Annotated in this window: 60 protein-coding genes, 1 tRNA gene and 1 other annotated feature (1 of these 62 running past the window's edge); of the genes, 52 read left to right on the top strand and 9 right to left on the bottom strand. The window is 42.0% G+C overall.

Annotated elements, in window-relative coordinates; genetic code table 11:
* The 18 genes from ftsA to PS3_RS09210 all read left to right on the top strand — a co-directional run.
* A protein-coding gene (ftsA, locus tag PS3_RS09295) for a cell division protein FtsA (RefSeq protein WP_007122805.1) crosses the window boundary here: on the top strand, positions 1–1,036 show its 3' portion. It extends 353 nt beyond the left edge of the window; 1,036 of the gene's 1,389 nt are visible here — the last part of the coding sequence; its start codon lies beyond the left edge, outside the window; it ends in the stop codon at positions 1,034–1,036.
* 28 nt (positions 1,037–1,064) lie between these two features.
* A complete protein-coding gene (ftsZ, locus tag PS3_RS09290) occupies positions 1,065–2,327 on the top strand; it encodes a cell division protein FtsZ (RefSeq protein WP_007122804.1) in 1,263 nt (420 codons plus the stop codon).
* A 65-nt stretch (positions 2,328–2,392) separates the two neighbouring features.
* Positions 2,393–2,830, top strand: a complete 438-nt coding sequence (locus PS3_RS09285) for a cell division protein SepF (protein ID WP_040468821.1) — start codon at positions 2,393–2,395, stop codon at positions 2,828–2,830.
* Positions 2,831–2,845: 15 nt separating this feature from the next.
* Positions 2,846–3,112: a YggT family protein gene (locus tag PS3_RS09280; RefSeq protein ID WP_040468820.1), complete on the top strand. Its 267-nt coding sequence runs from the start codon at positions 2,846–2,848 to the stop codon at positions 3,110–3,112.
* 3 nt (positions 3,113–3,115) lie between these two features.
* Entirely contained in the window at positions 3,116–3,901 is a 786-nt protein-coding gene (locus PS3_RS09275) for a YlmH family RNA-binding protein (RefSeq protein WP_007122802.1), read from the top strand.
* Between the two features lie 15 nt (positions 3,902–3,916).
* The gene (locus PS3_RS09270; protein WP_007122801.1) at positions 3,917–4,606 is read left to right on the top strand and encodes a DivIVA domain-containing protein; all 690 of its coding nucleotides are present in this window, start codon (positions 3,917–3,919) and stop codon (positions 4,604–4,606) included.
* 17 nt (positions 4,607–4,623) lie between these two features.
* Positions 4,624–4,838, top strand: a binding site (T-box leader).
* Positions 4,839–4,897: 59 nt separating this feature from the next.
* Positions 4,898–7,717, top strand: a complete 2,820-nt coding sequence (ileS, locus tag PS3_RS09265; RefSeq protein ID WP_007122800.1) for an isoleucine--tRNA ligase — start codon at positions 4,898–4,900, stop codon at positions 7,715–7,717.
* A gap of 88 nt (positions 7,718–7,805) precedes the next feature.
* Positions 7,806–8,009 carry a cold-shock protein gene (locus tag PS3_RS09260; protein WP_040468818.1) on the top strand — a complete coding sequence of 68 codons (204 nt, stop codon included), beginning with the start codon at positions 7,806–7,808 and terminating at the stop codon, positions 8,007–8,009.
* A 12-nt stretch (positions 8,010–8,021) separates the two neighbouring features.
* Entirely contained in the window at positions 8,022–8,579 is a 558-nt protein-coding gene (locus tag PS3_RS09255; RefSeq protein ID WP_007122799.1) for an NUDIX hydrolase, read from the top strand.
* The gene (locus PS3_RS09250) at positions 8,572–8,928 is read left to right on the top strand and encodes a hypothetical protein (protein ID WP_040468816.1); all 357 of its coding nucleotides are present in this window, start codon (positions 8,572–8,574) and stop codon (positions 8,926–8,928) included. Before PS3_RS09255 ends, PS3_RS09250 begins: the two co-directional genes overlap by 8 nt.
* A 12-nt stretch (positions 8,929–8,940) precedes the next feature.
* Positions 8,941–9,639 (top strand): 5'-methylthioadenosine/adenosylhomocysteine nucleosidase, encoded by a 699-nt coding sequence (locus PS3_RS09245; RefSeq protein ID WP_007122798.1) that lies wholly within the window; start codon positions 8,941–8,943, stop codon positions 9,637–9,639.
* A gap of 3 nt (positions 9,640–9,642) precedes the next feature.
* Positions 9,643–9,984, top strand: coding sequence for a cysteine desulfurase (locus tag PS3_RS09240; protein WP_007122797.1), 342 nt, complete (start codon positions 9,643–9,645; stop codon positions 9,982–9,984).
* A gap of 109 nt (positions 9,985–10,093) precedes the next feature.
* Complete coding sequence (gene mnmA / locus PS3_RS09235) at positions 10,094–11,227, top strand: tRNA 2-thiouridine(34) synthase MnmA (protein ID WP_007122796.1); 1,134 nt, start codon at positions 10,094–10,096, stop codon at positions 11,225–11,227.
* An 82-nt stretch (positions 11,228–11,309) separates the two neighbouring features.
* The gene (locus tag PS3_RS09230) at positions 11,310–12,083 is read left to right on the top strand and encodes a sulfite exporter TauE/SafE family protein (RefSeq protein WP_040468813.1); all 774 of its coding nucleotides are present in this window, start codon (positions 11,310–11,312) and stop codon (positions 12,081–12,083) included.
* Between the two features lie 79 nt (positions 12,084–12,162).
* Complete coding sequence (locus PS3_RS09225; RefSeq protein WP_007122795.1) at positions 12,163–12,822, top strand: histidine phosphatase family protein; 660 nt, start codon at positions 12,163–12,165, stop codon at positions 12,820–12,822.
* A gap of 13 nt (positions 12,823–12,835) precedes the next feature.
* Positions 12,836–13,507: a tetratricopeptide repeat protein gene (locus PS3_RS09220; protein ID WP_007122794.1), complete on the top strand. Its 672-nt coding sequence runs from the start codon at positions 12,836–12,838 to the stop codon at positions 13,505–13,507.
* A gap of 22 nt (positions 13,508–13,529) precedes the next feature.
* Positions 13,530–16,046, top strand: a complete 2,517-nt coding sequence (gene recD2, locus PS3_RS09215) for an SF1B family DNA helicase RecD2 (protein ID WP_007122793.1) — start codon at positions 13,530–13,532, stop codon at positions 16,044–16,046.
* A gap of 69 nt (positions 16,047–16,115) precedes the next feature.
* A complete protein-coding gene (locus PS3_RS09210) occupies positions 16,116–17,093 on the top strand; it encodes a ribose-phosphate diphosphokinase (protein WP_007122792.1) in 978 nt (325 codons plus the stop codon).
* Between the two features lie 53 nt (positions 17,094–17,146).
* Here the strand turns inward: PS3_RS09210 and PS3_RS09205 are convergent, their stop codons facing one another.
* From PS3_RS09205 to PS3_RS09195, 3 genes are all read right to left on the bottom strand, one after another.
* A complete protein-coding gene (locus PS3_RS09205; protein WP_007122791.1) occupies positions 17,147–17,587 on the bottom strand; it encodes a transcriptional regulator Spx in 441 nt (146 codons plus the stop codon).
* A 105-nt stretch (positions 17,588–17,692) separates the two neighbouring features.
* Positions 17,693–18,613: a diacylglycerol/lipid kinase family protein gene (locus PS3_RS09200; RefSeq protein WP_040468811.1), complete on the bottom strand. Its 921-nt coding sequence runs from the start codon at positions 18,611–18,613 to the stop codon at positions 17,693–17,695.
* A gap of 50 nt (positions 18,614–18,663) precedes the next feature.
* Complete coding sequence (locus PS3_RS09195; RefSeq protein ID WP_040468810.1) at positions 18,664–18,876, bottom strand: DNA-directed RNA polymerase subunit epsilon; 213 nt, start codon at positions 18,874–18,876, stop codon at positions 18,664–18,666.
* Between the two features lie 114 nt (positions 18,877–18,990).
* Here PS3_RS09195 and PS3_RS09190 point away from each other — a divergent pair, with 114 nt between their 5' ends.
* Positions 18,991–19,473 carry a hypothetical protein gene (locus tag PS3_RS09190; protein ID WP_007122790.1) on the top strand — a complete coding sequence of 161 codons (483 nt, stop codon included), beginning with the start codon at positions 18,991–18,993 and terminating at the stop codon, positions 19,471–19,473.
* A 32-nt stretch (positions 19,474–19,505) separates the two neighbouring features.
* On the opposite strand, the gene def is transcribed toward PS3_RS09190, so the two are convergent.
* Positions 19,506–20,072: a peptide deformylase gene (def, locus tag PS3_RS09185; RefSeq protein ID WP_007122789.1), complete on the bottom strand. Its 567-nt coding sequence runs from the start codon at positions 20,070–20,072 to the stop codon at positions 19,506–19,508.
* A 131-nt stretch (positions 20,073–20,203) separates the two neighbouring features.
* Here def and PS3_RS09180 point away from each other — a divergent pair, with 131 nt between their 5' ends.
* From PS3_RS09180 to holA, 12 genes are all read left to right on the top strand, one after another.
* A complete protein-coding gene (locus PS3_RS09180) occupies positions 20,204–20,485 on the top strand; it encodes a UPF0223 family protein (protein ID WP_040468808.1) in 282 nt (93 codons plus the stop codon).
* 2 nt (positions 20,486–20,487) lie between these two features.
* Positions 20,488–21,252 carry an inositol monophosphatase family protein gene (locus tag PS3_RS09175; RefSeq protein WP_007122788.1) on the top strand — a complete coding sequence of 255 codons (765 nt, stop codon included), beginning with the start codon at positions 20,488–20,490 and terminating at the stop codon, positions 21,250–21,252.
* A 74-nt stretch (positions 21,253–21,326) separates the two neighbouring features.
* On the top strand, positions 21,327–23,171 hold the full coding sequence (gene typA / locus PS3_RS09170) for a translational GTPase TypA (protein ID WP_007122787.1): 1,845 nt from the start codon (positions 21,327–21,329) through the stop codon (positions 23,169–23,171).
* Positions 23,172–23,269: 98 nt separating this feature from the next.
* Entirely contained in the window at positions 23,270–24,439 is a 1,170-nt protein-coding gene (locus PS3_RS09165) for an FtsW/RodA/SpoVE family cell cycle protein (RefSeq protein ID WP_007122786.1), read from the top strand.
* A complete protein-coding gene (locus tag PS3_RS09160; RefSeq protein WP_050950918.1) occupies positions 24,440–24,730 on the top strand; it encodes a DUF2129 domain-containing protein in 291 nt (96 codons plus the stop codon). It begins immediately after the preceding gene.
* Positions 24,731–24,733: 3 nt separating this feature from the next.
* Positions 24,734–25,297 carry a 16S rRNA (guanine(966)-N(2))-methyltransferase RsmD gene (gene rsmD / locus PS3_RS09155; protein WP_007122785.1) on the top strand — a complete coding sequence of 188 codons (564 nt, stop codon included), beginning with the start codon at positions 24,734–24,736 and terminating at the stop codon, positions 25,295–25,297.
* Positions 25,298–25,831 carry a pantetheine-phosphate adenylyltransferase gene (coaD, locus tag PS3_RS09150; RefSeq protein WP_007122784.1) on the top strand — a complete coding sequence of 178 codons (534 nt, stop codon included), beginning with the start codon at positions 25,298–25,300 and terminating at the stop codon, positions 25,829–25,831.
* Positions 25,803–26,858, top strand: coding sequence for a SepM family pheromone-processing serine protease (locus tag PS3_RS09145; protein WP_007122783.1), 1,056 nt, complete (start codon positions 25,803–25,805; stop codon positions 26,856–26,858). Before coaD ends, PS3_RS09145 begins: the two co-directional genes overlap by 29 nt.
* 76 nt (positions 26,859–26,934) lie before the next feature.
* Positions 26,935–27,570 carry a helix-hairpin-helix domain-containing protein gene (locus PS3_RS09140; RefSeq protein ID WP_007122782.1) on the top strand — a complete coding sequence of 212 codons (636 nt, stop codon included), beginning with the start codon at positions 26,935–26,937 and terminating at the stop codon, positions 27,568–27,570.
* 51 nt (positions 27,571–27,621) lie between these two features.
* Positions 27,622–28,104 (top strand): ComE operon protein 2, encoded by a 483-nt coding sequence (locus PS3_RS09135; protein ID WP_007122781.1) that lies wholly within the window; start codon positions 27,622–27,624, stop codon positions 28,102–28,104.
* A gap of 55 nt (positions 28,105–28,159) precedes the next feature.
* Positions 28,160–30,337: a DNA internalization-related competence protein ComEC/Rec2 gene (locus tag PS3_RS09130; protein ID WP_050950917.1), complete on the top strand. Its 2,178-nt coding sequence runs from the start codon at positions 28,160–28,162 to the stop codon at positions 30,335–30,337.
* A complete protein-coding gene (gene holA / locus PS3_RS09125) occupies positions 30,319–31,344 on the top strand; it encodes a DNA polymerase III subunit delta (protein ID WP_007122779.1) in 1,026 nt (341 codons plus the stop codon). The genes PS3_RS09130 and holA overlap by 19 nt, the downstream gene beginning before the upstream one ends.
* Before the next feature lie 55 nt (positions 31,345–31,399).
* Here the strand turns inward: holA and rpsT are convergent, their stop codons facing one another.
* The gene (rpsT, locus tag PS3_RS09120) at positions 31,400–31,654 is read right to left on the bottom strand and encodes a 30S ribosomal protein S20 (RefSeq protein ID WP_007122778.1); all 255 of its coding nucleotides are present in this window, start codon (positions 31,652–31,654) and stop codon (positions 31,400–31,402) included.
* Positions 31,655–31,898: 244 nt separating this feature from the next.
* Here rpsT and rpsO point away from each other — a divergent pair, with 244 nt between their 5' ends.
* From rpsO to PS3_RS09075, 9 genes are all read left to right on the top strand, one after another.
* Positions 31,899–32,168, top strand: coding sequence for a 30S ribosomal protein S15 (rpsO, locus tag PS3_RS09115; RefSeq protein WP_007122777.1), 270 nt, complete (start codon positions 31,899–31,901; stop codon positions 32,166–32,168).
* 202 nt (positions 32,169–32,370) lie between these two features.
* On the top strand, positions 32,371–33,741 hold the full coding sequence (locus PS3_RS09110; RefSeq protein ID WP_007122776.1) for a glutamate--cysteine ligase: 1,371 nt from the start codon (positions 32,371–32,373) through the stop codon (positions 33,739–33,741).
* Between the two features lie 164 nt (positions 33,742–33,905).
* Entirely contained in the window at positions 33,906–35,684 is a 1,779-nt protein-coding gene (locus tag PS3_RS09105; RefSeq protein ID WP_007122775.1) for a ribonuclease J, read from the top strand.
* Between the two features lie 203 nt (positions 35,685–35,887).
* Positions 35,888–36,781: a hypothetical protein gene (locus PS3_RS09100; RefSeq protein ID WP_007122774.1), complete on the top strand. Its 894-nt coding sequence runs from the start codon at positions 35,888–35,890 to the stop codon at positions 36,779–36,781.
* A 175-nt stretch (positions 36,782–36,956) separates the two neighbouring features.
* Positions 36,957–38,147 carry an elongation factor Tu gene (tuf, locus tag PS3_RS09095; protein WP_007122773.1) on the top strand — a complete coding sequence of 397 codons (1,191 nt, stop codon included), beginning with the start codon at positions 36,957–36,959 and terminating at the stop codon, positions 38,145–38,147.
* 175 nt (positions 38,148–38,322) lie between these two features.
* Entirely contained in the window at positions 38,323–39,633 is a 1,311-nt protein-coding gene (gene tig / locus PS3_RS09090; RefSeq protein ID WP_007122772.1) for a trigger factor, read from the top strand.
* A gap of 109 nt (positions 39,634–39,742) precedes the next feature.
* Positions 39,743–40,990 (top strand): ATP-dependent Clp protease ATP-binding subunit ClpX, encoded by a 1,248-nt coding sequence (clpX, locus tag PS3_RS09085; protein ID WP_007122771.1) that lies wholly within the window; start codon positions 39,743–39,745, stop codon positions 40,988–40,990.
* Positions 40,991–41,000: 10 nt separating this feature from the next.
* A complete protein-coding gene (gene yihA, locus PS3_RS09080) occupies positions 41,001–41,594 on the top strand; it encodes a ribosome biogenesis GTP-binding protein YihA/YsxC (RefSeq protein ID WP_007122770.1) in 594 nt (197 codons plus the stop codon).
* Positions 41,594–41,893 (top strand): nucleoside triphosphate pyrophosphohydrolase family protein, encoded by a 300-nt coding sequence (locus PS3_RS09075; protein ID WP_007122769.1) that lies wholly within the window; start codon positions 41,594–41,596, stop codon positions 41,891–41,893. Before yihA ends, PS3_RS09075 begins: the two co-directional genes overlap by 1 nt.
* Positions 41,894–41,932: 39 nt before the next feature.
* Here PS3_RS09075 and PS3_RS10530 read toward each other — a convergent pair whose 3' ends face one another.
* A complete protein-coding gene (locus PS3_RS10530; RefSeq protein WP_176662270.1) occupies positions 41,933–42,073 on the bottom strand; it encodes an SPJ_0845 family protein in 141 nt (46 codons plus the stop codon).
* 120 nt (positions 42,074–42,193) lie between these two features.
* Here PS3_RS10530 and uvrC point away from each other — a divergent pair, with 120 nt between their 5' ends.
* The 8 genes from uvrC to PS3_RS10015 all read left to right on the top strand — a co-directional run bounded on the left by uvrC (position 42,194) and on the right by PS3_RS10015 (position 51,336).
* Positions 42,194–44,005, top strand: a complete 1,812-nt coding sequence (uvrC, locus tag PS3_RS09070) for an excinuclease ABC subunit UvrC (RefSeq protein ID WP_007122768.1) — start codon at positions 42,194–42,196, stop codon at positions 44,003–44,005.
* 62 nt (positions 44,006–44,067) lie between these two features.
* Positions 44,068–45,378, top strand: a complete 1,311-nt coding sequence (gene obgE / locus PS3_RS09065; RefSeq protein WP_007122767.1) for a GTPase ObgE — start codon at positions 44,068–44,070, stop codon at positions 45,376–45,378.
* Between the two features lie 17 nt (positions 45,379–45,395).
* A complete protein-coding gene (gene rnz / locus PS3_RS09060) occupies positions 45,396–46,322 on the top strand; it encodes a ribonuclease Z (RefSeq protein WP_007122766.1) in 927 nt (308 codons plus the stop codon).
* A 23-nt stretch (positions 46,323–46,345) separates the two neighbouring features.
* Positions 46,346–47,179, top strand: a complete 834-nt coding sequence (locus PS3_RS09055) for an SDR family NAD(P)-dependent oxidoreductase (RefSeq protein ID WP_007122765.1) — start codon at positions 46,346–46,348, stop codon at positions 47,177–47,179.
* A 74-nt stretch (positions 47,180–47,253) separates the two neighbouring features.
* Positions 47,254–49,578 carry a single-stranded-DNA-specific exonuclease RecJ gene (recJ, locus tag PS3_RS09050; protein ID WP_007122764.1) on the top strand — a complete coding sequence of 775 codons (2,325 nt, stop codon included), beginning with the start codon at positions 47,254–47,256 and terminating at the stop codon, positions 49,576–49,578.
* Positions 49,575–50,102: an adenine phosphoribosyltransferase gene (locus PS3_RS09045; RefSeq protein WP_007122763.1), complete on the top strand. Its 528-nt coding sequence runs from the start codon at positions 49,575–49,577 to the stop codon at positions 50,100–50,102. The genes recJ and PS3_RS09045 overlap by 4 nt, the downstream gene beginning before the upstream one ends.
* 37 nt (positions 50,103–50,139) lie before the next feature.
* Positions 50,140–50,589 carry a hypothetical protein gene (locus tag PS3_RS09040; RefSeq protein ID WP_040468804.1) on the top strand — a complete coding sequence of 150 codons (450 nt, stop codon included), beginning with the start codon at positions 50,140–50,142 and terminating at the stop codon, positions 50,587–50,589.
* Between the two features lie 30 nt (positions 50,590–50,619).
* The gene (locus PS3_RS10015) at positions 50,620–51,336 is read left to right on the top strand and encodes a lipocalin/fatty acid-binding family protein (protein WP_050950916.1); all 717 of its coding nucleotides are present in this window, start codon (positions 50,620–50,622) and stop codon (positions 51,334–51,336) included.
* A 65-nt stretch (positions 51,337–51,401) separates the two neighbouring features.
* On the opposite strand, the gene PS3_RS09030 is transcribed toward PS3_RS10015, so the two are convergent.
* On the bottom strand, positions 51,402–51,971 hold the full coding sequence (locus PS3_RS09030; protein ID WP_007122762.1) for a TetR/AcrR family transcriptional regulator: 570 nt from the start codon (positions 51,969–51,971) through the stop codon (positions 51,402–51,404).
* Positions 51,972–52,082: 111 nt separating this feature from the next.
* Between PS3_RS09030 and PS3_RS09025 the strand changes: the two genes are divergently transcribed.
* Together PS3_RS09025 and PS3_RS09020 are read left to right on the top strand one after the other, a co-directional pair.
* Positions 52,083–52,784 carry an ABC transporter ATP-binding protein gene (locus PS3_RS09025; protein ID WP_007122761.1) on the top strand — a complete coding sequence of 234 codons (702 nt, stop codon included), beginning with the start codon at positions 52,083–52,085 and terminating at the stop codon, positions 52,782–52,784.
* Between the two features lie 9 nt (positions 52,785–52,793).
* Complete coding sequence (locus PS3_RS09020) at positions 52,794–55,352, top strand: ABC transporter permease (protein WP_007122760.1); 2,559 nt, start codon at positions 52,794–52,796, stop codon at positions 55,350–55,352.
* 65 nt (positions 55,353–55,417) lie between these two features.
* On the opposite strand, the gene PS3_RS09015 is transcribed toward PS3_RS09020, so the two are convergent.
* Entirely contained in the window at positions 55,418–55,858 is a 441-nt protein-coding gene (locus PS3_RS09015) for a nucleoside 2-deoxyribosyltransferase (RefSeq protein ID WP_007122759.1), read from the bottom strand.
* Between the two features lie 94 nt (positions 55,859–55,952).
* Between PS3_RS09015 and PS3_RS09010 the strand changes: the two genes are divergently transcribed.
* Both PS3_RS09010 and PS3_RS09005 read left to right on the top strand, forming a co-directional pair.
* Complete coding sequence (locus tag PS3_RS09010; protein ID WP_007122758.1) at positions 55,953–56,564, top strand: hypothetical protein; 612 nt, start codon at positions 55,953–55,955, stop codon at positions 56,562–56,564.
* Positions 56,565–56,646: 82 nt separating this feature from the next.
* On the top strand, positions 56,647–57,042 hold the full coding sequence (locus PS3_RS09005) for a type II toxin-antitoxin system HicB family antitoxin (RefSeq protein ID WP_040468803.1): 396 nt from the start codon (positions 56,647–56,649) through the stop codon (positions 57,040–57,042).
* Between the two features lie 379 nt (positions 57,043–57,421).
* On the opposite strand, the gene PS3_RS09000 is transcribed toward PS3_RS09005, so the two are convergent.
* Positions 57,422–57,510, bottom strand: a tRNA-Ser gene (locus PS3_RS09000).
* Positions 57,511–57,671 lie beyond the last annotated feature (161 nt).

Genomic DNA, 57,671 nt, shown 5'->3' with positions numbered 1-57,671 from the left:
GAATCAGGCCCTTTCGCCGGATCAAGAACCAATTGATTTGGTGATTCGTGACTTTGCCGTAGATCGATTTACGGGGATTAAGGATCCACGTGGCATGGTTGGCGTTCGATTGGAAATGTGGGCAACCATGTACAGTGGTTTAACGACGGTCATTCACAATGCTCGCAAAGCGGTTGAACAAGCCGGGCTGAATGTCCAAGACTTTGTGATTGCACCAATTGCAACAGGTTTTAATTTATTAAATGATGGTGAACAAGATTTTGGGACCCTAATGGTTGATCTGGGTGGCGGTCAGACCACGACCAGCATCATATTGGATCATCAATTAAAATTTGCTTATGTTGACCCAGAAGGTGGCCAATTAATTACCCATGATATCTCAGAAGTATTAAATACTTCCCAACGAAACGCCGAACAATTAAAGCGTGATCATGGGTTTGCTAATAGTGAATTAGCTTCTGATGACGTGCAATTACCAGTGGAAGTCGTTGGTAAAAATCAACCTGTTAATATTTCAGAAAAGTATCTATCAGAAATTATTGAAGCGCGGGTTCGTCAAATCTTTGAGCGAGCTAAAAATCAATTGGATTCAGTTCAAGCACCGGATCTTCCGGGTGGATTAGTCTTAACCGGTGGAGTTGCTGCCCTGCCTGGTATCAAAGAACTAGCTAGCGAATACTTCAGCGGTAATATTAAGGTCTTTGTGCCTGACCAAATGGGGATTCGTCATCCTGGATTTAGTCAAGTCTTGGCTTTATGTCGTTACGAAAGCAATCTGAGTGAAGTGGAACAATTGGTAAAATTAGTGGTTAACCAAGGAGCATTGATCGAAAGCCCTCATCAATATGGACAATTCCAAAACGTTCCTGAACCACAATATCGGCCACCAGTTGCCCCTACACCTCGACGGGCTGCCAGTGAGGGAGATAACAATCAAAGTGACGCTCCACGACCAAGTCGGCCGAACCAACGGAAGTCAAGTTCCAATCCAACAATTGAAAAGGTGAAGGGCTTCTTTAGCAATTTCTTTGATTAAAAACAATTCCGATTCGGAGGGAAAATAAATGGATAAAACTGCAAATACTTTTGATAACCGTGGCGCCCGGATTAAAGTTATCGGGGTCGGCGGTGGTGGTGGAAACGCCGTTAACCAAATGATCAACGAAGGAGTTCAAGGGGTTGAATTCATCGTTGCTAATACTGATTTACAAGCCCTTGAAGGTAGCCAAGCTCCGGTTAAAATTCACCTAGGACCTAAGTTGACGCGTGGTCTTGGTGCTGGTTCAAATCCTGATGTAGGGATGAAAGCTGCTCAAGAAAGCGAACAAGAAGTTGCTAAAGCACTAGAAGGTGCTGATATGGTCTTTGTTACTGCCGGTATGGGTGGTGGTACTGGGACTGGTGCTGCTCCTGTAATTGCCAAGTTAGCTAAAGATTCGGGTGCTTTAACTGTTGGGGTGGTAACGAAACCATTCTCATTTGAAGGAAAGCATCGGACTGACCTTGCTAACGAAGGTTTGGAACAAATGAAGAAGAATGTCGATACTTTAGTCACGATTGCAAACGATCGGTTATTAGAGATTATCGACAAAAAGACTCCAATGATGGAAGCCTTCAAGAAGGCTGATGACGTGGTTCGGCAAGGGGTTGAAGGGATCTCTGATTTGATTATCAACCCTGGATACATTAACTTGGACTTTGCTGACATTCGTCATACCATGACCAATCAAGGGTCAGCTTTGATGGGGATTGGCTCATCAAACGGCGATAATCGGGCTGCAGAAGCAACGAAGAAGGCGATCTCATCCCCATTGTTGGAAGTTTCTATCGATGGAGCTGAACATGTCCTAGTAAACGTTACTGGTGGTAAAGATCTATCGATGTTTGAAGCCCAAGAAGCTTCAAGCGTTATTCGTCAAGCTGCTAACTCCAACGTTGACATTACCTTTGGGATGGCCTTGGATGATACCTTAAATGATGAAGTGCGGGTAACAGTGATTGCAACTGGTATTAATGGTAATGGAACTAGTAAAAACACTAGTAGCCAACCAACTCGGTTCGAAACTCCCAGTCAACCTGCGCAACCACAACGGGTAAGTCAACCTACATCTGCTCCAGTTCAACCTAGTCCGCAACCGGAAGTGTCAAACGATCCTTTTAGCGGCTGGAATGATCCAGGTAATGATGTTTCTGATGACTTACGGAGTGGTAATCTTCGTGGTGCTCAAAAGCCAAGCTTTAGCGTACAAAACGACAATCTTTCGAACAATAATGATAATGGCGAAGACCTTTCACGGCCGGCCTTTTTCAAGAACCGTCGGAAGTAATATAAAGAGTGATGGGGAAGCAGCAAGGACGTTGACTTTCCCATTTTTTAAATAAAGAGGAGTATATTATGGCTAACTTTTTTAGTAACTTGTTCGGCGTGGACGATGAATATAACGAACAAGAAGAATATTATGACCAAACTACATCAACCAACGCCACGACTAATGTTCGAAACAGTAAGGTAGTCCCATTTGACAGTAGTAACCGTTCCAGTACTTCAACGCCGAATAGTCAAATTGACTTAGTTGAACCACGCTTATATGGTGATGCTCGTGAAATCGCTACTCAATTATTAGATGGGAAGGCCGTTATTGTTAATTTTTCCCAAATGGACGCTAATACGGCGGTTAAAGTGGTTGATTTCTTAAATGGTGCGATCTTTGCCATTGACGGGGAAATCAAACGCATTGGTGAACAAATCTTTTTATGTACCCCACGGAATTTTGAGGTTGCGGGCAAGTTAGCGGCTACCCTTAAAAACATGGGACAATCAGAAATGTAAGAAGGAGTTGTGTGCATGGGCTTTATTTTATGGGGATTATCAGAACTAATTCGGTTATATATTTTACTCATTGTGGTTTGGTGTTTGTTAACTTGGTTTCCCGGAGCAATTCAATCTTCCTTGGGCCAATTCATTACCAAGCTAGTTAGTCCATACTTGAGCTTCTTTGATCGGTTTGTTCCTGCATTGGGTGGGGTTTCTTTTGCCCCAATTATTGCCATCATTGTTTTATATGTGGTTCAATATGGCATTCAAGGATTAGCATACTTTTTGGGAGTCTAAAGCTTGGATAATCTTAATGTAAAGCAGCATTTTCGTCCTGATGAAGGTCCTTTGATTGATCAAATCCAAGATTGGCTTGAAACAGTTCGAGATCAGTATCGACCAATTTTAACCTGGTTTTTAAATCCTCGGCAACGTTACATTTTAACGACCATGGTTAACCAAGATGATCAAATTAAAGTTGCTTTTAATGGTGGCTTCGCCAATGCTGAAATGCAACGGGCTTTAATTTTTCCGGATTATTATCAACCACAAGATTCGGATTTTGAATTACAGCTATTAACAATTGATTACCCACGTAAGTTTGCGGAGTTACATCATCGCCAGATAATGGGGAGTTTGCTCTCAAGTGGCATTGATCGTAATGTTTTTGGTGACATTTTGGTCCATGATCAAGATTGGCAAGTAATAGTCGATACCAAAATGGTCACGTACATCCAAGGCCAGGTCACCCAGGTGGGAAAAATTCATATCAGCTTCTTACCGCAAGCAATGTCGGCAGTGATCCAATCCCAATCAGATTGGGAAGAACTTTCGACTACTGTGGTATCATTGCGCTTGGATGCTATTGTGGCAACAGCCTTTAATTATTCACGGAATCGAGCAAAATTGGTGATTGAACATGGTTTAGTTCGGGTAAATTGGCAAGAGGTTAGTCGGCCGGATTTCACGGTGGCAATTTTTGATCAATTATCAGTTCGACATGCTGGTCGGGTACAATTACAAGCCGTAAATGGATATAATAAAAAACAGAAAATTAGGATATCGTTAGGGATAATTCATGCCTAGCAATTGGAGGATAGTATGGGTTTAACTGTAGATGAAATTACGAATAAAACTTTTGATAACAAAATGCGGGGATTCAACCCGGATCAAGTGAAAGAGTTTTTAGGACAAGTTGCGGGGCAATTACGCGAGTTAGAAGCGCAAAACCATGAATTAGCTGAAAAGGCCAAGGCGAGTGAAGAAAAATTGCGCTATTTGTCGGATTTAAAAGATTCACTGAACAAATCAATTTTGGTTGCCCAAGAAGCCGCGGAAAAAGTTAAAAATAATGCTGAGCGTGAAGCTGAAATAACTGTTCGAGAGGCGCAGAAACAAGCAACAGATATAGTGACTGCGGCGAATGAAAAAGCAAATGCGGTGATTGCTGAATGTGCTAATTCAACGCGGAAGTTAACCGTTGCTACTAGCGATTTAAAAAAATCAACCCGGATTTTCCGGCAACGATTACAAGTAATGTTAGAATCACAATTAGAAGTATTACATGGCGAAGATTGGGATCAATTGCTCGCTGACGATGACTACAGTAAATTGGACGATTTAGAAAAGATTTTAGGAAGTCGGCTTGACAGTGATTCATCAGAAAGTGTAGAATCTACACCAACAACTCAAACTACTAGTGAATCACTGGAACCATTAAGTGAAATTCCAGATTCGGAAAGTGAAACAGATGATGGGAAAACCGTAGTCGTCTTTCCAGAAGATAACTAACTAGTTTGAATTATCTTTTTAAAGTAATGAGGAACCCTGCAGTTCGAATGCTTTTTTTCAGAGAGCTAGTGACCGGTGTGATACTAGTAAAAAGCATGAATTAGCAAATCAGTTCCGAACGTTAAACCGAAGCTAGTAAGTTTAACCGGTTCATCACCGTTAACAAATGGAGAGCGATTCAAGCAATTGAGTCGGAATTTGGGTGGTACCGCGAGCACATTTCGTCCCTTGATCGGGATGAGGTGTGCTTTTTATTTTAAAAAGAATTAGCAAAACATTAGGAGGCACATGATGAAAGTTAAGGATACCTTAAATTTAGGTAAGACTAAATTTCCCATGCGTGGTCATCTTCCAGAGCGGGAAGGACAACGTGAAAAGTTATGGGAAGTGAATAAAGTATATGAACAACGACAGAAGTTAAACGAAGGGAAACCAACCTTTGTCCTTCATGATGGACCTCCATATGCTAATGGGCCAATTCACATTGGTCATGCTATGAATAAAATTAGTAAGGACTTTATTGTTCGCTACAAGTCAATGACCGGCTATCGAGCTCCTTATGTTCCTGGTTGGGATACCCACGGGTTACCAATTGAGCAACAGTTGACCAAAGAAGGTTATGACCGGAAGAAGATGAGTACGACTGATTTCCGCGATCTTTGTTTGGAATATGCTAAGAAGCAAATTGACATTCAACGAAAAGGCTTTAAGCGTCTTGGCGTTTCTGGTGAATGGGATAATCCATATGTGACTTATGCTCATGAATACGAAGCTGCCCAAATTAAGGTTTTTGGCGCCCTTGCTGAAAAAGGCTTACTATATCGAGGTAAGAAACCAGTTTACTGGTCATGGTCCTCAGAATCAGCCTTAGCAGAAGCCGAAGTTGATTATAAGGATATTACTTCGCAAAGCGCCTTTTATGGTGAACGAGTCAAAGATGGCAAAGGCGTCCTTGATAATGACACCTACTTCTTAGTTTGGACGACGACTCCATGGACGATCCCAGCTTCTGAAGGGATTGTGGTTGGAGCAGATTTTGATTATTCACTATTTACCCATGATGATGATCCTAAAAAATATGTGGTTGCCAGTGATTTAGTTGAAAAACTATCCGAAAAATTTGGTTGGCATAATGTTCAAACGCTGAAGACCTATAAAGGGGCTGAGTTTGAATACATGACCGCTGAACACGCCTTTTCCAGTGTCGATCCATTTTATAAGGATCGTGAAGTCCTTGTTATGTTAGGTGATTTCGTTACCACTAGTGATGGGACGGGACTTGTCCACACCGCTCCAGGTTATGGGGACGATGACTACCAAGTTGGGATCAAGTACGGTTTACCAGTCTTTGCTCCAGTAAATGACCAAGGGTACCAAACTGAAGAAGCAGGTCCGGATTTTGCTGGGGTCTTCTACCAAGATTCAGAAGCAATTGCCTTAAAGAAATTAGAAGACGCTGACCTCCTTGTCCTACAAGAAGATGTCACGCACAGTTACCCATTTGACTGGCGGACCAAGAAGCCAATTATCTTCCGGGCTACTGATCAATGGTTCGTGTCAATTGATAAGATGCGGGATGATATCTTAAAGGCTGTTGACGAAGTGACTTACTACCCTGCATGGGGGAAGACTCGCTTGCGTAATATGCTCCGGGATCGTGGTGACTGGGTAATCTCTCGGCAACGGGTTTGGGGGGTCCCATTACCAATTTTCTATGCCGAAGATGGCACGCCAATTATGACAAAGGAAACAATTGACCATGTTTCTGATCTTTTCCGTCAATATGGTTCGAATGTTTGGTTTGATCGCGATGCCAAGGATCTTTTGCCAGAAGGTTTCACTAGTGAACATTCACCAAATGGTAAAGTCACGAAGGAAACTGACATTATGGATGTTTGGTTTGATTCAGGGTCTTCTCACCAAGGGGTCTTAGCGGAACGGGATTACTTGACTTATCCAAGTGATATGTACTTGGAAGGTTCAGACCAATACCGGGGTTGGTTCAACTCGAGTTTAATTACCAGCGTGGTGGTTTCTGGCCATGCCCCTTACAAGTCAGTACTTTCACAAGGCTTCACCCTGGATGGCGAAGGTAAAAAGATGAGTAAGTCCGTTGGGAACGTTATTGATCCAAACGAAGTCGTTGAAAAAATGGGGGCTGAAATTATCCGCCTTTGGGTAATGAGTGCGGATACTTCTGCTGACGTCCGGGTTTCCATGGGAACCTTGCAACAAATGTCAGAGGCCTACCGGAAGTTACGGAATACCTTCCGTTTCTTGTTAGCTAATACCAGTGACTTTGATCCTAAGACCAACCGGGTTGATTATGCTGATTTATCAAGCGTTGATCAATATATGGCGGTTAAATTTAACCGATTCTTAAAGCATATGCGGGAATACATGGACCAATATGATTTCTTGGATTCATACAAGTTGTTGATTAATTTCGTCAACAATGACCTTTCCGCTTTCTATATGAATGTGGCTAAAGATGTCTTATACATCGATGGCGAAGATTCACAAACTCGGCGGTCCATGCAAACGGTCTTTTATGATATCTTAGTTGGCATGACTAAATTGTTAACACCATTCCTCCCACACACCACGGAAGAAGTTTGGGAATACCTACCAGAACCAGAAGAATATGTCCAATTAACGGAAATTCCCGAGGCAGTTTCCTTTGACCAAGAAGATGAATTATTGGCAACTTGGGATGCCTTTATGGAATTACGTTCGCATGTTTTAAAGGCGCTAGAAGAAGCGCGGGATGCCAAATTAATTGGTCGTTCACTTGAAGCGGAAGCGGACCTTTATGTTACGCCAAGTCAACAAACGACGTTGGATAATCTTAATGCAGATGCTGCTCTGATGTTCGGTGTTTCTAACCTTCGCGTACATTCAGTTGATGAAACACCAGCTGATGCGGAAGTATTCAATGACAAAGCTGCAGTTAAGGTCTCGGTGGCTCAAGGAGAAACTTGTGAACGGTGTCGGATGGTCAAAGAAGATGTTGGTTCCGATCCGGACTTCCCACAACTTTGTGCGCGGTGTGCTCAATTAGTGCGGGAAAACTATCCTGAAGCGGTAACCGAAGGCTTTGAAAGTAAGTAAGCCTCGATGGCAATCATGACATTCAAATCACATTAGTGTAAAATACCAAGTAATGTTTACATTACTTGGTATTTTTTTGAGGTTAACCATGATTACGGGAAAAATTACGAAATATGATCAACAAAAAGGGAATGGAATGATTCAAACTCCGCAAGATGGCGAAATCTTTTTTCGCAAGCGCAGTATTGAAAATTTACGCAATCAATCGTTAACGGTTGGACAATTAATGGGATTTGTGATTGTGGAAGGTAAGTACGGTCCGCAAGCAGCCCACATTAAAGTCATCAATTAGGAAGTGATTTAAATGAGCTTTAAAGAACGTGTGACGGATGTGAAATCTGTTTATCAAGGCAATGTCATTGAAGTGGAATTACAGACCGTTGAAACCCCGAATGGTCATCAAGCGACCCGAGATGTGGTCCGGCATGCGCCTGCAATTGCTATTTTGGCGATTACGAATGATCATAAAATGATTTTGGAGCGCCAGTGGCGAAACCCGGTTAACCAAGTGACGATTGAAATCCCGGCAGGGAAGCTGGATGAACGGGATCATGGTGATGATTTTTTAGCTGCTAAGCGAGAACTAAATGAAGAAACCCGTTATCAAGCTGAAAAATTAGTAAAAATCAATGAAGATTTTTCTTCCCCTGGCTTTACTGATGAGAAATTAAGTTTTTATTTAGCGACTGGATTAAGTGCCGTCGATGAGGCTTTACCACAAGACGCGGATGAACAAATTGAGTTAATTTATTTATCTTTACCGGAAGCCTTGGCTCAAATTCGTCAAGGAAAGATTAATGATTTAAAAACAATTATGGCCATTTACTTTTGGCAATCGATGGTAGGTGAAGCTAATGAATGATCATAATTCTGAGGAGATGAGTCGACGGGCTTATCGTCAAGCTCATGAGGTACCTCAAGAAAGCCCAACAACGGAGACAACACCTAGTCGTCGTGAGCAACATGCCAAGCAAGATAATAAATTGTTAAATCGTCTGAAAAAAGTGAGCCAGCAAAAAAATCAGACTGAAAGACCCATTGATCAACCGGCTGAGGAAGCGACCATGACGCGGGGGCAAAGTCAGCAACAATCAAAACAGGCCCTTGAAGCCGAAAAGACCGCGGCGATGAAATGGAAGTTAAATGTGGTGATTGGGATTTTGATCGTCTTAATTATCATTGTTTATGCGATCTTATTTTTAGTGGGTTAAAAGGAGAGTAATATGATATATGGAATAATTTGTGCGATGCCAGAAGAAATTAAGGAATTAACGGCTCAATTAGAACATCCTGTGACCACAACGATTGGCGATAAAGACTATTTGAGTGGTCAAATTAGTGGTCAAGAAGTGGTGTTAGTGGAATCGGGGATTGGCAAGGTAGAAGCGGCGATTACAGCCGAACATTTGATTACGGATTTAAAAGCTGATGTGGTGATTAATTCGGGATCAGCTGGGGGAATTGGTGAAGGTTTAGCGGTAGGCGATGTGGTTGTATCAACAGCGACAGCCTATCATGATGTGGATGTCACTGCATTTGGTTACGAGAATGGTCAATTACCAGGGCAACCTGCTCGGTTCACCGCTGATCAGTCATTAGTAGCGGCTTTAGTAAAGGCCGGTGCAGAGACTGGTTTAACGGTGCGAACGGGACTGATTGTTTCTGGTGATCAATTTATCGCGAGCCAAGCCCAAATTGCAGTGATTAAGCAAAAATTCCCGGACGTTTTATCTTCTGAAATGGAAGGGGCAGCAGTGGGCCAAGTTGCCAATGATCACCAAGTTCCTTATGCGGTCGTCCGCGCAATGTCAGATAATGGCGACGAAGATGCGGGAGTTAGCTTTGATGAATTTATTATTGAAGCGGGGCAGCGTTCCGCGAAGATGTTGTTACAACTATTTGCGAATTTAGCAGAGGGGTAAAAGATGCAATTTCAGGCTAGTCAACAAATTACTGGCGATTCTACGAAGTATCAAATTAGCGAACACATCAAGCAATATCCATTAATTGATTTAGGCTTTGAAAAAACGCGCCAAGGTAATTATAAATACGAAGGAAGTTTAGATCGTCAGAATCCCTTTAAACCGGTAGCTAAGTTACGGATTGTCATTAATCAAGACTTAACCGGATTCAAAATGGAGACGGTGAATGCGAATGGGTTGCAAAAGATTAATATCTATCAAATGCCGCGTGCAGAGGAATTTAAAACGCAACTCCAGTTTATTATGGATGAGATGGTTGAACGCGAGATTTTCAAACGGGGCTAAATCATTTTTAATGCAAGGTCGACGGGCCTTTGCTACAATGGAAACACTGGACATGCGACCTTCAATCGTAGACGGTTCAGAATCTACACAGAAATGATGGTGAATAAGCATGACTGATAACAGTCAAACGCGCGTAGTTGTCGGGATGAGTGGTGGTGTCGACTCATCCGTCACGGCTTTGCTACTTAAACGTCAAGGCTATGACGTGGTCGGGGTGTTTATGAAAAATTGGGACGACACCGACGAAAATGGGGTTTGTACGGCGACGGAAGACTTCAAAGATGTGGCAAAAGTAGCAACCCAAATTGGGATTCCATACTATTCCGTAAACTTTGAAAAGGAATACTGGGATCGGGTCTTTAAGTATTTCTTAGCTGAATATAAAAAAGGCCGGACCCCCAACCCTGATGTTGTCTGCAATAAGGAGATTAAATTTAAAGCCTTTATTGAATATGCTAACCAATTAGGGGCCGATTACATTGCAACGGGCCATTATGCGGATCTAAAGCGGGATGCTGACGGGAAGATGCATTTGATGCAGGCGAAGGATCAGAATAAGGATCAGACTTATTTTTTAAGTCAACTGGACCATGCTCAATTGGACCGCGTGATGTTCCCCTTAGCTAACTACACTAAACCAGAAATCCGACAAATTGCCAAAGAGGCTGGTTTAGTGAATGCCAAGAAGAAGGATTCCGTGGGAATTTGTTTTATTGGCGAGGATGGGAATTTTCGGAATTTCTTAAGTCAGTATTTACCTGCCCAACCGGGAGAAATGCAAACGACTGACGGTAAAGTCGTCGGTCAACATGCTGGATTAATGTACTACACCATTGGTCAACGCAAAGGATTAGGTCTCGGTGGAACTAAGGAGAATAACGATCCTTGGTTTGTGGTTGGGAAGGATCAAGCCCAGAATATTTTATATGTGGGACAAGGTTATGATAACGAAAATCTAATTGCTACACATTTGGAAGCTAGCGATATTCACTGGGTTGATGATGTACCAGCTACATACGGCACCACTTTCCATTGCACGGCTAAATTTCGGTATCGGCAAAAGGATGTCGGTGTGACCGTTAAATTAAGTGATGATCAAAGTCAGGTTACCGTCGAATTTGATGAACCAGCACGTTCGATCACTCCTGGCCAAGCGGTTGTGTTTTACGATGGTCAAGAATGTCTGGGTAGTGCGATTATCGATCGGGCTTATCACGAACAAAAGCTATTGCAATATGTTTAATTATTAGCATATAATACAAGTTAATCATAACAATTGAGGCGTGCAGCCTCTTTTTTTAACTTTTAAATCGAGGGAATTAGGAATGGGGACGCTTTTATTTTGGGCTGCTCTAGCTGTCGTGGGTTTCTTAGCTGGCTTAGTAAGTTCGGCGGCGGGGTTGGCCTCTTTAATTTCATATCCAGCTTTATTAATGTTCGGTCTCAGCCCGATTATGGCTAATGTTACTAATACCTTTGGTACCATTACCAGTTCAGGGAGTGCCTTGTTGGCATCAATTCCCGAATTGAAGCATTCGGCTAAACAAATCTTACGCATCTTACCAATTACAATCGTCGGGGCGGTAATCGGTTCCTTCCTTTTATTCATGATTCCGGAGGCTCAATTTAAGCATTTAGTGCCATTCTTTATGTTATTTGCGGCAGTGACCTTATTATGGCCGCGGCGCTCAAAGAAGGGGCAATCCCTAAAGGAAGAAAGTAAACAAATTAAGCATGCGCGTCTGAGAAATCTTTTTGCTTATATCGGGGTTTGGTTAGTATCGATTTATCAAGGCTATTTTGGTGCTGGAGCAGGTGTATTGGTCCTCACCTTATTTACAGTGATTAATCGTGATCAAACTTATGCCACCAATAATGCCATTAAAAATGTTTCCATTGCGGTGACTAATATTCTATCGGTGATCATTTATGCCTTTGAAACCACCATTTTGTGGGGGTACGTCTTACCAATGGCAGTCGGCTACTTCTTTGGTGGATTAGTTGGTCCCCGGATTGTTCGCTACGTTCCCACTCGGGTCATGCAAATTATCGTGGGGATTGGAGCTTTGATTTTGGCAGTGGCCTTAGCAGTTTGGTAATTTAATCAGCAAATTATTCCCTATTATTCTGATAATTTGGTATCATTAAAAAAGTATAACGGGTGGAAAGTGATTTAAGATGACAACCTTTTATTTTATTCGACATGGCAAAACAGAATGGAACTTACAGGGCCGTTACCAAGGTGCTAATGGGAATTCACCATTGTTGCCGGAAAGCCACCATGATATTAAATTATTGGCTCAATATTTAAGAGGAACAGAGTTTAAACATGCCTATACGAGTCCCTTATTACGCGCCCAGGAAACGGCGACCGAACTGATTGATCAGTTAGGGATGCCGATTCCGTTGACCTTGGATAAGCGAATTGCTGAAGTCAATTTGGGTGATTTGGAGGGGATGTATTACCGTGATGCCCAAAAGCAATGGCCAACGGTAATTGATAATTTTCATTATCATGCTGATAGCTATAATGAACAAATTATTCATGGCGAAAGCTTTCCACACGTCATCGAACGATTTAAAGAAGCGATTCGGGATTATGAGCATTTTAATCCTACTGGCAATGTCTTAGTGGTTTCCCATGGGGCGGCCTTAAATGCTGGTATTAACGGGATCTTAGGGGTGCCCTTAGCGCATTTGAAAGATCGAGGGGGCTTGAGTAATACCTCAACGACGATTGTAACGACTGAGGATCAAGGGATGACCTTTGAACTTCAACAATGGAATGAAACTTCATATTTACAGCGTCAATTTATTGATCCAACTGATACAATTTAACGGGGGTGAAAGAATGGATCCAAAAGTACAATCTAATCAATCTGAAAAACTTGTGCATAGCCTAGTTCAAGCGATTGATCAGGAACCAACTAAATTCAACAATTACTATGAACTTGGTTCATTATTAACACGACTGCAAGATTTTGAGCAAGCTGAAGAGTTGTTTATGAAAGCACTCGGAATTTTCGAACAACGCGATGATTCTCGCGCCGTGGATTTTTTGAAATATGGCTTGGGCAACCTTTACTACACGGTTGACAAGGTTGATGAGGCGATCAAGTACTATGATCAGGTATCTGATGAAAATTTAAAAGCAGATGCTTACTTAATGATGGCCCAATCATATGTAAAAAAACATGATTATAAACGAGCCATTGTATATGGACTCACCGCTTATGAAGCTCGGCCTTCAGATCCAGAGATTGCACAAGTGCTCGGGGATGCTTTACTGGCGACTGGTGAATTTAAAGAAGCGGCTAAGTATTATGATCAGATCTTAACCCGTCATCCTGGCCGGGCGGATACGCAATTTAATCGTGGACTAGTGGCAATGGCCATGAATGAACCATATACGGAATATTTAGAGCAAGCACAGCAATTAGACCCTGATTATTATAAAGCTAGTGAACAACGGATTGAAGAGATTAAAGCAACCTTGCAACAATTGAATTTAGACGAAAACTAAAGCTGAATTTAGGGAGAAAACAATGGCAAAAAAGGCGCAAGCAGATTACAACACTCCCATTCAGCATTTAGCAAATGTCACCACCACAGGTCCCACCTCGTTTACTGGTACGGTTGAACGAGTGATTTTTAATCGGGGGCTTTTTTTTATTGTGGCGGTTTCGGTTGAAGATGCTAATTTTGAATGGGATACTGATAAGATTACAGTTACCGGGCAACTCGGTGAAGTCGTCGAAGGTGATCAGTACGAATTTGATGGACGGGTAGTTGATAATCCACGTTATGGCCTCCAATTTAATAGTAACGGTTGTCATGCGGTTTTACCGCATACAGCTAAGGACTTGACTAGATTTCTGCGGGGTCGGCACCTACCATTGAATCATGTTGCAACAGCTGCGCGACAAATATTTGATCATTTTGGTAAAGAAGCGGTCAACCATTTATTAGAGCAACCGACCGATCTGGCTGAAATTAAGACAATGGATGCGGCTGATCAACAAGTCTTGATTAAGTTATTCCAACAACTCAGTTTTGGTAGTTCTACGAGTCAAATTATTCAACGGCTTAAAGGCTTAGGCTTTTCAGAACGTTTTGTTAACCTAATTTTTGATCAATATGGGACGCGCGCCTTGCAAGTTTTAGATGATAATCCATATCAATATGCGATTGATTTGCAAGAACGGGGGCTAACTTTTCTCATGGTAGATCAAATTGCCCAGGAATCATTAGGCATGGTGGGTGATGATGATCGCCGGATCCAAGCTGCCCTTTTATGTCTAGCGGACGACCTCACAAACCAACAGGGGGGCACTTATGTGCAAGTTTCCCAATTATTACAACAGGCTCAGCAACGTTTAAATTTCACCAAACCAACGGTTGATCAAGAACAAGTGCAAACCCAACTACAAATATTATTAGAGGACAAACGTTTATATCAGGAAAACGAAACGGATGTCTATCCAGCCAGTTTGTATCAAGCCGAATGGCAAATTGCCCAGGAGCTGCATGATTTAACTGCCAATCCGATAGAAGTTGATGAAGACCAACTTACCGAAGTGGTTAAAACCGTTAGTGATCAACAAGCCATTCAATATGACGAAATTCAAATTGATGCAATTAAATTAGCTTTATCTTCGCGGGTCATGATGATTACGGGGGGACCAGGAACCGGTAAAACCACCATTTTAAATGGGATTGTACAAAGTTATTTGCGCTTGTATCCAGATAAGACCGAAAGTAACGTGCGCTTAGTCGCACCGACTGGACGGGCGGCTAAACAAATTAATGGGGTAACAGGGATTGAAGCCAGCACGATTCATCGATTACTCGGTCTAACCTTAGATAACTCCGCTGAAGACCTACTTCAAGGTAATGACTTAACCGCGATAAGTGATGATTTATTAATCGTGGACGAAATGTCGATGACGAGTACCATCCTATTTGCGACCCTCTTATCGGCAGTAGAAAATAATTGCCAATTGATCCTAGTTGGTGATGTTGATCAACTACCATCAGTAGGCCCAGGCCAGGTTTTTCATGATTTGTTAGCCTTTGATCAGTTACCGCAGTGTCGCCTATCACATATTTATCGCCAAGCCGATGACTCTTCAATTATTCCTTTGGCGCAACGGATCAATCAGGGACAAGTCGATCCAGCTTTTTTTGCTCCGACCCCAGCCAATCGTTATGCGCGTCGTCAGTTTATTCGCTGTTCCAGTCGGGTAGTTACCCGTCGAATCGGCGAAATTATCCAGCTATATCAATATAAGTATCAACAGCAATTAATGGATATTCAAGTGCTAACGCCTTTTCATGGAGGCGCCTCTGGAACCGATTCATTAAATCAGTATCTACAAGATTTATTAAATCCAGTTACTGACCAGCAACCAGTATATCGAAGTAGTCAAGGTGAACTGCGGATAGGTGATAAGGTCATGCAAACAATGAATGATGCCGAACGAAATGTCTTTAATGGTGATGTTGGGATTATTAAAACAATTGAAGGCAATGCGGTATTAAATGGTGACCCTCAGGCAAGGTTCAGTCTTAAAATGACCGTTGATTTTGATGGTCAGGAGATTGAGTATGAACGTCCCAATCAAGTAGCCGCCTTGCAACTAGCTTATTGTATGACGATTCATAAATCACAAGGTAGTCAATCACCAGTAGTTATCATTCCTTTGTTTAATGATCAATTCTATAGTGCCAGTCAGCACGAAACGATCTTGCATCGGAATCTTTTATATACTGCCGTGACGAGAACTTCCCGAGCTTTGATGATGTTGGGCGATCCCGAAGCGTTCGTCCAATGTGCCCAATCGCCAACTGTTTATCGTGCGACATCGTTAACCCAACGGCTGGTATCCGTATGGGAAAATTCAGAAGCTAAGGAAATTGCACCACAAAAAGCTTCTGAAAACGGAAAGGCTACTCAAGGAGTTCAGCCTAAAAGACCGGGAGTACTTACCGCTCAAATGGTGCTGAATGAAGAGGTCGATCCAATGATTGGGATGACCGGAATTAAACCGCAAGATTTCTAAACGTGCTTGCAAGTCCGATGGATCCTTGTAATAATATTAGTAGTTATATGTGTGGGAAAGGAACCAATTATGAGTGAACTACAAAATGCTGCCGATGTAAGATTATTTGCTTTAAACTCGAATCGTCCCTTAGCCGAAAAAATCGCGGAAGAGCTAGGATTACCGCTCTCAGAATGTACGGTTAGTCATTTTGCGGATGGTGAAATTTCGATAACCATTAATGAAAGTGTGCGGGGCCGGGAAGTCTACGTGATCCAATCAACCTCGGATCCGGTCAATGATAATTTAATGGAATTGTTAATTATGATTGACGCTTTACGTAGAGCGAGTGCTAAAAAGATTAACGTGGTTTTGCCTTATTATGGCTACGCTCGTCAAGACCGGAAGGCCCGCTCTCGGGAACCAATTACGGCCAAGTTAGTGGCTAATTTATTGGAATTGGATCAGATTGATCGCTTGATTGCGGTTGATTTACATGCCGCCCAGGTACAAGGATTCTTTGATATTCCGGTTGATCACTTACAGGCTGCCCCAACCTTGGCCAAATACTTTTTGGACCAAGCGATTAGTGACGATCTCGTGATTGTCTCGCCAGATCATGCGGGGATGACGATGGCAAGACGGTTTGCAGAATTACTAGGTGACGATGTGAGTGTTGCCATTGTTGATAAGCGGACTGAAGATACCCGCGAAAATCCTGATCTAACCATGCCTAGTATGATTATCGGGGACGTCAAGGATAAGGTAGCGATTATCGTTGATGATATTATTGATACGGGAAATCGCCTAACTAATTCGGCTGAACTAGTTTCAAAAAAGGGTGCAAAGGAAGTCTTTGCCGTTGCAACCCACCCGGTCTTATCGGGGGATGCATCAGAACGAATTCAAGCCTCCGCCATTAAAGAGATGGTCACAACTGATACGATTGTTGTTCCTGAAACAAAGCAATTTGATGAATTAAAGCAATTATCGGTGGCGCCATTATTAGCAGAAGCAATTATTCGGATTCATAACCATCAATCAATTCACCACTTATTTAAAATTTAGTCCTAAAAAAAGGGATGCTGATGAAATTTCACCAGCATCCCTTTTAGACAGTCTTATTTAATACGCGCATATTCAACTTGTGGTTGTGGTCCCATGGCAGGGGTTAGCTTACCAAGCAAGCGATTTAATTCGAGACGGCGTTGCCGCTTAGGAATAAATACCCCCATTTTTTCTTGATCGAATCCAGTTACCAATTTGTTTTCATTAAAAATAATTGGGTTCCGCAAGATGTGTGGGTTAGTTGCTACTGCTGCAGTTAATTGATTAATTGTGACATTTTCAGAATCCATCTTTAAAGCTTTCGTATCACGGGAGCGCTTCGAGATAAGATCCTCGGTCCCATCCATCGAGATGGCAAGTAGATCAAGCACTTCAGCTTGGGTTAAAGGTTCCTTTTCGATGTTACGTTGAGTAACAGTGATCCCGTGTTGGGTAAGCCATTGTACGGCTTTACGCTTTGATGGATCATTAGTGTGGAAAAATAAAGTAACCATCCAAATCACTCCTTTCAAGATATATCTATTGTACGTGACAATTTTTTTATTGAAAAGTGATTTACCAGCTAATTAAATAATTCTTTACTTTTAGTAACCAATTCTTTAAGAGTCTTTAATGATATCCCAAAATGGATACCGAACGCTGTCGATTGTTAAGTTAACTAAGTGACTGCCTTTAACTTCATGATCAGTAGTAATAGTTAATGGCTTCGAAGCACTAAAGTGGAACCATTTTTCCCGATACCGTTGGCTACCAAGTAAGAATAACTGTTGATGGCGAAACATTAGCCACAACCCCCAGATGAGACGCCATTGGTGATGTCCTTTAGCAATGGCAATTTCAAGTGGTGGTCGTAAATATTGCTTATTCCGAAAATGATAGGTTCGAGTGAAAGGAAAGTTAACTACTTGGGTATTGATAGCATTTGGAAAAATAATATGATGACGATTAACGTTCAACATTAAATTGTATGGGGTAATTTGCTTACTAGCTTGGTGAGCTGCTCGTAAATACCGCCAGGTCCGAATGGGGCCAGGGCCAATTAATTGATCCACCGCTGCTGACAAACCAATCGATAGACGATTGATAAAGTAACCTTGGACTTGATCAGCAGAATTAATATAGTGGCCGAGATTGATTTCGACCGGTTTCTTAGTCGTTAAGATCCGATTAATTAAAGTATTTGGTGAATGGTTAACATTTAATTGTTTAGCCAAAAAGCTATTCGGATTAGTCGGAATAAAGGCAAAAGGAATTGTGGCTCCTTGTTGATCCGAGGGCATTAACCCATTAATGACGGCATTTACTAATTCGTCATTGCCGATTACGACTACAACCAAATTCTGATGGTGGTGAAGGCGTTCATAGGATTTATGGGCCAAGCGTTGGGCATGCTGATAGTCTTGGATAAAAGCAAATTCATAGGCACACTGGGCTTGATCTAAAATTGGTTGAATCGTTTGCCAGATCGTGCGACCTTGGTCGTGATTTACAGTGGGATTGATGAGAAAAGATAGGTACATCTCACGACCTCCTTTCGGTCAAAAATAAAAAGCTGGGTTGCCCCAGCCAATTAAAACGTCGTTAACTTAAAGTTGTCACTTTCTTTTTCGTAAGCTAAAGCGGCATCAGAAAGTTCTTCAATTAATTCTACATTATAGTCGGTATTTTCTTCTACTAAGGCCCGAACTTCGGCTTCAGAAGCCGCTTCAATGTATAGTGATTGGGTGTTTTCCCGACGAGGGGTTTCAGTTTTTGTAGGTTGATAATATACTTTAAAAGTCATTATGAACTCCTTCATGATAAATTTCAGTACTGTTATTCTAACACATTTAAATGGTAGTGTCGCTAGTCGATTGAGGATGGTATCCTTATAATGGATAAAAAGGAGAGTGATTTAATGTCGTTTCTATATGTAATTACTATTACACTAATCCTAATTTTGGTAATTTATCAGATCATTCATCGAACCTTAGTTAAACGTCATGATCAACAACAGCAAGTTGCCGCTCAACAGATAACAGATCAAGTGGTAATGGCAGTCCTGGCAGATCATTTAGCTAGTGACCATTACGATCATCAATCTTCCATTGTGGCGGAAGTATGGGGTAATGGGGTGCAGGCCTTTGAATATCAGATTTATTTTGATTTGTGTGATGAACAAGAGTTACGTTGGTTAAGCCATCAAAATTTATCGCAAGCCATTGAGAAAAACGCTAGTCAAGAACTGATTGCGGGATTTAATGCTCAATCAGCTCCCTTCGTGGTTACGGATTGGTGGGTCTATCAGCAAAAGCTACACTTTGACGTGGCCTATGTCTCTAACGAAGCCACTCGTGAATATGTTGAGGACCTTAGTAAGTTAAATCAAAAGGCGAACTAAAAAGAAGTTGGTGAAATTTCACCAACTTCTTTTTATGATAGGAGCATTAAATCATCAGGATGATTGAAAGGTTCATTTTCATCAATGTGATCATAGAATAAAACGCCAATCAAGTGATCGAGTTCATGCTGAACGACAATGGCTGGATAATGCTTTAATCGGACTTGCTTAGTTTCACCAGCCAGATTCTGATATTTCAAAGTGATGCGATCATGCCGTGGGACATAGCCAGGGACATCACGATCAACAGAGAGACATCCCTCTCCTTCAGCTAATGCAGCCATTTGCACTGATTCACTAATGATGACTGGATTAACTAATACGTCTTTAAAGGCAGGTTCGTCTTCTTCGTTTTCACCAGGGATTAAGACCGCAGTCATGCGTACCCCATGATTAACCTGGGGAGCTGCTAAACCAACTCCGGCGCGCAGTTGGTATTTTTCAGCAATTTCTTCATTCTGACTGTTTTCTAAATACTCCATTAATTGTTGGGCAAGCTGTTGATTCTCTGCCGATAAGGGAAAGTCAACTTTGGCTGCCCGCGTTCGCAATACAGGATTGTTATCAGTATCACGTACAATATCATCCATTGTGATCATTATGATGGACCTCATTTCTCTTTCTTTTATGAAGTATTTTAGCACATTCCTATGGAAAACACTTAAATTCTGGTATGTCAGTCGAAAATCCTTTAAAATGGTAACTAGTAATGAATGAAGGAGTTGGTCAGATGGCTGGGGGAAATTATGCATATCCATTGGATCCGGATTGGTCCATGGAGGAGTTGATCGCCGTTACTAATTTATATCAAGTTGTCGAAGATGCCTATGAAGTTGGGACCTCACGTTCAAAAATTTTAAAGGCGTACGCTGACTTTAAAAAGGTGGTTAGTTCGAAAGCTTTCGAAAAGCAACTCAGTCGGCAATTTGCAAATGTGTCTGGCTATGAAATTTATCAGGTTGTTAAACGGGCCCAAACTGATGAGAGTAGTAAGATAAAAATGGAGGGATGAGCATGTTAGCGGAGATTGATCAACAAATCCAAACTTTAATTCGTGAAGTTGGCGAACGGACGAAAGCCGCCATGCAAGCTGACTTTACAATTGATGAAAAAACCAGTCCTCATGATTTGGTGACGACGGTTGACAAACAAAACGAACAAATTATTAATCAACGACTTCGGGAAATTGACCCGACAGCGCAAATTATTTCCGAAGAAGGTTTTGGTGATCAAGTTCATGATATTCATGGTCACGTTTGGATTGTTGATCCCGTCGATGGGACGATGAATTTTATCATGGAACGGGAAAATTTTGCGATTATGTTAGCCCTCTACATTGACGGGCAACCGACCTTAGGCTATATTTTGGACGTTATGAAAGGTCTTTTATATCATGGGGGGCCTGCACTGGGTGTCTGGGAAGATGATCATCAATTGTCAACACCCTTAAATCGTGGCTTGCGAGATGGACTAATTGACGTTTCTTCCCGGATTTTAATGAATGATCTTCATCATGCCCAAACGGCTGCCAAAGCTGCCCGTAGCATTCGAGTTTTTGGTAGTGCTGGAATTTCGATGACCCAATTAATCACCGGGCGAACGGGAGCCTACATCACTAACTTAAAGCCTTGGGATTTAGCCCCGGGACGGGTCCTAGCCGAAGCCCAAGGTTTAGTCGTCAAACGGATTGACGAACAACCGATTGATATGCTATCATCTAACTTTGTATTAGTAGCTACTCCAAAAGCTGCCAAAGATATCATGGAATTGATCAATTAGCAGTAACTGTGACCAATGTCACAGTTTTTTTATGAGAATTGACCATACTTTAAGGAAATGGAAGGAATAGACTTTTGAAATTACGTGACGATATTCGTAACATTGCGATCATTGCTCACGTTGACCACGGTAAGACGACCCTGGTTAACGAGATGTTAAAGCAATCCAATACGCTCCCTGAACACTTCGATATTCAAGACCGGGCGATGGATACTAATGATTTGGAAAAAGAACGTGGAATTACGATTCTTTCTAAGAACACAGCCGTAAAATATGGTGATTACCAAATCAACATTTTAGATACCCCAGGTCACGCCGATTTTGGTGGTGAAGTAGAACGGGTTATGAAGATGGTTGACGGGGTACTTCTAGTGGTGGATGCGTTTGAAGGGACCATGCCACAAACGCGCTTCGTCTTGCAAAAGGCCTTAGAACAACACTTAACCCCAATCGTGGTTATTAACAAAGTTGACCGTGATGGCGCCCGTCCAGAAGAAGTCGTTGATGAAGTGCTCGACTTATTCATTGAACTTGGCGCGGATGAAGATCAACTAGACTTCCCGGTAATTTATGCTTCGGCGATGAACGGGACTTCTAGCTATGATTCTGATATTTCAACTCAAGAACACACGATGAAGCCTTTGTTTGACACGATCGTGGAAAAGATTCCAGCCCCAGTTGATAATTCAGACGAACCATTACAATTCCAAGTTTCAATTCTTGATTACAACGACTTCGTTGGTCGGATTGGGATTGGTCGGGTTGTCCGGGGACAGATTCACGTAGGTGATCAAGTTACCTTAATGAAGCTTGATGGATCAACCAAGAATTTCCGGGTCACGAAACTCTTTGGGTTCGTTGGCTTGAAGCGAATTGAAATTGATTCTGCTAAGGCTGGGGATTTAATTGCGGTTTCTGGTATGGAAGATATCAACGTTGGTGAAACGGTGGTGGATCCAGAACATCCAGAAGCTTTAACTCCATTACGGATTGATCCGCCTACCTTACAAATGACATTCCGGACCAACGATTCTCCATTTGCTGGTCGGGAAGGGAAGTTTGTGACTTCGCGCCAATTACAAAACCGGCTAGAATCTGAATTGGAAACGGATGTTTCGCTGCGGGTTGAAGATACTGATGATCCAGGAGCCTGGGTTGTTTCTGGACGGGGTGAATTACACTTATCTATCTTAATTGAAACTCTTCGGCGGGAAGGGTTTGAACTTCAAGTATCACGGCCAGAAGTTATCTACCGTGAGATCGATGGAGTGATGAGCGAACCATACGAAGAAGTTCAAATTGATACCCCAGATGAATACACTGGTTCTATTATTGACAGTTTGTCTAAGCGGAAAGGTGAAATGCAAAACATGGAACCTTCCAACAATGGTCAAACGCGGTTGATTTTTGAAGTTCCTTCACGGGGCTTGATAGGTTACTCAACGGAATTCATGTCCTTAACGCGTGGTTATGGGATCATGAGTCACGTCTTTGATCAATACAAGCCAGTGATTAAGAACTGGAACCCTGGTCGGCAAAAGGGTACTTTAGTATCAATGAATGCTGGGAAGGCAACGACTTATGCAATGATGGGGATTGAAAGTCGGGGAACCCTCTTGATCGATCCTGGGACGGAAGTATACGAAGGGATGATCATTGGTGAAAATAGCCGGGAAAATGACATCACGGTTAACATCACTAAGGGTAAGAACCTTACTAACGTTCGGGCTGCTGGTTCTGACGATATGGCACGGATCAAGACCCCAACGCATTTATCATTAGAAGAATCACTGGAATTCTTAAATGAAGATGAATACTGTGAAATTACACCGGAAAACGTGCGGTTACGGAAGCAAATTCTTGAAACTAATGCACGGGAAAAGGCGGCTAAGCGTCGGAAAGCTGCTTCACGAAAGTAATTTAATGAATGGGCGGGAGTAATTCCTGTCCATTTTTTAATTGCCGAAACTTTAGTGGTATAATATTTTCCATGATTTAATATTAAGTGGAGAGCATCATGAATAAACAAAAGAAACGCTCAGTCTTAGGCTGGGATCCCTATTTACTGATCCCATATTTAATTTTATGTATTATTGGGATTGTGATGGTTTATTCGGCAAGCGCGGATGTGGCCATGCAAGTTGGTGGGACAGCCCGCAGTTATTTAGTTAAGCAATCAATTTTTGCTTTGGTAGGAATTGGCATTTTCTTTTTGTTATCGCGAGTCAATTTAACCTTTTGGCGAAGTAAATATACCCTAGGTTTCCTTTCGGGAATACTGATCGTGCTCTTAGTTTATGTTCGCTTTTTCGGGGCAGCCGTTAATGGGGCGCGCGGATGGGTTAATCTGGGACCGGTCAGTATCCAACCCGCCGAAGTTTGTAAATTCTTTTTAACCATCTATTTGGCTAATCAATTTGCACGTTACGAAAACTTATCACGGTCTGATTATTTAAGGAAACTTCGGAAACCGATCATATTAACAATAGTCCTGATCGGGTTGATTTTGAGTCAACCCGATACAGGGGGGGCTTTAATTAATGCTTCGATTTTTTTGGTTATTATCATGGCTAGCCGTATACCTTGGAAATATGGAGCAACTGCTTTAGTGGGAGGCTTCCTAGCCCTACTAATTGGCTTGCCATATGTGGCGCAATTGTTTGCTAAGATCGGTGGGTATCGAGCCGCCCGGTTTGTCGCCTACTTGAATCCCTTCGCTAATGCCTCGGGATCGGGGACGCAATTAGTTAATTCCTACTATGCTATTAGCAATGGGGGGATTTTTGGTAGTGGAATTGGTAATAGTATTCAAAAGATGGGGTACTTACCAGAATCCAATACTGATTTTATTTTAGCGATTATTAGTGAGGAATTGGGGTTGGTCACGGTTTTAATTATCCTGGCCTTACTAGCAACCTTAATTTGTCGGATTATCTTGTTAGGTATTCGGTCGAATAACCTGTATGAGACTTTGTTGTGTTATGGGACTGGCACTTTTTTCGCCGTGGAAACAATGTTTAATGTCGGGGCTGTGTGTGGACTCTTACCAATTACCGGGGTGACCTTACCTTTTATTAGTTATGGGGGTTCCAGTATGTTCGTTTTGAGTGCTTCATTGGGACTGGTCGCTAATGTGGAGCGTCGAATGCGCCGCCAAAAGGCACGCCGTCAACAGGAGGTGGCTTAAGTGACTGTTGAAATAGAAAATTCTATTCCACAAAGAACGAGTCTATCTGTTTATATTCGGGGACGCCGCGTTTTACGAGTCCTCCGTCATTATGGACACATTCAATATGTTTCGCGCCGAGCACATTATGTTATCTTATACGTGAACCAAGCTCATGTTGCCGAAATTAAACCGGAAATTGAAAAACTACATGATGTTTATCGAGTCTTACCATCTCCATGGTCCACAGTTGATCCGACAATTTCATCGGTTGCAGAAACGGGAATAATTCCTTCAACAGAAGAGGAGTGATCAATGCGAGTAGTATCAGGAAAATTTCGGGGGCGCAAATTACAAGCTGTTCCTGGGATGGCGACGCGTCCTACCACTGATAAGGTCAAAGAGTCGTTATTTAATATGATTGGGCCCTACTTCAGCGGTGGACAGTCCTTAGATTTGTATGCCGGGAGTGGTGGTTTAAGTATTGAAGGGGTTTCGCGAGGGATCGATCATGCCTATTTAGTAGATCGGCAATATCAAGCGATCAAAACGATTAAACATAATGTTGCTTTAACCAAGCATGAAAATCAATTCACGATTATTAAACAAGATGCCCAACGTATTTTACCGGTTATAGCGGGGCAAGGGGTGCGACTGGATTTAATCTATCTTGATCCTCCTTATGCTAAACAACAAATAATTAAGGATATTCAATCCTTGGTGGATTTAAATTTATTGAATTCTGGAGCACTGGTGGTCTGTGAAACTAATCAAGAAGCCAATTTGCCGACGGACTTATCCCAGTTTGAATTAGTGCGACAGCAAACATATGGTATCACGGTGGTAACTATTTATCGTTTTATAGGTGAGGAAGCATAAATGAAAGTAGCATTATTTCCAGGGTCGTTTGATCCATTAACTATGGGTCATTTGGACTTAATTCGGCGGGCTAGTCATTTATTTGATCAGGTGGCCGTTGCCGTTATGAATAATTCAAGTAAGCATCCCTTGTTTACGGTTCAAGAACGGGTTAATCAAATCGAAACGGCCGTTGCGGGCTTAAGTAATGTTTCCGTAATTACGGCCCAAGGGCTAACTGTGAACTTAATGAATCAAATGGGGGCTGATTATTTATTACGCGGTTTACGGAATGAAACCGATTTTCGTTATGAGCGGGATATCGCGGCGATGAATCATTACTTAGATGATCAAATCGAAACCGTCTTTTTACTAACGGATCCTAAATATCAACATTTATCTAGTAGCCTTTTAAAAGAGGTCGCGCTTGAAGGTGGGGATATATCGGCTTATTTACCAGAAAATCTGAATCAAGCATTGCAAAAACAAATCCACGATCGGATGATTGAACGGGTAAAACAGTTTAATGAAAAATCAAGAACGTCGTCTGATTAGACGCTTAATTTTAATTATTGTTGGTATTCTAGTGGCCATGTGGTTCTTCTTATGGCCATTGAATAGCTATATTGAAACGCCGGGGACGGCCGATGCTTTAAAGTCCTACGTTACAATCAAGAAGCACCCTGATAAATGGAAGGGTAGCTATATGTTGACATCGGTTTATTTGCAACGCGCGCGTCCAGTTACCTATTTGTGGGCGAAGTTCATGAATCCTTTAGCAACGATTGAAAGTGCTGAGGATGTCACGGGTGGGCAAAGTGATAAGACCTATGACAAGGTTCAAAACTTTTACATGCAAAGTGCGATTAACCAGGCGATTTCGGTTGCATATAAGGCAGCAGGACAACAGTACACGAAAAAGTATTTAGGAATTTACGTCCTTGAAGTTCAGAAAAATTCGAAGTTCAAAAAGCAGATTAAGGTTGGTGATACCATCACCAAAGTTGACGGACATCACTTTAATACGGCGGCGGGTTATCAAAAATACATTGCTAAACAAGGGATCGGCCATCGATTAAGTGTTACCTATACTCATAATGGTAAGACCAAAACAGTTACTGAACCTTTGGTGAAGTTATCGACTGGTAAGGCCGGTATTGGGATCATCTTGACCGATAATGTAAAGGTCACTACAGACATCCCAGTGAAGGTTGATCCCGGTGAAATTGGTGGGCCTTCTGGTGGTTTAATGTTTGCTTTACAAATTTATCAACAAATTTCAGGTAAAGATCTTCGACACGGCCAACAAATTGCCGGGACAGGAACGATTGCAGCGGATGGGAGTGTAGGAGAGATTGGCGGCATTGATAAAAAAGTAGTAGCTGCTCATAAAGCCGGAGCAACTATCTTCTTTGCCCCATACGTTAAACCAACTAAAGAGTTACTCAAATATGAAGAACAGCACATGACAAACTATCAATTGGCAAAGAAAACGGCTAAAAAATATGCGCCGAATATGAAAGTAGTTCCAGTTACTAGTTTCCAAGATGCGGTTGATTATTTAAATGAACACGCTAAATAAGAGTGGGCTGAATTAAATCAGGATGGTTTAGTTCAGGCTCGCTCTTTTTTCGTATCTATTAATAAAGGAGGTTTTTATGGATATCGAAGAATTACGTGAGCGGTTAATCGACCTATGGGAAACGCAACGAACCAAACTGATTTTGGGGGCCGGGGTACTGGTGTGTATTGGTTTGTTCTGTTGGCATCAAAAGCCAACTCCAGTATCAACTAATTCACCGACGATGATGAATTCAACTGTGAGTTCTAGGGTGGCGACTTCGACAACCACTCAAAATGGGCGAGTATCAATTGATATTAAAGGGGCGGTGGCCCATCCAGGGGTATATACCTTGCCTAAGCAAGCCCGGGTGAAAGAAGCCATCGAACAGGCTGGTGGCAGCTTGCCAACTGCCGATTTAAACCAGGTTAATCTAGCCAAACAATTAACGGATCAACAGGTTATTTATATTCCTTTAGTGGGCGAAAAGATTGCTGGAGCTAACAACATTGCAGCAGGGTCATCAACCGAGGGGGATCAGCCCATTGTTAATTTGAATACTGCGACGAAAGAACAACTCCAAACCATTACTGGAATTGGGGAAAAAAAGGCCGATAAAATCCTGGCCTATCGTCAGGAGCATGGCGAGTTCAAATCGGTTGAGGAATTAAAATCAGTTGACGGTTTTGGTGATAAAACGGTCGCTAAACTACAATCTTCTTTGTCAGTTTAACGTGTTAATAAATCTCTGCTATACTAAATAAAATTAAAAGGGGGTTTTAGCATGACACAGCGGATTGGTTGGGACCAGTATTTTATGTTGCAAGCGGCTTTGTTATCGTCGCGGAGTACTTGTAAAAGACTTTCAGTTGGTGCGGTTTTAGTCCGTGATCGCCGAATTATTGGGAGTGGATATAATGGAGCCGTTTCAGGTGATGAGCATTGTATTGATAGTGAATGCTATCTACGTGATGGTCACTGTGTACGGACCATCCATGCAGAAATGAATGCCCTTTTACAGTGTGCGAAATTTGGTACTTCCACGGATGGGGCGGTAGTTTACGTGACTGATTTCCCATGCCTTCAATGTACCAAGAGTTTATTACAAGCAGGGATTACACAAATTAACTATTTGCGTAATTATCATAATGATGAGTATGCAATGGAATTAATTAAACTCAAACACGTTAAATTGCAACAAATCAAGCTCAGTGCTGATACAATTGACCAGGTTAATTTAAAGCAATATTTGGATAGCGATAATTAACCAACGATTACTATTAGCAGCTGGGCTGAGTAGTTTAGGATGCGGCCTAGTAATTTTGCATTACTGGGTCTTATTATTACCATTAGGTTGGTTGATTTGGCGACTAATGATTCTGGTCGAGTCTCCTTGGCGTTGGTTAGTAATACTAATCAGTATCATGTTTGGTGTCCGCGCTTGGATTTGGCAACAGGAACAGATCCAGTTAACTCATCCTCCACAAGCACAAGTAAGCCAAATGGTGGTGGTTCAACCAGATCAGTGGAAGGTCAATGGGGACTTTGTGCAGGCAATTGGCCAGGGGAAAAGGCAAAACTACTTAATTCAAGCCTACTTAAAAGAACCAAGTCAACAAAAATATCTTGAAAGGTTACACAACCCAGTTCAAGTTATTATCAAAGGTGATGCTACGCCGATCGCCCCAGCAACAAATTATAACGAATTTGATCGCCGATTTTGGTATCGGACCCAAGGCGTGCAGATGGTCATTAAGGGGCAGTTAATTAACGTTCAACCAGTTAAGAATTACTCTTTGGTGGATCGTTTGCACCAGGTTCGTCATCAACTAGCCACTTATTTTCACCATTTGCCAGCGCCCTTAAGTGGGTATGCTTTACGATTGCTGATTGGTTTACAAGATCCAGCAACTGATGAGCAAATGACAACGGTTAAACAACTGGGGTTGATTCATCTCTTTTGTCTTTCTGGCTTACATGTGGCCTCAGTTTGTTCGCTCGTGCAAGGCGGAGGACGGATCCTAGGCTATGATCGGCATTTTTTGAATTGGATTTTGATTGGCACCTTGCCGCTCTATTGGGTAATTGGAGGTGGATCATTAAGCCTCACGCGTGCGATTTTAATGATTGAATGTCAGCTATGGAGTCAGCAGCTGGGGCGTAACCAGCCGGATGCTTGGACCATTAGTCTGCTCATACAAGAATTTATTCAACCAACTGTTTTAATGTCCTTAGGAGGACAATTAAGCTATTTGCTGTCTTTTGCCTTATGCTGGTTTGATTGGCAAAAGGTAAAGTGGCAATCGTTCAAACTTGGGGCTCTAGGCTTGCCACCACTACTACATTTTGTTTTTGAATTTCATTTGCTCAGTCTTGTAATTAATTATTTAATGATTCCATTTTTTAGTTGGATCATTTTCCCTGGCACCATAATTAGCGCCTTACTTTATCCCTTTTTACCGGGAATTTCCGGATCCTTTAATCGTTTACTAGTGATTTTTGATCAATCCCTAGTCTGGTTAGCAGAGTTTCCGGGAATGATTCATTTTGGTAAAATAGGGGTGTTGCTGACGTTGATCCCGTTAATTATTACCTGGTGGACGATTGAACACGCCACTGGTCGTTCCTGGATAATATTGCTACTTTGTTATGGTGGAATTTATCTTGGGATTCACCGACCTTTATCGGGAGAAGTAACCTTTGTTGATATTGGTCAAGGGGATTGTATTATTATTCGGGAGCCCTTTAATCATCGGGTGATGTTGATTGATACGGGTGGGGACTTGCAAATTCAAAAACCAATCTGGGCGCGGGGGCATTTTAGCCACGACCGATCAGTGGGGACCAGTATAAATTATCTTAAGAGTCTTGGGATCTATCAGCGTGATAGTGTCTGGTTGACTCATAGCGATGCAGATCATATCGGATTTTTAACGACAGTCATGAAAAATTTTCGAGTTAAACAAATTTTAGTCCCCGCGGGGATGGAAACCTTACCTAAGTTTCAAACTCGACTAGCATATCCAGTCAAGGTGGTTCCGGTTACCAATCAATCATCGCCGATGACCGATTTACAGATTCTTCATCCTTTGCAAGTTGGATCCGCAACAAATGATGATTCATTAGTTTTATTTGGTCATTTTGGGAAATTACGCTTTCTCTTTATGGATGATCTTCCTCAAAATGGTGAAAAACTAATTATGAAACAATACCCCAATTTACAGGCCGATGTTTTAAAACTTGGTCATCATGGCAGTAAAACATCGAGTAATCTTGCCTTTTTAAAGCAGGTTCAGCCTCACTATGGGATAATTTCTGCGGGGCGACGTAATCGATACCACCACCCCAATCTAGAAACCATGCAACGATTGCAACAAAGTAAGATTGTTCCATTATCTACCCAAAATTACGGAATGATTAGGTACCGCTATTATAGTTTTTATGATCAACTAACGACGAAGCTTAATGGAGATGAAAAATTTTGGATATCCCAACCTTAAAAAAACAATTAAAGGGCGCTAGTCCAGCCATGGTTTATACTGTGGTTGGTACCCAGATGGAACTCCAAGCGGAGACCAGACAGGCCTTTTTGGATTTAATTCCCGCAGAAGAACGAGTAATGAATGTCGCCTCGTATGATCTTGAAGCAACGCCTTTAGATGAGGCCCTTGCGGACGCTATGGCGGCCCCATTCTTTGGGGAGCGGCGGCTAGTTTTTTTGAATAAACCGACTTTTTTAACTGGTTCAACGGGGCGGGGGAGTCTAAAGCAGGATCCTGACCTGTTAAAAGAATACTTAAACCATCCTGAACCAACAACTACTTTGGTGATCATGGCACCTTATGAAAAGCTTGATGGGCGTAAGGGGGTTGTTAAAAGTCTTAAAAAGGTGGCTGTCGAAGTCAGTGCAGCCCCATTGGATGAAAGCCAAGCACGTCATATAGTGGAAGCACGATTCCAAAAAGATGGTTTTATTTTGCAAAATGGGGCCATGGATGAACTCGTTCGCCGGACCAATGCGGACTATGGGCAAATGATGAGTCACGTCCAGCAGTTAGAGACCTATGCTTATCCAGGCAAAGACATCACGATTGCAGCTGTGCAAGGGTTAGTGCCACAGTCGTTAGACGAAAATGTGTTTGACCTAGTTCAAGCGGTTCTCGATCAACATCAAGTAATGGCTCTAGATGATTACCAACAGTTATTAGCCGCTCAACAGCAACCATTACAAATTAATGCGGTGCTGGTTAGTCAATTTCGTTTATTATTGCAGGTGAAGATCCTTAGTCAACGCGGCTTGAGTCAAGGCACGATTACTCAGCAATTAAAAGTCCATCCATACCGGGTGCAATTAGCACAAAGGACGGCTCAAAAATATGATTTGGCTACATTGTGTCAAGCTTATCAAGGCTTGATTCAAATTGAACGGGATTTAAAGACGACTAGTCGTTCTCCAGAATTATTATTTCAACTATTTATGTTGAAGTTCAATAAAGCAGTTGATTAAAAAAAGCAGCTGGTGAAGAAATTTTCTTCACCAGCTGCTTTAGTATAAGTATGAATTATTTAGCGTAACGTGCTGCTAAACGTGACTTGTCACGAGCAGCCTTATTAGCTTTAATCAAACCCTTTGAGTGGGCCCGATCGATAGCTGATACGGCATTCTTGTATAATTCTTCAAGGTTGTCGGCACCTGCTAACTTGGCCTTGTCAAATTTCTTAACGGCAGTCCGCATTGCGCTCATTTGAGAAGCGTTCCGAGCAGCTGCTTTTTCATTTACACGTACACGTTCAATTGCTGACTTGATGATTGGCATTTCAATTTCACCTCCGTATCATTGGTTTTAAGTTGACCAGTTTTTTTCAACGCCTTTCATTATACATAAACCCGAATTTGAATGCAATAGATTAACGGAAGAAAGGTACTTGCATTCAATTGACAGATCCGTTATAGTATAAACCGTTGTAAAACAACAAACCCTTTCTCGGTTTTACGATCCTCACCGACGTTTTACCTAGAATCGGGCACTTTGATAAATTGAAAGGTGGGTAAATAGTATTATGGCTATTTCAAAGGAACGCAAGAACGAAATCATCAAGGAATATGCAACGCACGAAGGTGATACTGGTTCAACTCAAGTTCAAGTTGCTGTTTTGACGGCTGACATTAACGAATTGAACGAACACATTCGCGTGCACAAGCATGATTACCACTCACAACGTGGTTTGATGAAGAAGATTGGTCACCGTCGTAATTTGTTAGCATACTTACGGCGGACTGATGTTCAAGCATACCGTGAATTAATCAAGCGTCTTGGATTACGTCGGTAATTCATTACGACTTCGATGGGAAGACACTGGCTATTTGGCGAGTGTCTTTTTATTTTGCCCTTATTAAAATAAATATGTTAATCGATTTAAATTTATTGCCATATATTTTTGACTAACTATTATTAGGGATGTAGAATGATTAAAATTAAATTAGAAGGCAAATTGATGAATTAACTTAAATTTGCAAAGAGGGGGAATCGGAATGTTCAGTCAAATTGGTGAAACCATTTTTGAACACGAAGTTGTAGCCAAAACCTCTGATTTTAATATGGGGTTAGAAGTTGAAATGCACCGGGCAGATAGTCAAGGGCGAATAAGCTCGGATCCAACTCCTGCGGGAATCAGTCTTAACAGCCCATGGGTAACGAAGGATTTTACTGAAACGATGACTGAAGTGGTAACCCCGGCAGCAAGTAACTCATTAGATGCGATCCATTATTTATACAGCATTCAAAATGCGTTACGAGCTGCTTTAGCTCCCGGTGAGGTTTTGTGGCCTTTATCAATGCCTCCAGCTTTTGCTGATGCTAATAAGATTGAATTGGCCCAGACCACCCCAGAAAAACATGCCTATCTAGAACGAGTGTTGGAGAACATGGGGCGGGTTAATAAGGGCTTGCCTTGTGGTGCCCACATTAGTTTAAGTATTGATGATCACGTGATTGACATTATTTGGGAACAAAATAGTGGTCGCTTTGCTAGTAAAGCGGCCTTGAAAAACCATCTTTATTTGTTATTAGCCCAGGGATTTGTGCGCTATCGGTGGGTATTAACTTACTTATTTGGTGCAAGTCCCGTTGCCGAAGCCGGATTTTTTGATCCTGAAGATGACCAACCAACTGGACCAATCCGGTGCTTGCGCCAAAGCCATTATGGTTTTGATATGCGGTTTAAGGGCGACTATTCAACGATCCAAAATTATGTGGAGCGAATTGAAGCTGGGGTTGCCAATGGCGAGATTATTGATGAAGCTCAATTTCATGGGGCCATTCGTTTAAAAACCAGTGGCGACCTTACTGATATGGAGAAAAATGGGGTAAGCTATATTGAATTGCGGATGTTAGACCTTGATCCTACCAGTACAACTGGAGTTAAATTAGATACGCTGCGCCTACTACGCATTATGGCGAGTTACTTCATTATGACACCGGGGATGCAAACCAAGGATGTGTCGGTGACAATTCAACGCGCCAATGAAATAAATGAAGAAGTGGCAACGGAAAACCCCACGACCCATTCTCAGTATGAAATTGCGGGAAAGAATTTTTTAAACCGGCTCTTTCAATTTGCAAACCAAATTCAACTGGGGCCAGAATATTTAGAGACTTTGGAAACGATGATGGATCGGTTTGATAATCCGGCTAATACCATTAGTGGTCAGTTAGTGGCGCATATAGAAAATGGTTCATTATTACCATACATGACGAAGCGAGCCGCCCATTACCAAGATGGAGCTTTAATGGCTATGCGGACCTTTAACGGTTTTGCGGATATGGAAACCCCACTTTCGGCTGAAGATTTAAAGAACAACCTTTTCCGAGGAAGTTATGAACCAAGTGGGCTAGTTGAATAAGGAAATACCGTGGAGAATTTTTGTTCTTCACGGCTTTTTTAATTTAACAAGCTCTAGTGATGTGGTAAGATTAATCATAGTAATTTGACAGTTATAAATAAATTACCTAGGCACCACCGGTGTGATAGGCTGTTTACAGTTGAATAAATGATGAAGGAGCATTCATGAGTAATATTAAAATGATCCCCTTTGGTGGGGTGCGCGAAAACGGTAAAAATATGTATGCCGTGGAAGTCAATGATAAGATTTTTATTTTGGATTGTGGTTTAAAGTATCCGGAAAACGAGCTTATGGGGATTGATTTTGTCATTCCTGATTGGAGCTATTTGGATGATTTGGCGGATAAGATTGTTGGAGTCTTTTTAACCCAAGGACACGCTGATGCCATCGGGGCCTTACCATACTTTTTAGCTGAATTTGATGTGCCGGCCTTTGGGAGCGAATTATCAATTGCTTTAGCCAAGTTGGCGGTAAAGGGAAATAAAGAATCGAAGAAGTTTAATGACTTTCACGTGGTCGACGAAAATACCGAAATTGATTTTGATGATGTGACGGTTTCATTCTTCCCAACCACCCACTCAATTCCAGATACTTTGGGAATTGTCTTGGCAACACCAGATGGTCAGATTGTCTACACAGGGGACTTTAAGTTTGATCAAGCGGCAACTAAGGGCTACCAAACCGACCTGGCACGTTTAGCCCAAATTGGTCAAGAAGGGGTTCTCTTACTCTTAAGTGATTCTGCTGGATCTGAGATCACGGGGGCAAGTAGTCGCGAGACTGATATCCGCCAATACATCGAAGATACCTTCGAAAATTCTATGAGTCGGATTATCGTGGCTAGTGTGGCTTCGAATATTTTGCGGGTTCAACAAATCCTTGATGCGGCCCATAACACTAATCGGAAAGTTGTTTTATCAGGATCTGACATTGAACAAATTGTGCAAACGGCTCTCGATTTAGAACTTTTGACCTTACCAACGGACGATATCTTAATTAAGCTAGACGAAGCCAACCAATTACCAGACGATGAGGTCGTTATCTTGGTTACCGGTCGGATGGGAGAACCAATTAAGTCCTTGTTGGCCATTGCTAACGATGAAGATCCAGATATCAAGTTTAAAGAAGGCGATTTAGTTTTCGTTACCACGACGCCATCACATGCTGTGGAAACCGTTGTGCAAAAGGCCAAGGATGCGATTTATAAGGCCGATGCTGAAGTTAAATTTATTGCTGACGACCTTAATCCATCAGGACACGCTAGCCAAAATGATGAACAATTAATGCTGAATTTGTTGCATCCCAAGTACTTTGTCCCGATTCAAGGGGAATATCGGATGCTCCATCAACATGAAGTACTGGCCGAAGAAGTTGGCGTCGATCCGGACAATATTTTTATCATGAGTCGGGGAGATGTCCTTACCTATACGGACGGTGATTTTCATTTAGGAGAAAAAGTCAATGCCGGGAATGTGATGATCGATGGCACGGGCGTTGGTGATATTGGTAATATCGTTTTACGGGATCGGCGCATCTTATCTGAAGACGGGATTTTTGTGGTGGTAGCGACCATTGATCGGAAGAAAAAGAAGATCGTCGCACGTCCGCAAATTACTTCGCGAGGCTTTGTCTTTGTCAAAACTAATCGTCAATTGATGAAGCAGAGTGCAGATTTGGTGGAAGAAGTAGTTCAAGAAAATCTAAATCAAAAAGATTTTGATTGGGGAACCTTAAAGCAAGAAGTACGCGACAAGTTAAATCGCTTCCTCTTTAATCAAACCAAGCGTCATCCGGTGATCTTACCAGTGATTATGGAAATTAATCAACACCCAAAACGCAAGAATCGTTCTAATAAATCCGCTGATGAACCAACGGCTAACGACCAAACAAAAGAGAAAAAACATCGTGGTCGAGGCCGTGGGAAAAAGAAAAATAAAAATTAAGAATCGCTACGAAAATGGGAAAAGCGATAGGACGCCTCATAGGGCTAACCTAGAACGAATGTTGGTACGAAATTATCCAACCTGAGTTTGAAGTTAGACTTTTGGGGCGTGCTTTTTGACTGTCATTACCAGCGTAATCAGAAGAAAATGAGGTAAAAGAAATACCAATTAAGTGTTTCTAGCCAACCTCTCTTAGGTGAGATATGAATTCAGATCAACAAATTCAATTTGCAAAAGCACAACAAGCTCTTGATCAACAACAATATTCAGAAGCGGCTCGTATTTTAGCACTACTTAACGACGAGGTTGATTTGTTTGTAATTAATCATTCCCTAGTAAAAGCCCTTTATGAGATAGGGCAATATCGTCAGGCTTGGTTCTTAATAAATGAGCATTTAGCTGATTATCAACAGTCAGCTGAGCTTACTGCTTTAGCTGTTCAAGTGGCGCTTGCTAATCACCAAATGATTAATGCGCGAAAATTAGCTTTGGCTAGCCGCCATGATGATCGATTATTGAGACAAATAGATCAAGCTGAGGACAAAATGCGTGAGACAATGCAGCAATCATTGCAAGGAATTCAGCGGCGATTTATTCATTTAGGAGATCAAGCCTTTAACGGTCAACAGGAGCGTTTTCATGCTGCCGACCAATTGCCTTTAAATGAATATGTTCAAGCGGCTAAGTATCTGGTCCGTGATCCCTTTGTCCGACCATTAATCCGAGCCAGTATTATCCAAAACCTTCAACAATTACAGGTTAAGGAAATCATTACAATCTATTGGATTGATGATCAAGAGTATTCAGTTGATTTAGCAAAATTAAAGCCTGTCGATGAATATCCGATAGTTATAGAAGTGCAAAAATTACTATCGGATCGCTATGGGCAATCCGATCCAGTGACTTTACAGACTTATTTACAGGAATTCTATTTACAGTTAACCCTATTATTTCCACGGATTGAAGAAACCATTGTTGATGCCCAGGCGTGGTATGTTGCCTTATGTGCCTATTCCCAGACTACCAATGAGCCAGCAATTCAAGCAGCAAAAGAATGGCAGAATCGGCTTACCAAGCTGATTAATCGAATGATGTAAAGAAATAGGTAAATTCGTTTACAAACCAGAAGTGACCTGATACTATAATTAAGAATTCTTCTCCAAAATGATTTTTATGCTTTAAATCATCTGCGAGAAGTAGTACAATATTTCATAAGGGTGTGTCAGGAAGACTGACATCAATCTTGTAATTATTTTTAGGAGGAATTCATTAATGGCTGAAAAAGAACATTATGAACGGACAAAGCCCCACGTTAACATTGGTACTATTGGCCACGTTGACCACGGGAAGACTACTTTAACTGCAGCAATCACTAAGGTGTTAGCTGCTAAGGGACTTGCACAAGCGGAAGATTACGCTGATATCGATGCTGCTCCTGAAGAAAAGGAACGTGGTATCACTATCAACACTGCCCACGTTGAATACGAAACTGAAAAGCGTCACTACGCACACATCGATGCGCCAGGACACGCCGATTACGTTAAGAACATGATCACTGGGGCCGCTCAAATGGATGGTGCAATCCTTGTGGTTGCCGCTACTGATGGTCCTATGCCACAAACTCGTGAACACATTCTTCTTGCTCGTCAAGTTGGTGTTGAATACATCGTTGTATTCTTGAACAAGACTGACTTGGTTGACGATGACGAATTAGTTGACTTGGTTGAAATGGAAGTTCGTGACTTACTTTCTGAATACGATTTCCCTGGTGATGATATTCCATTCGTTCGTGGTTCAGCCCTCAAGGCCCTTGAAGGTGATCCAGAACAAGAAAAGGTTATCGAACACTTATTGGATGTTGTTGATGAATACATCCCAACTCCAGACCGTCCAACTGACTTACCATTCATGATGCCTGTTGAAGACGTCTTCACGATCACTGGTCGTGGTACTGTTGCTTCAGGTCGGATTGACCGTGGTACTGTTAAGGTTGGGGACGAAGTTGAAATCGTTGGTTTGAAGGAAGACGTTCTTAAGACTACTGTTACTGGTGTTGAAATGTTCCACAAGACGCTTGATCTTGGGGAAGCCGGTGACAACGTTGGGGTTCTTCTTCGTGGGGTTGCTCACGACCAAATCGAACGTGGTCAAGTGCTTGCACAACCTGGTTCAATTCAAACTCACAAGCAATTCAAGGGTGAAGTCTACGTTATGACGAAGGAAGAAGGGGGACGTCACACGCCATTCTTCTCAAACTATCGTCCACAATTCTACTTCCACACCACTGATGTTACTGGTACGATCGAATTACCAGATGGTGTAGAAATGGTTATGCCTGGTGATAACGTAACTTTCACTGTTGAATTACAAAAGCCAGTTGCCCTTGAAAAGGGTCTTAAGTTCACTATTCGTGAAGGTGGACACACTGTTGGTGCCGGTGTGGTATCAGAAGTGTTAGACTAATCTAGGGTTTTGCCTAATAAAAGAAGTTGAGCTCTACTCAGCTTCTTTTTCTTTATGCATAGAATTGGTTGAAATGTCGGTTTAAGTACGGTAAAATCAATAGGTATGTAGGACTATTGGTGCCATGAGCATTAAATAGCACATGAAAATATCTCAGATTATTGGAGGAAATGAAATGTCAGTTAAATGGGAACGCGAAAGCGAAGCCAGCCAAGGGACATTAACGTTTGATATTGACGTTGATACTATTAAGAAGGGAATCGACCAAGCTTTCAAGCAAACGCAAAAGCGGATTGCGGTTCCTGGATTCCGGAAGGGCCACGTTCCACGGACGATTTTTAACCAAATGTATGGTGAAGAATCACTTTACCAAGATGCCTTGAATGCGGTATTACCAGATGCCTATGATGCAGCGGTTAAAGAAGCCTCAATTGAACCAGTTGATCAACCTGAAATTGATATCGTTAGCATGGAAAAGGGTCAACCTTGGACTTTAACTGCTAAGGTTGCTGTTAAGCCAGAAGTTAAGCTGGGCGATTACAAGGATCTTGAAGTTACTCGTCAAAACACGCGGGTCAGCAATGCTGAAGTTGACGAAGATCTAGAACGGAAGCGTCAACAACAAGCTGAATTAGTGCTTAAAGAAGATGGTGCTGCTGAAAAGGGTGATACAGTTGTAATTGACTACGTTGGAACTGTTGATGGCGAAGAATTCGATGGTGGTTCAGCAGATAACTACTCATTAGAATTAGGTTCTAACTCATTTATTCCAGGATTTGAGGACCAATTAGTTGGTCACAAGACCGATGAAGTAGTGGATGTAAACGTAACCTTCCCAGATGAATACCAAGCTAAGGAATTAGAAGGTAAGGATGCTTTATTTAAGGTTACCATTCACGAAATCAAGGAAAAGCAATTACCAGAACTTGATGATGAATTCGCCAAGGATGTTGATGAAGATGTTGACACCTTAGATGAATTAAAGGAAAAGACGAAGGAAAACATCAAGGAACAAAAGCAAGCTGCTGCTAAAGCGGCCATTGAAGACGAAGCAATTCAAAAAGCCGTCGAAAATGCTGAATTTGAAGCTATTCCACAAGCAATGTTGGATGATGATACCAATCGTCAAGTTCAACAATACTTGGCTGGCATGCAACAACAAGGGATTAACCCACAAATGTACTTCCAAATCACGAATACCACTGAAGATGATTTGAAGGACCAATTTAGTGCTGATGCCGAAAGTCGGGTTAAGACCAACCTCTTATTGGAAGCCGTGGTTAAGGATGCTAACTTAACAGCGAGTGAAGAAGAAATTGCTCAAGAAGTTAAAGACTTGGCTGAACAATACGGGATGGAAGAATCTGCTATCAAGCAAGCTTTAAGTGATGACATGTTAGCTCATGATATCGAAGTTAAGAAGGCCGTTGACTTGATTGCTGATTCAGCAAAGCAAACTTTAAAAAAGGATGAAGAAGCTAAGTAATTAGCTCTTTATGTGGATGAGATCGGGAGTGATCCCGGTCTTTTCTTTTCCCAAATGGCTTTGGATTTGGTATGATAGATCAAGTAAGAATTTAGAGGAGGTTCAGCGAATGTTTGAAGATACTAATGGACAAGATATTCATTGTTCGTTTTGTGGCAAGTCCCAAGCGGACGTTGCCAAAATTGTCGCCGGTCCCGGTGTCTATATCTGTAATGAATGCGTGGCTTTATGCCAAGAAATTATTGATCAAGAATTAGCCGAAGAACGTTCTGGTCAACAAACCTTTAAGGTCTTAACCCCAGCTGAAATTAAGGCCCAGCTTGATGATTATGTGATCGGTCAAGAAGATGCTAAAAAGACCCTTTCGGTGGCCGTTTATAATCACTATAAGCGGGTGAATGCAATGATCGAAGGTGAAAACAACGATACCGAATTACAAAAGAGTAATATTGCAGTAATTGGACCTACTGGGTCAGGAAAGACTTACTTAGCCCAATCCTTAGCTCGGATCTTGAATGTGCCATTTGCAATTGCGGATGCGACTACCTTGACCGAAGCCGGGTATGTAGGTGAGGATGTAGAAAACATCATCTTGAAGTTGCTCCAAGCCGCCGATTTTGATATTGATCGGGCTGAAAAAGGTATTATTTACATTGATGAAATCGATAAGATTGCTAAAAAGAGCGAGAATGTTTCTATTACCCGAGATGTTTCAGGCGAAGGGGTTCAACAAGCTCTGTTAAAAATCTTGGAAGGAACAATTGCTAATGTACCGCCTCAAGGTGGTCGGAAACATCCCCAACAAGAATTTATTCAAGTCGATACCAGCAATATTCTCTTTATCGTGGGGGGAGCCTTTGATGGAATCGAAACCATTGTTAAGGAACGGCTTGGTGATAAGACGATCGGCTTCGGAACCAATTCACGGGAGATTGATACAGTAACGGACAAAAACGTCTTACAACACGTGGTCCCAGAAGATCTTTTGAAATTCGGTTTAATTCCTGAATTCATCGGTCGTTTACCAGTTATGACGGCTTTGGAAAAACTAGACGAAGACGATTTAGTGCGGATTTTAACGGAACCTAAGAATGCCTTAGTTAAGCAATATCAAACCTTAATTGGCTTAGATGATTGTGAACTTGAATTTACTGATGGGGCCTTAAAGGCAATGGCGCAACTGGCCATTGAACGCCAAACTGGTGCTCGGGGCTTGCGGTCGATCATTGAAGACGTGATGCGTGATGTTATGTATGATCTGCCAAGCCGGCAAGATGTTGCAAAAGTCGTGATTGAAAAGCGGTGCGTGACCCAGCATACAGCACCACGATATGTTTTGAAACAGGAAGCTTCATAAGAGGTAACACATGCAAGTACATGAAGTGGAATTGACCATTAGTGCTGTCAAAGCGGAGCAATATCCCGCAACTAATTATCCTGAAATTGCTTTGGTAGGTCGTTCCAATGTTGGAAAATCTTCGTTAACCAATGTATTAATTAATCGGAAGAATTATGCTCACACTTCGGGTCAACCGGGGAAAACGCAGACTTTGAACTTTTATGAAGTGGAACATCAACTTTATTTTGTTGATGTTCCCGGTTATGGATATGCCAAAGTGTCTAAGAAACAACGAGAACAGTTTGGTAAGATGATTGAGCATTATTTGACCGAACGTGAACAACTGCGGGGGGTTGTTCAATTAATTGATGGTCGCCATGCGCCCACGGAAGACGACGTGATGATGTATCAATGGTTGGCTTATTATCAGATTCCAACGCTCGTGGTGGCGACCAAGATTGATAAGGTTAAATCAAGCGCATATACCAAGTCAATTTCCAGTATCACTAAAGGTTTAGGGTTAGATCAATCAGTTCCCTTGGTCTTGTTTTCGGCACAAACAAAGCGGGGAGCACAAGAGGTTTGGGATTGGATTGAAAAACAAACAGGAGTAACGGATTAATGGAATTTAATGAATATCAAGAAGCAGCAAAGCGGACTTTATATGGGAATGAACAAGTATTAACTAATTGTGCTTTAGGATTAGCTGGGGAATCAGGACAACTAGTTGATTTGGTAAAGAATTATACTTTTAAGGGGCACCCCTTAGATCGTGATGATTTAATACACGAAATGGGGGATGTCTTATGGTATTTGTCGCAGGTTGCTGAATGGGCTGATATTCCATTTGAAGAAGTTGCTCAAAAGAATATTGAAACCTTAAATGAGCGCTATCCGAACGGTTTTAATAAACAAGCATAAGAAAAATGTCGAAGATGGAAAGTTTTCCATCCTCGACATTTATTTTTGTTTAGCACCCTCTTTGTCGTTGGTTGACTTCTTAGGATCATCGGGAGTCTTGCCAGCCTTTTTTTGTGGGTCAACGGCAAAACTACTGAATAAATCATCTAATTTATCGCTCTGACGAGTTACGAGTCCCATGAAATTTACCTCCTTCGTCTTAATGTTTGTATTGTAACATATCTGAAGGTGGATTGATTGAAAGCAGGTAGTAACTTGTAATAAAATAGGTTAGCTAGAAAGAAAAGGAGGGATGCGGCGATGGCTTCAGAATATCTCGAACATAAACTGGCTTTGTTACCTGATCGTCCCGGGTGTTATCTAATGAAAAACATCAATGGCCAGATTATCTATGTTGGAAAAGCTAAAAATCTGAAAAATCGGGTGCGTTCCTATTTTAAAAGTCATCATGATGGCAAGGTGGCGAAAATGGTCAGTGAGGTTGCCGATTTTGAGACGATTATTACGGCAACTAATAAGGAATCATTCCTGCTTGAAGTGACTTTAATTCAAAAGCATAAACCATATTTCAATATTTTATTGAAAAATGGTTCTGGTTACCCCTACCTAAAGATCACCAGTGGTAAGGATCCGGAATTAAAGATCACCTCGCAAATATTAAATGATGGGGCATACTATTTTGGCCCGTATCCTAATGTGTATGCTGCCCAAGAAACCTTACATTTCTTGTGGAAAGTCTATCCTTTAAAGCGGTGCCATGGTCATCAAGGTCGCCCGTGTTTGTATTATCATATGGGGCAATGCTTAGGCGGGTGTTTCCGTGAGGTTCCACAAGCGGAATACGATGCGCAAATCAAGAAGATTAAGTCATTTTTAAATGGCAATACCGCAGCGGTTAAGAAAGATTTAGAAACGCAGATGCAGACAGCTTCGGCGAATCTAGAATTTGAACGGGCCGCTGAAATCCGGGATTTGATCCACTACATTCAGGTCACAGTGGAAAAGCAAAAGATTATCTCCAATGATAAAACACCGCGGGATATTATTAACTTTTATCTTGATAAAGGCTGGTTAAGTCTACAAATCTTCTTTGTTCGGCAATCTCGGTTAATGAAACGAGTCAAAAGATTGTTTCCGGTGGTCGATGATGCTGAAGATGAGATGACTGCGTTTATCCTTCAGTTCTATCAACAAAAGAACCAATTATTACCGAAGGAGTTGTTATTACCAGCGACGCTACCAACCAAAGAAATTAGTGAAATTTTAGGAATTCCGGTGCGGACGCCGCAACGGGGGAAAAACCGAGATCTCATGAATATGGCTTTGGATAACGCTAAGATTTCCCTGGATGAAAAATTCCGCTTATTAGGAATGGATTCGCAAAAGACTACAGGAGCCATGAAAGAAATTACCGATGCCTTAGGTTTGCCAGCAGGTCATAAGATTGAAGCCTTTGATCATTCCCATATTCAAGGATCAGATCCGGTATCGGCCATGGTTGTCTTTGTGAATGGTGAACCCGCCAAGAAATTATATCGGAAGTACAAATTAACGACGGTCATCGACCATGCTGATGAAACGGCTTCTACCAAAGAGGTAATTCGCCGTCGCTATACTCGATTGTTAAAAGAGGGTGAAACCATGCCAGATCTCATCATGATGGATGGGGGCGAAATCCAGATGAATGCGGCGCGCGATGTCCTTGAGAATGAATTGGATCTCGATATTCCGGTCGTAGGTATGGTTAAAAATGATAAGCATAAGACGGCAGACCTGTTATTTGGTGATGATGATCACCACATTAATTTAGACCCACGTAGTCAAGGCTTTTATTTGGTGCAACGAATTCAAGATGAAGTTCACCGGTTTGCGATTAATTTTCATCGCAACGTGCGCACTAAACATTCTTTGAGTTCGCGATTAGATGAAATTAAAGGGGTCGGCCCACGAACACGGAATAAACTGATGAAAGAATATGGATCGATTAATAAGATCGCTCAAGCAACTGTCGAAGATATCCAGTCCTTGGGAATCAATCATGCCACGGCACAATTGATTAAGGTAAGTTTGCAAAAGCAAGCCGAGGTGGCAAAAGAAAGTAGTCATGACTGATTTTGACGCCGCTGAGAGAATCTCATATACTAGAGTTATTATAAAAAGAACGGAGTAAATAAATGCCAACTTTTGTTGATCAAATTAAAATTGAGGTTCACGCGGGCCGCGGTGGCAACGGTATGGTAGCCTTTCGACGGGAAAAATATGTTCCTAATGGGGGACCGGCTGGTGGTGATGGTGGTCGTGGTGGCAGTATCATTTTAAAAGTTGATGAAGGATTACGCACTCTAATGGACTTTCGCTATCACCGCATTTTCAAGGCCAAAAACGGTCAGAATGGCATGAGTAAGCAGATGACAGGAGCTAATGCTCAAGACACGGTGATTGCCGTTCCCCAAGGGACAACGGTTCGTGATCTGACCACGGGGCAGTTAATTGGTGACCTGGTTGAGTCGGGGCAAGAATTGGTAATTGCCAAAGGTGGTCGAGGTGGTCGCGGGAATATGCGATTTGCTACCGCCAAAAATCCTGCTCCAGAAATTGCCGAAAATGGGGAACCAGGGGAAAGCCGTGAAATTGAATTAGAGTTGAAAATGCTGGCGGATGTTGGCCTGATTGGTTTCCCGTCCGTTGGGAAATCAACCCTCTTATCCGTCGTTACGGGGGCAAAACCTAAAATTGCGGCATATGAATTTACGACTTTAGTGCCAAATCTGGGCATGGTCATGTTGCCTGATGGGCGAGATTTTGCCATGGCAGATATGCCTGGATTGATTGATGGTGCCTCCAAAGGAGTGGGGCTAGGGCTGCAATTCTTACGCCATATCGAGCGGACCCGAGTCTTATTGCACCTAGTTGATATGGGGAGTCAAGATCCAGATCAAGCGATTGAACGCTACCATGCCATTAATCACGAATTGGCGACTTATGACCCAGAATTATTAAAGCGGCCGCAAATTGTGGTGGCCACGAAGATGGATTTACCAGATGCGTCTGAGAATCTAAAACGGTTTGAAACCATGCTGGCAACTGACGACACCTTAGCCCAACAGCCAGAAGTTTTTGCAATTTCTGCTGTGACGCATGCGGGAGTGCAAGAATTAATGCAAACTACAGCTAACTTGCTCGAAGTTACTCCAGAATTTGATAGTAATAGTCATGATGAACAAATGGTCGTTGAATATACGGCGCCAAGTGAAGACCAAGAACCATCCTTTACGATTAGTCGGGATGACGATGGTACTTGGGTTCTTGGTGGGGCGAAGTTAGAACGTCTCTTCGCCATGACCAATTTAGATCACGAGGAAAGCCAAATGCGCTTTGCTCGCCAATTACGAGGAATGGGCGTCGATGAAGCCCTTCGTGAACGGGGAATTCAAAGTGGCGATTTAGTTCGGATTGAAGACTTTGTCTTTGAGTTTATTCAGTAAGTGAAAGCAGGATATCGATGCAACTAGAATTTTTAGGGACTGGAGCAGGATCGCCAAGTAAGCAACGCAACGTTTCCAGTCTGGCTTTAAAGTTATTAGAAGAACGGAATGCCGTGTGGTTATTTGATGTGGGTGAAGCCACCCAGCATCAAATCTTACATACCACGATTCGACCACGAAAGATTGAAAAGATCTTTATTACGCATTTGCATGGTGATCATATTTTTGGCTTACCGGGACTTTTGAGTTCACGATCTTTTCAGGGGGGCGATGAACCATTAACCATTTATGGACCGGTGGGAATTAAGACCTTTGTCGAAACGGCCCTGCAGATTAGTGAAACTCGACTTTCGTACCCGATTGAATATGTCGAAATTAAACAAGACGGCGAAATTTTTAAAGATCAAACTTTCCAAGTTGAGGCTCGGCGGATGGATCACAAAATTGCTTGTTTCGGTTATCGGATCGTGGAAGCTGATCATCCGGGCGAATTACAAGTGGAAAAACTACGAGAATTAGCGATTCCGGCGGGGCCAATCTATGGCCAAATTAAGGCGGGTCAAACTGTTACCTTGCCGGATGGTCGTCAGATTAACGGACAGGACTTTATCGGGGCGCCCCAAAAAGGACGGATTGTTGCGATCATCCCAGATACCCGGGTAAATGAAAATTCTGTTAAATTAGCTCAAAATGCGGACGTTTTAGTTCATGAAGGGACCTTTGCCAAAAATGAGCAACGGATGGCCCATAATTACTATCATTCTACCAGTGCCCAAGCAGCAACGGTGGCCAAGCAAGCACATGTAGGGCGCTTATTGTTAAATCACATTTCAGCGCGTTATGTGGGGAAGGCGGCGAATCAGTTAGCTTACCAAGTTCAAAATATTTTCCCGAATACGCGGGTAGTCAAAGATTTTGAAGAAATTGAAATTCCATTTAAGTAAGGCGGTGATGGATAATGAAGAATATGTTACGACGCTTGAAGTCATTACGATCATTAAAAAATAAGGTGGTCTTAATTACTGGTGGATCGCAGGGAATTGGTGAAGCATTAGCGAATGAAGCAGCTCGTCGTGGTGCCATTGTGGTCGTGTGTGCCCGTAATGTTGAGAAACTAGAATTAGTTGCGAAACGTTGTATGATCTTATCAGGTCGTCCATCATTTCATTATCAATTAGACGTGACCGATCCTGATGCAGTAGATCGGGTTTTAACGATTATTCAGCATGAAGTCGGCGCGATTGATGTTCTTGTTAATAGCGCTGGGCTGGGTGATATGGTTGCGGTGGTCAAGCAAAAATATACTTCAATGAGTAAAATGGTCCAAGTTAACTTACTCGCTACCATGTATTTAAGTCGAAAGGTGGCTAAGCAAATGATGGATCAAGGCTATGGAGCAATTATTAATATTGCTTCTTTAGCTGGGAAGATTCCGACACCGCACAGTGGGGTCTATTCTGCGACAAAGGCTGGAATTGTCCAATTTGATAATATCTTGCGGATGGAAGTAGCTGACTATGGAGTGCAGGTCTTAACGGTTAATCCAGGCCCAGTTAAGACGGAGTTTTTCCAAAAGGCGGATCCAACCGGTAATTATTTAGCCATGTTACCTGAGCAACTCCAGATCGAACCAGAACAATTGGCTAGTCAGGTCTGGGATAATGTTGGTCACAAAACTCGTGAAATTAATGTTCCCGCTTATACGACGGCTTTAAGTTGGGTTTACAATTTAATTCCTGGCCTTGGTGACTGGTGGATTAAGCGGCTCTTCAATTACCAGCAAGATAAGTGGAAATTATAAGCAATTTAAAACCTCTCGAAAGTCATTTGATTTTCGGGAGGCTAATTATTACCAGGAAAATTTAGGTGAATCAGATGCGGAAAGCAAAGTATCAATGGCATCAATTATCAAGTGACCAAACAGACTTAGTTCAGACCATTCAAGAACAGTGTCAGATCCCTAGCTTTTTAGCCCAATTATTGGTGGAGCGGGGATGTGACTCATTAGAAAAAGCCCAACATTTTTTAAAACCCCAATTACAAGACTTACACGGTCCAGAAGAATTACACGGCATTGAAGCAGCCGTGGAAAAAATTGAAGCGGCGATTAGTCAAGATTGGCAGATTACCGTTTATGGCGATTACGATGCCGATGGTTTGACTAGTACGGCCCTGATGTATGAAACCTTGCGTGATATAGGGGCGAAGGTTGATTATTATATTCCGAATCGGTTTACCGATGGTTATGGACCAAATCAGGCGGTTTATCAACGGTTGATTGAGCAAGGGACGCAGCTGATTTTGACGGTTGATAATGGGATTTCTGGGAATGAAGCGATTGACTACGCTAATCGCCAAGGCATTGAGGTCGTCATTACCGACCACCACTCTTTGCCAGCCCAGTTACCTGCAGCGACGGCGATTGTGCATCCTCAGTATCCCGGAGATGAATATCCTTACGCCGATTTATCTGGGGTGGGAGTTGCCTTTAAAATGGCCTGGGCCCTCTTAGGCGAATTTCCCTATGAATTATTAGACTTAGTGGCGATTGGTGAATTGGCTGATCTAGTGTCAGTCCAAGGGGAGAATCGTTCCTTAATTACCTTTGGACTTCAGCAATTACGCTCAGGGATGCGGACAGGCTTGCATGAATTAATTAAGCTGACCAATGCGGACGAAGAACATTTGACGGATCAAGACGTCGGTTTTCAGATTGCACCCCGGCTGAACGCCCTAGGACGAATGGGGGATGCCGCTACCGGGGTGGAATTATTAACCACCTTTGATGAGGAGGTTGCCAAGGAGCTTGCTCAACAGGTTGACCAAGCCAACCAAGAGCGGCAAGCCTTGGTGAAAGCGATCAATCTCGCCGCGGAAAAGATGGCCCAAGCAGCTCCTAATCGTGATCGACAAACGTTGTTGTTGGTGGGGAAAGACTGGCATCAAGGGGTGCTGGGAATTGTGGCCAGTCATATTGTGCAGGTCACGGGGAAGCCAACCATTATTGCTAGTACTAACGAGGATGGCACTTTAGCCAAAGGTTCCGGTCGGGGTGTTGCAGGTTTTGATCTTTTTCAGGCCTTGGATGACCATCGAGACCTAATGACCTCCTTTGGGGGCCACACCATGGCTTGTGGTCTATCATTTGATGTCGATCAAACTACGGACCTCGCGCAAGCCTTAGAAGCAGCCGCTCAGAAACAAGCTTTTGATGCAAGTCAGCAGCCATCATTAGAGATTGCGGGTCAACTTAGGCCGAGTCAGGTCACGGCGGAGATGTATGAGCAAATTCATCGCTTAGCTCCTTTTGGACCCGGCAATGAAGAACCGATCATTGAAATTACTAATGCTGAAATCAGTCAGGCTATTCTGATTGGCGAAGAACGCCAACACGTGAAGTTAACCCTTACCAATCAACCGCCCATCAATGTGCTTGCCTTTAACCAACCACAATTAGCCAGTGAAATGACTGTCGGCTCAACGGCTAATCTCGTGGGGTGTCTCTCCTTAAATCGGTGGAAAGGTCAGACGACAGCGCAACTAATGTTTAAGGATGCTGAGACGACGGGCATCATGATTGAAGATCATCGGACCAATCAACTAGCGCCACAAATGTTTCAACAAGCTGCCGTCTACCTAGTATTTAATGATCAATTACGGGCCAATATTTATGGCCATACCAACGGCCCGGTCATCAGTCCACAAACAATTAGCGAGCTTGGTATGCAAGAACAACGCCTTATTATCGTTGATTGTCCCACGGACATTGATCAATTCGCTGAGGTAATTAATCAAGTGGGGATGGTAGCAGTCGTTGATTTATGGCTGTACACCAGTCACCAACCAGTTGACCAAGTACCTGATCGCCAGCATTTTATTCGCCTTTATCAGGCGATGCAAAGTCAGCCGGTAATTGATAGTCGCACGCAATTACCAGCTTTAGGACAGTATCTAAGGGTCACGAACGACCAATTAATCTTTATGATCCAAGTGTTTATTGAAGCGGGATTTGTTATAATAGACAATGGTTTGTTGAAGTCAGTGAAAAATGTCAAATCGGTGGATTTAACCAAGACCCAACGGTACCAACGCCGTCAACAATGGTTGAAGGTGCAAAACACATTATTAACGGTTCCCACCACCAGCCTACGACAACAAATTTCGGCTTGGTTGGGTGATAAGTTAGAGGAGAACAAATGACAGTTAATCTTTATGATCATGTAGAAAGTATTCCTGATTTTCCAGAAAAGGGGATTGTCTTTCGGGATATTTTACCCTTAATGGCGAACGGGGAAGCATTTAAACAAGCTACGGCAGAATTAGCCCAATTTGCACGCGAACGGGGCGTAGAAATGGTGGTTGGTCCTGAAGCTCGTGGCTTTATCGTGGGTTGCCCAATCGCTTATGATTTAGGAGTTGGTTTTGCACCAGCGCGGAAAAAAGGTAAGTTACCACGACCAGCCGTGAGTGCAACCTATGATCTGGAATACGGTAGTGCGACCTTACAAATGGAGCATGATGCCATTAAGCCAGGCCAAAAGGTATTAGTGGTGGATGACTTATTAGCTACTGGGGGCACGATTTTAGCCACGATCGATTTGGTCGAACAAATGGGGGGCATCGTGGTTGGCTGTGCCTTCTTGGTTGATCTAAAGGATCTTCATGGGATGGAACGACTAAAGGACTATGATGTCAAAGCTTTGATGGAATTTTCTGGGGAATAAGCTGATTTGATATTCGGTTAAATTGGGGGATTAAAGAATGAAAAATAAGGGGATATTACTGTGCGCTATCTTCTTGTGTGTAATTAGTGTTGCTGGTTGTACAAAAAAGTCGGAGAACAATTCAACGGAAAAAGAAAATTCCTCTCTGAAGGCGGAAAATCGGCGTCTGAGTTCCAGTCTGGCTACTTCGACTAGTACATCTGAAAGTAGTCAAAGTAGTTCGATTGCTAGTTCTTCTTCTAGTAATGAAAATCAACCTGCTAGTGATGATCCTATTCAAACAGCTCAAGATGCTGCTAATCTCATCACCCATTCGATGCATGTTAATCCAGGTATTTATCATGCGGTTCCAACTACCGGCGGGTTTTTGGTTAGTCGTGAAGACGAGCCTGGTACAGCTTTCGTTCGTTATAATGGGGATATTACCTGGAATAATGGTGATACTGTTTCGTATGATCAGGCTGCAGCCCCAACAATTAATTATTAGCCGTTAGTCCTGTTACGGGGAGTAGTTAACATGAACAAGAAGAAAATCATGGTGGGGCTTGGTAGCATCCTCGTTATTCTTAGCTTGGCTGGTTGTCAATTCGGAAAGAATCAAACTAACAATACCTCGTCGACTAAATCGTCGAGTTCAGCTTCACAAGTCACAAATTCCAGTTCAAATGCGCAAAATCAGCTTGTTGGTTCCTATCAGGATGATGCCGATAAAGCGGCCATTACCTTAAATTCTGATGGAACGGGGCGTTATGTCTTTGCAGATCCAGTCAATGCTGATACAGATGATCAGTTAACTTGGCACCAGAATTCGGATGGTACTTATGCCATTAATCTGCAAGATGCTGACGTGACGAGTGTTTTGACGGGGAGACTAAGCGGTCAGACTTTGACCATTAGCGGAGATAGTAGTTGGAATACGGAAACCTTTACGAAAGTTAATGGACAACTTGATTTAGACAAATACTTATCAGATCACCATCAAACAGCGGCTACTTCCACGAGCACGAAGAATGCTATCAATAGTGCCGATGAAGCAGTCGCCTTAGCTAAAGCGGTTTACGGTGATAATAATGGGGACTGGCAATGGGTTTGTTTGTCCGATAATAATGGCTATTTAATTGATAATCAGTATTACTTTGTAAAGGCGATCTCCAAATCATCCCTTAAAAATGGCTCCATGACGGGGACAGCCAAGAGTATCCGAATCTATACTGATGGGTCAATTAAAGAGTAGCTGACTTTTACTTATGTAGAAAGTTTATATAACCAAAATGCTAGGCAAAACAGTTGTCTAGTTTTTTATTTTCCTTCATTAATAATTTGACCGAGTGAATACTGACGTAGAGATTCCAGAATTTGCATGATTTCTTCGACACTTTCTTGAAAATCGCGTTTGATCCATAAAATAATGATTGCACTGATGGAACTGGCAAAAATTTCACGGGCATATGGTGAATTTACTATCGGATCTTGATTGAAATTAACGTGAAGTTGTTCTTCCACGATTGCGATAATTTCCTGCTTTAAGAGCGATTCAACTTGAGAAGCGAGGTCACCTTCAGTGAGGACCTTTACTAAACGATGGTTTGCTAAAGCATAATTCAAAACGGCTAGAATGCTAGCCTCATCAAAATAGGAATTAGTTTTGTCTAGTTTAAGTATTTGATGGATATTCTGGAATAGCTTTGCCTCAATTTTAGCCAAAAGATCATATTTATCAGCATAATTGAGATAAAAAGTACTCCGGTTGATTTGCGCTAATTGAGTAATGTCTTTAACGGTCAGTTGATTAAAGCCTTTGTCCTCCATTAATTGTAAAAAGGCTCTTTCAATTTTTGCTTTGGTTTTAGTATTGCGTTTGCTAGTCATAATTTTATTTCCTTAAATCGACACTTGTTAATTATTGGTGATTGTATACCTAAAAATCGTATATTACAATATAGTTGTTAATTCAACAGGTGTTTATCTAAGGAGAAAAAGATGGCTTATATTGAAGTGAAGCATAATACCAAAACCTATCCATCCGGGGAAACAACGGTGGATGCCAACCATGATATATCATTTGAGATCGAAAAAGGACAGTTGGTCATTATCTTGGGTTCGTCGGGGGCCGGGAAATCAACCCTTTTAAACATCTTAGGAGGGATGGATACCAATACTAGTGGACAAGTGATGATCGATGGTCATGACATCGCCCAATATAGTCGGAAAGAGTTAACGGCTTATCGGCGAAACGACGTCGGTTTTGTTTTCCAATTCTATAATTTGGTTCCTAATTTAACCGCAAAAGAAAATGTCGAATTGGCCTCACAAATTGTGAAAGATTCCATGGATGCCGAGCAAGCTTTAGCCAGTGTTGGTTTAGCCGACCGGACAGGGAATTTTCCAGCCCAACTTTCGGGTGGGGAACAACAGCGGGTTGCGATTGCCCGGGCGATTGCCAAAAAGCCCAAACTCCTTTTGTGTGATGAACCAACTGGAGCTCTAGATTATGAAACTGGGAAACAGGTGGTTCAAATCTTACAGGATATGAGTCGTAAAGATGGCTCCACGGTGATTATTGTGACTCATAATGCGGCCTTGGCACCAATTGGTGATCAAGTTATTCATATTCATGATGGACAAGTTAAGCAAATTGATCGTCAGGATCACCCCGCAGATATTGCAAGTTTGGAATGGTAGGTGGCTAAGATGTCAAAACAGATTTTATGGAAAGATGCCTGGCAAGCCATTCCCAGATCATTTGGACGCTTTATCGCTATTAGTCTTTTAATGCTCTTGGGGACCTTTGCTTTTATTGGTTTAAAGATTACTGGTCCGGACATGCGCCAAACGGCCTTAGATTTTTTTAAACAAAATAATCTGGCTGATGTAACGGTGACTTCTACATATGGTCTAGATCAGACTGATCAACAAACGATTAAAGATCAAGTTGGCGTTCGTCAGGTGACCTTTGGCTATTATCAAGATGCCGCTATTAATCATTCGCAAACCAGTATTCGGGTCTATTCAAACACTAAACAAATCTCAAAGTATCAATTGGTGTCAGGAAAACGGCCCACGAAGGCCAATGAGATTGCTTTATCTACTTCCTTGCAGGGAAAATATAAATTAGGGCAAACGATTAATTTAGGCCACACAACGGAATTAAAAAATCAAAAATTTAAGGTTGTGGGATTTGTCAAATCGAGTGAATACGTTAGTCGAACGGATTATGGTCAGACCAATGTCGGAACTGGTCAATTATCTGGAATTGCGGTTACGACCAAAAATGCCTTTAATGCGACCAACTATAATATTGCCCGCGTTACTTATCGTGCTACCAAGCGGATGAATGCCTATTCGGATCGATACAATGAATATACGGATGACAAAAAGACGCAGTTACAGACGGCCTTAAATAAATTACGGGCCCCAAAATATCAGAATTATCAGTCACAAATTACGACTGCCCAAAATCAAGTGACTCAGCTGGAACAAGCCGCTAGTGCTAATCCAGCTTTGCAGACCCAACTAAGCCAAGCCCAAGCTCAATTAACCAGTACTGAAAATAACCTTAAGAATCTCGGTTATCCTAGCTATACCGTCTCAACCCGGTCCAGTTTTCCGGGTTATAGCGTCTATCGCTCCAACTCACGGCGGGTAGATGTCTTAGCTAATGTCTTTCCGGTCTTCTTATTTATTATCGCGGCCTTGGTTTCTCTGACAACCATGATGCGCTTTGTCGAAGAGGAACGGATCACAATTGGGACCTTTAGTGCCCTGGGTTACAGTCACCGGGATATTTCATTAAAATTTATCCTCTATAGTATTATGTCAAGTGGCATTGGGGTGCTACTGGGGGCAATTGGCGGTTTTACAATCTTGCCGCAAATTGTTTTTAAAGCGTATGCAGCTAGTTCGACGATTTCAGGTTTACAATTGCATTTTTCGTGGACCTATTTACTAATTGTGATTGCCGTTGCCCTTTGTTCCACGACTTTGGCGGCCTTGTATGCTTTACGCAAAGACTATCAAGAACATCCAGCGAGCTTACTCTTGCCTAAACCTCCCAAGGCCGGTAGTAAGATCCTCTTGGAACGTTTCACTCCATTATGGCGTCATTTATCCTTTAATTATAAGGTTACTTTTCGGAATTTATTCCGTTACAAATCGCGTGCCTTAATGACGATTTTTGGGGTAGCGGGTTGTGTTGGTTTACTGGTAATGGGAATTGGGATCCGGGATTCTTTATCTGGAATTATCAGTAAGCAGTATGAGACGATCATCAAATACGATCTGATTGTGGCGCAAAAAGCTGCGCCAATCGAGACAGAAAGTCAAAGCTACCAGAAGCTATTGAATAGCGATAAAGTGCGTCGCCATCAGGCAATTTATACGCAACAGTTTAATAAGATAGCCGGAAGTGATCAAAGTACCCAAACCATTACCGTGATTGTGCCGGCTAATCAAAAGCACTTTAACAAGTTTGTGAACTTACTATCCCCAAGTGGGCAAGAATTATCTTTACCTAAAAATGGGGTAATCCTAACCCAAAAGATGGCAGACCTGTTGAAGGCAAAAAAGGGGAGTCAAGTTAGCTTAAAAGACGCCAATGGTCAAAGTCATCATTTCAAAGTGATGGGGATTGCACAAATGTATATGGGTCACTATCTCTTTATGAGCCGGTCAGCATATGAACAGTCATTTAAGACTAATTATCAAACCAATGCGCAATTGGTGACCTTAAAACATAATTCTTCCAAGCAGGTGAAGAAAGTGGCCCAATCATTTATAAGGACTGGTGCAGTCACAACGACTTCCTTAAATTTGGAAAATCAACAGCTAATTGCGAATGTCATCAATGGTTTGAATACCGTGATTGTGGTATTGATTGCGATTGCGACAATTCTGGCCATGGTGGTCTTGTATAATTTGACGAATATTAATGTTTCCGAGCGGATTCGGGAATTGTCAACGATCAAGGTATTAGGTTTCTTTGATCGGGAAGTTACGATGTATATTTATCGGGAAACGATTATTTTAACGACTTTAGGGATCCTATTTGGCTATCTCTTTGGTTATGGCTTACATGCCTTCATCATGATCAATTTACCACCCGACAATGCGATGTTTGATGATAGTATGTATCCCTTGAATTTCCTGATCTCAACCATAATTCCGTGCTTGATTACCCTAGGTTTAGCCTTTATCATGCATCGGAAAATTCGAGATGTTGATATGCTAGAAGCTTTAAAATCGGTTGATTAGAAAAAAGCTGGGAAAAAATGAGGGTGGGAAGAAATGTTAATGAGCATTTCTTTCCACCCTCATTTTTAAAAGGTTTTTCCAGTATATGGTTGATAGGGAAGGTTGTTAAAATCTAAGTTAGCAACTTCATGACCATCAGTTAAGTAGCACTGTAAGGCTTGCCCAATCATTAGGTTAAGGGGTTCGGGTAATTCATGAACGACTACGATAGGTTTTTGATGGCTGTAAGCATAACCTACTTCAAAGGCCGTTCCCGAATCCATATTGTCATTAACATAGTCAGCAACGACTACCAAGGCGTCAGCACGATCAATTTCAGAAACGCCAAGATGAAAGACTTTGTTGGCCCACTCGGGTGATCCCATCGGAAATTCGCCACCATCTTCGCCAAGGCGGGGACTAAAGAAATCTTCGACCGTGGAGTTTTGGCGAAGGGCCGTTTCAATAATTTCAATCCGGGCAATTTGTTCTGGACTGAAGAAAGGACCAGCAAGATAAATACGCATAATGAGACTCCTTAATAAATTATTGTACAAATCTATTGTATCTAAGGGTTAAATGATAGACAATGATAAAAGATGATTTTGAAAGGTGAGACAAATGATAATTTTAGTAGTAATTGCGGCGATCGTGTTAATTTTGGGGATCTTTTATCTGGTTAACTCGTGGCAGCAATACCGACAATGGAAACTAGCGACCTTTATCGTCGTCTTATCACTGGCGGGCGTCATTTATGGAACCATTAATTTACCTTATTGGCATCAAAAGACTAGTTCAAGTGCTAGTCAGTCGGCCAGTGCCAGTTCCTTAATGTCATCTAGTAGTTTGTTATCGAGTTCAACAACTGCTAATCAGAGTGCGAAAGCTTCCTATATTCTTGGTCAATTGCAAAAGAACTTTACCAAGTTAGGGACGGTTTCATATGATAGCAAGACGAAGACCTATACTATTACGCCGTCAGGTGATGATATCACAAATGCGCTGAGTGCTCTTGAAAGTGATACGAGTTATGCGGACCAGATTGGTTGGCCAAATTTAACCAGCAACTTACAGAAGACGTCACAAAGTATTCAGAAATCAATTGGTGACGGATACACCCTACAATTAATGTCACCAAATGATAATAGTAAAGCTTTGTTAGCCGTCAAGGATGGGCAAGTAACTTACAACATTGTTGACACTAGTTCATCAACCTCGTCATCCAGCAATTAAATGAGATACCCAATTGGCAGAAATGCGGTTGGGTATTTTTATTTGAAAACAAAGTGTGTATAAAATAAAGTAGGTGAATGTAATGCAAAAACAAATTTTAATCTATCCGGTTATTTTAACGGAATGTAACGATGAAAGTGGGCATTATTACGGCGTATCCTCACCCAATATTAAGGGGATGGTGACAGATGGGAAAACCATGACCGAAGCTATTTTACATGCAGAAGATGCCATTGCAACGATGATTGCAGGAACTAAATATCCCACAGTAGAAGATCCAACAAAGTGGCATCTTGGCCCTAATGACTCAATTATGTGGGTGACCATTAATATGGCAAAATGGCTGAATCAATATGGAAAAACGGTCAGAAAGAATATTACAATTCCAGAAGAATTGAATAATTGGGCAAAAGAAAATAAGATTAATGTTTCCCAAGTGACAACGCAAGCACTGCGGCATTTACAAGAAGAAATGTAAATAAAAACCGACCACGAAACTGATCGTAATCGGTAAGCCATGAACTCTCTTAAATGGAAAAGCCAAGAACCATTGAGATCATCTTAAAAGTAAATCTCATGATTCTAGGCTTTGAACTCCATTTAGTATGGTAATTTACCTAAGGGTAGGCATTTGCACTACCTGCCTTTCTGTATTTTAATTTTACAATAGCTTGGGAGGCGTGCAAATGAAATTGTATGAAGGTAAGCATCTCACCATTGAGGTGTGAAAAGACACGAAAAGGGAAATGATAAAGGGGGTTGCTGGCTGGTTAATATTTGACGTTGTTATTTATCTCGTGTTTCTTTTAATCAGTTAACAAAAAGGGACCTTGTTTAATACAAGGTCCGCTTAAGAAAGGAGAGTACAGGATTTGAACCTGCGCGCCCGCTCAACACGGGTTCGCCGGATTTCGAGTCCGGTGCATTACCACTCTGCCAACTCTCCATTAACGATTATTAATTCTAGCATTCAATTCATTATTTAACAAGCATCCAAAGAAAATTTCCGAGATATCTTGATAAAGTGACGGGATATCATTATTATGTATATGTGATGTATCTCAATATTACTAAAATATGTTAATATTGTTATTCTTATTGAAAAAT

The sequence above is a fragment of the Limosilactobacillus gastricus PS3 genome (assembly GCF_000247775.1).
In the GTDB taxonomy this organism is placed as follows: domain Bacteria; phylum Bacillota; class Bacilli; order Lactobacillales; family Lactobacillaceae; genus Limosilactobacillus; species Limosilactobacillus gastricus_A.
Note: the sequence above shows the minus strand (reverse complement) of the source record. Positions and strands in the feature narration are given on the sequence as shown.

What these genes read in the sequence shown, in the direction of transcription:
- PS3_RS09020 (WP_007122760.1), top strand. Translation starts at nt 52,794, where the DNA reads ATGTCAAAACAGATTTTATGGAAAGATGCCTGGCAAGCCATTCCCAGA.
- mnmA (WP_007122796.1), top strand. Translation starts at nt 10,094, where the DNA reads ATGACTGATAACAGTCAAACGCGCGTAGTTGTCGGGATGAGTGGTGGT.
- PS3_RS09025 (WP_007122761.1), top strand. Translation starts at nt 52,083, where the DNA reads ATGGCTTATATTGAAGTGAAGCATAATACCAAAACCTATCCATCCGGG.
- PS3_RS09165 (WP_007122786.1), top strand. Translation starts at nt 23,270, where the DNA reads ATGAATAAACAAAAGAAACGCTCAGTCTTAGGCTGGGATCCCTATTTA.
- rpsO (WP_007122777.1), top strand. Translation starts at nt 31,899, where the DNA reads ATGGCTATTTCAAAGGAACGCAAGAACGAAATCATCAAGGAATATGCA.
- def (WP_007122789.1), bottom strand. Translation starts at nt 20,072, where the DNA reads ATGATCACAATGGATGATATTGTACGTGATACTGATAACAATCCTGTA.
- tig (WP_007122772.1), top strand. Translation starts at nt 38,323, where the DNA reads ATGTCAGTTAAATGGGAACGCGAAAGCGAAGCCAGCCAAGGGACATTA.
- rsmD (WP_007122785.1), top strand. Translation starts at nt 24,734, where the DNA reads ATGCGAGTAGTATCAGGAAAATTTCGGGGGCGCAAATTACAAGCTGTT.
- rpsT (WP_007122778.1), bottom strand. Translation starts at nt 31,654, where the DNA reads ATGCCAATCATCAAGTCAGCAATTGAACGTGTACGTGTAAATGAAAAA.
- PS3_RS10530 (WP_176662270.1), bottom strand. Translation starts at nt 42,073, where the DNA reads ATGGGACTCGTAACTCGTCAGAGCGATAAATTAGATGATTTATTCAGT.
- PS3_RS09245 (WP_007122798.1), top strand. Translation starts at nt 8,941, where the DNA reads ATGATATATGGAATAATTTGTGCGATGCCAGAAGAAATTAAGGAATTA.
- PS3_RS09280 (WP_040468820.1), top strand. Translation starts at nt 2,846, where the DNA reads ATGGGCTTTATTTTATGGGGATTATCAGAACTAATTCGGTTATATATT.
- PS3_RS09135 (WP_007122781.1), top strand. Translation starts at nt 27,622, where the DNA reads ATGACACAGCGGATTGGTTGGGACCAGTATTTTATGTTGCAAGCGGCT.
- yihA (WP_007122770.1), top strand. Translation starts at nt 41,001, where the DNA reads ATGCAAGTACATGAAGTGGAATTGACCATTAGTGCTGTCAAAGCGGAG.
- PS3_RS09260 (WP_040468818.1), top strand. Translation starts at nt 7,806, where the DNA reads ATGATTACGGGAAAAATTACGAAATATGATCAACAAAAAGGGAATGGA.
- PS3_RS09210 (WP_007122792.1), top strand. Translation starts at nt 16,116, where the DNA reads ATGAGTGAACTACAAAATGCTGCCGATGTAAGATTATTTGCTTTAAAC.
- ftsZ (WP_007122804.1), top strand. Translation starts at nt 1,065, where the DNA reads ATGGATAAAACTGCAAATACTTTTGATAACCGTGGCGCCCGGATTAAA.
- PS3_RS09220 (WP_007122794.1), top strand. Translation starts at nt 12,836, where the DNA reads ATGGATCCAAAAGTACAATCTAATCAATCTGAAAAACTTGTGCATAGC.
- PS3_RS09145 (WP_007122783.1), top strand. Translation starts at nt 25,803, where the DNA reads ATGAAAAATCAAGAACGTCGTCTGATTAGACGCTTAATTTTAATTATT.
- rnz (WP_007122766.1), top strand. Translation starts at nt 45,396, where the DNA reads ATGCAACTAGAATTTTTAGGGACTGGAGCAGGATCGCCAAGTAAGCAA.
- PS3_RS09140 (WP_007122782.1), top strand. Translation starts at nt 26,935, where the DNA reads ATGGATATCGAAGAATTACGTGAGCGGTTAATCGACCTATGGGAAACG.
- PS3_RS09105 (WP_007122775.1), top strand. Translation starts at nt 33,906, where the DNA reads ATGAGTAATATTAAAATGATCCCCTTTGGTGGGGTGCGCGAAAACGGT.
- PS3_RS09005 (WP_040468803.1), top strand. Translation starts at nt 56,647, where the DNA reads ATGCAAAAACAAATTTTAATCTATCCGGTTATTTTAACGGAATGTAAC.
- PS3_RS09195 (WP_040468810.1), bottom strand. Translation starts at nt 18,876, where the DNA reads ATGACTTTTAAAGTATATTATCAACCTACAAAAACTGAAACCCCTCGT.
- recD2 (WP_007122793.1), top strand. Translation starts at nt 13,530, where the DNA reads ATGGCAAAAAAGGCGCAAGCAGATTACAACACTCCCATTCAGCATTTA.
- PS3_RS09110 (WP_007122776.1), top strand. Translation starts at nt 32,371, where the DNA reads ATGTTCAGTCAAATTGGTGAAACCATTTTTGAACACGAAGTTGTAGCC.
- recJ (WP_007122764.1), top strand. Translation starts at nt 47,254, where the DNA reads ATGCGGAAAGCAAAGTATCAATGGCATCAATTATCAAGTGACCAAACA.
- PS3_RS09030 (WP_007122762.1), bottom strand. Translation starts at nt 51,971, where the DNA reads ATGACTAGCAAACGCAATACTAAAACCAAAGCAAAAATTGAAAGAGCC.
- tuf (WP_007122773.1), top strand. Translation starts at nt 36,957, where the DNA reads ATGGCTGAAAAAGAACATTATGAACGGACAAAGCCCCACGTTAACATT.
- PS3_RS09180 (WP_040468808.1), top strand. Translation starts at nt 20,204, where the DNA reads ATGGCTGGGGGAAATTATGCATATCCATTGGATCCGGATTGGTCCATG.
- PS3_RS09205 (WP_007122791.1), bottom strand. Translation starts at nt 17,587, where the DNA reads ATGGTTACTTTATTTTTCCACACTAATGATCCATCAAAGCGTAAAGCC.
- PS3_RS09045 (WP_007122763.1), top strand. Translation starts at nt 49,575, where the DNA reads ATGACAGTTAATCTTTATGATCATGTAGAAAGTATTCCTGATTTTCCA.
- PS3_RS09055 (WP_007122765.1), top strand. Translation starts at nt 46,346, where the DNA reads ATGTTACGACGCTTGAAGTCATTACGATCATTAAAAAATAAGGTGGTC.
- PS3_RS09255 (WP_007122799.1), top strand. Translation starts at nt 8,022, where the DNA reads ATGAGCTTTAAAGAACGTGTGACGGATGTGAAATCTGTTTATCAAGGC.
- PS3_RS09200 (WP_040468811.1), bottom strand. Translation starts at nt 18,613, where the DNA reads ATGTACCTATCTTTTCTCATCAATCCCACTGTAAATCACGACCAAGGT.
- PS3_RS09075 (WP_007122769.1), top strand. Translation starts at nt 41,594, where the DNA reads ATGGAATTTAATGAATATCAAGAAGCAGCAAAGCGGACTTTATATGGG.
- PS3_RS09175 (WP_007122788.1), top strand. Translation starts at nt 20,488, where the DNA reads ATGTTAGCGGAGATTGATCAACAAATCCAAACTTTAATTCGTGAAGTT.
- clpX (WP_007122771.1), top strand. Translation starts at nt 39,743, where the DNA reads ATGTTTGAAGATACTAATGGACAAGATATTCATTGTTCGTTTTGTGGC.
- PS3_RS09225 (WP_007122795.1), top strand. Translation starts at nt 12,163, where the DNA reads ATGACAACCTTTTATTTTATTCGACATGGCAAAACAGAATGGAACTTA.
- obgE (WP_007122767.1), top strand. Translation starts at nt 44,068, where the DNA reads ATGCCAACTTTTGTTGATCAAATTAAAATTGAGGTTCACGCGGGCCGC.
- PS3_RS09230 (WP_040468813.1), top strand. Translation starts at nt 11,310, where the DNA reads ATGGGGACGCTTTTATTTTGGGCTGCTCTAGCTGTCGTGGGTTTCTTA.
- PS3_RS09010 (WP_007122758.1), top strand. Translation starts at nt 55,953, where the DNA reads ATGATAATTTTAGTAGTAATTGCGGCGATCGTGTTAATTTTGGGGATC.
- PS3_RS10015 (WP_050950916.1), top strand. Translation starts at nt 50,620, where the DNA reads ATGAACAAGAAGAAAATCATGGTGGGGCTTGGTAGCATCCTCGTTATT.
- PS3_RS09015 (WP_007122759.1), bottom strand. Translation starts at nt 55,858, where the DNA reads ATGCGTATTTATCTTGCTGGTCCTTTCTTCAGTCCAGAACAAATTGCC.
- uvrC (WP_007122768.1), top strand. Translation starts at nt 42,194, where the DNA reads ATGGCTTCAGAATATCTCGAACATAAACTGGCTTTGTTACCTGATCGT.
- coaD (WP_007122784.1), top strand. Translation starts at nt 25,298, where the DNA reads ATGAAAGTAGCATTATTTCCAGGGTCGTTTGATCCATTAACTATGGGT.
- ileS (WP_007122800.1), top strand. Translation starts at nt 4,898, where the DNA reads ATGAAAGTTAAGGATACCTTAAATTTAGGTAAGACTAAATTTCCCATG.
- PS3_RS09270 (WP_007122801.1), top strand. Translation starts at nt 3,917, where the DNA reads ATGGGTTTAACTGTAGATGAAATTACGAATAAAACTTTTGATAACAAA.
- PS3_RS09040 (WP_040468804.1), top strand. Translation starts at nt 50,140, where the DNA reads ATGAAAAATAAGGGGATATTACTGTGCGCTATCTTCTTGTGTGTAATT.
- PS3_RS09100 (WP_007122774.1), top strand. Translation starts at nt 35,888, where the DNA reads ATGAATTCAGATCAACAAATTCAATTTGCAAAAGCACAACAAGCTCTT.
- PS3_RS09240 (WP_007122797.1), top strand. Translation starts at nt 9,643, where the DNA reads ATGCAATTTCAGGCTAGTCAACAAATTACTGGCGATTCTACGAAGTAT.
- PS3_RS09250 (WP_040468816.1), top strand. Translation starts at nt 8,572, where the DNA reads ATGAATGATCATAATTCTGAGGAGATGAGTCGACGGGCTTATCGTCAA.
- PS3_RS09190 (WP_007122790.1), top strand. Translation starts at nt 18,991, where the DNA reads ATGTCGTTTCTATATGTAATTACTATTACACTAATCCTAATTTTGGTA.